Source organism: Lamprobacter sp., assembly GCF_034860625.1.
In the GTDB taxonomy this organism is placed as follows: Bacteria; Pseudomonadota; Gammaproteobacteria; order Chromatiales; family Chromatiaceae; genus Lamprobacter.
On sequence record NZ_JAYESN010000012.1, the window covers coordinates 1 to 55,851 of the forward strand.

General features: G+C 62.2%; 53 protein-coding genes and 1 tRNA gene (1 of these 54 only partly in view). 29 read left to right on the top strand and 25 right to left on the bottom strand.

The window, feature by feature from the left end; all coding sequences use genetic code 11:
- Positions 1–33: 33 nt before the first annotated feature.
- Complete coding sequence (locus VBE63_RS04925) at positions 34–477, top strand: tetratricopeptide repeat protein (RefSeq protein WP_323681887.1); 444 nt, start codon at positions 34–36, stop codon at positions 475–477.
- Between the two features lie 31 nt (positions 478–508).
- Here the strand turns inward: VBE63_RS04925 and VBE63_RS04930 are convergent, their stop codons facing one another.
- Positions 509–1,567 (bottom strand): 3-deoxy-7-phosphoheptulonate synthase, encoded by a 1,059-nt coding sequence (locus VBE63_RS04930; RefSeq protein ID WP_323681888.1) that lies wholly within the window; start codon positions 1,565–1,567, stop codon positions 509–511.
- 231 nt (positions 1,568–1,798) lie between these two features.
- Between VBE63_RS04930 and VBE63_RS04935 the strand changes: the two genes are divergently transcribed.
- The gene (locus VBE63_RS04935; RefSeq protein ID WP_323681889.1) at positions 1,799–2,452 is read left to right on the top strand and encodes a lipocalin family protein; all 654 of its coding nucleotides are present in this window, start codon (positions 1,799–1,801) and stop codon (positions 2,450–2,452) included.
- Positions 2,453–2,565: 113 nt separating this feature from the next.
- Here the strand turns inward: VBE63_RS04935 and VBE63_RS04940 are convergent, their stop codons facing one another.
- From VBE63_RS04940 to VBE63_RS04965, 6 genes are all read right to left on the bottom strand, one after another.
- Positions 2,566–2,838 carry an oxidative damage protection protein gene (locus VBE63_RS04940; protein WP_323681890.1) on the bottom strand — a complete coding sequence of 91 codons (273 nt, stop codon included), beginning with the start codon at positions 2,836–2,838 and terminating at the stop codon, positions 2,566–2,568.
- 4 nt (positions 2,839–2,842) lie between these two features.
- Complete coding sequence (mutY, locus tag VBE63_RS04945) at positions 2,843–3,985, bottom strand: A/G-specific adenine glycosylase (protein ID WP_323681891.1); 1,143 nt, start codon at positions 3,983–3,985, stop codon at positions 2,843–2,845.
- A gap of 74 nt (positions 3,986–4,059) precedes the next feature.
- Positions 4,060–6,357 carry an AsmA family protein gene (locus VBE63_RS04950; RefSeq protein ID WP_323681892.1) on the bottom strand — a complete coding sequence of 766 codons (2,298 nt, stop codon included), beginning with the start codon at positions 6,355–6,357 and terminating at the stop codon, positions 4,060–4,062.
- Between the two features lie 13 nt (positions 6,358–6,370).
- Positions 6,371–6,541 (bottom strand): putative signal transducing protein, encoded by a 171-nt coding sequence (locus VBE63_RS04955; RefSeq protein ID WP_323681893.1) that lies wholly within the window; start codon positions 6,539–6,541, stop codon positions 6,371–6,373.
- Between the two features lie 13 nt (positions 6,542–6,554).
- Positions 6,555–6,628, bottom strand: a tRNA-Gly gene (locus VBE63_RS04960).
- Positions 6,629–6,732: 104 nt separating this feature from the next.
- Positions 6,733–8,556, bottom strand: a complete 1,824-nt coding sequence (locus VBE63_RS04965) for an AMP-dependent synthetase/ligase (RefSeq protein WP_416274504.1) — start codon at positions 8,554–8,556, stop codon at positions 6,733–6,735.
- Positions 8,557–8,714: 158 nt separating this feature from the next.
- Between VBE63_RS04965 and thiS the strand changes: the two genes are divergently transcribed.
- The 3 genes from thiS (at position 8,715) to murJ (ending at position 11,439) form a co-directional block, all read left to right on the top strand.
- The gene (gene thiS / locus VBE63_RS04970) at positions 8,715–8,915 is read left to right on the top strand and encodes a sulfur carrier protein ThiS (RefSeq protein WP_323681894.1); all 201 of its coding nucleotides are present in this window, start codon (positions 8,715–8,717) and stop codon (positions 8,913–8,915) included.
- Positions 8,916–8,995: 80 nt separating this feature from the next.
- The gene (locus tag VBE63_RS04975) at positions 8,996–9,796 is read left to right on the top strand and encodes a thiazole synthase (RefSeq protein WP_416274507.1); all 801 of its coding nucleotides are present in this window, start codon (positions 8,996–8,998) and stop codon (positions 9,794–9,796) included.
- A 98-nt stretch (positions 9,797–9,894) separates the two neighbouring features.
- Entirely contained in the window at positions 9,895–11,439 is a 1,545-nt protein-coding gene (gene murJ / locus VBE63_RS04980) for a murein biosynthesis integral membrane protein MurJ (RefSeq protein WP_323681895.1), read from the top strand.
- Between the two features lie 285 nt (positions 11,440–11,724).
- Here murJ and VBE63_RS04985 read toward each other — a convergent pair whose 3' ends face one another.
- Complete coding sequence (locus VBE63_RS04985) at positions 11,725–12,399, bottom strand: isochorismatase family cysteine hydrolase (RefSeq protein WP_323681896.1); 675 nt, start codon at positions 12,397–12,399, stop codon at positions 11,725–11,727.
- Positions 12,400–12,795: 396 nt separating this feature from the next.
- Between VBE63_RS04985 and VBE63_RS04990 the strand changes: the two genes are divergently transcribed.
- Positions 12,796–13,794 (top strand): SLAC1 anion channel family protein, encoded by a 999-nt coding sequence (locus VBE63_RS04990; RefSeq protein ID WP_323681897.1) that lies wholly within the window; start codon positions 12,796–12,798, stop codon positions 13,792–13,794.
- 220 nt (positions 13,795–14,014) lie between these two features.
- Positions 14,015–14,416 (top strand): DUF6858 family protein, encoded by a 402-nt coding sequence (locus tag VBE63_RS04995; RefSeq protein ID WP_323681898.1) that lies wholly within the window; start codon positions 14,015–14,017, stop codon positions 14,414–14,416.
- A 142-nt stretch (positions 14,417–14,558) separates the two neighbouring features.
- Here VBE63_RS04995 and VBE63_RS05000 read toward each other — a convergent pair whose 3' ends face one another.
- Complete coding sequence (locus tag VBE63_RS05000) at positions 14,559–15,125, bottom strand: SprT-like domain-containing protein (RefSeq protein ID WP_323681899.1); 567 nt, start codon at positions 15,123–15,125, stop codon at positions 14,559–14,561.
- A 337-nt stretch (positions 15,126–15,462) separates the two neighbouring features.
- On the opposite strand from VBE63_RS05000, the gene rimP reads away from it, so the two are divergent.
- The 7 genes from rimP (at position 15,463) to pnp (ending at position 24,454) form a co-directional block, all read left to right on the top strand.
- A complete protein-coding gene (rimP, locus tag VBE63_RS05005; RefSeq protein ID WP_323681900.1) occupies positions 15,463–15,960 on the top strand; it encodes a ribosome maturation factor RimP in 498 nt (165 codons plus the stop codon).
- Between the two features lie 52 nt (positions 15,961–16,012).
- Positions 16,013–17,515, top strand: coding sequence for a transcription termination factor NusA (gene nusA, locus VBE63_RS05010; protein ID WP_323681901.1), 1,503 nt, complete (start codon positions 16,013–16,015; stop codon positions 17,513–17,515).
- A gap of 15 nt (positions 17,516–17,530) precedes the next feature.
- Positions 17,531–20,293 carry a translation initiation factor IF-2 gene (gene infB / locus VBE63_RS05015; RefSeq protein WP_323681902.1) on the top strand — a complete coding sequence of 921 codons (2,763 nt, stop codon included), beginning with the start codon at positions 17,531–17,533 and terminating at the stop codon, positions 20,291–20,293.
- 40 nt (positions 20,294–20,333) lie between these two features.
- Complete coding sequence (gene rbfA / locus VBE63_RS05020) at positions 20,334–20,786, top strand: 30S ribosome-binding factor RbfA (protein WP_323681903.1); 453 nt, start codon at positions 20,334–20,336, stop codon at positions 20,784–20,786.
- 43 nt (positions 20,787–20,829) lie between these two features.
- A complete protein-coding gene (gene truB, locus VBE63_RS05025; protein WP_323681904.1) occupies positions 20,830–21,747 on the top strand; it encodes a tRNA pseudouridine(55) synthase TruB in 918 nt (305 codons plus the stop codon).
- 187 nt (positions 21,748–21,934) lie between these two features.
- Positions 21,935–22,204: a 30S ribosomal protein S15 gene (rpsO, locus tag VBE63_RS05030; protein ID WP_323681905.1), complete on the top strand. Its 270-nt coding sequence runs from the start codon at positions 21,935–21,937 to the stop codon at positions 22,202–22,204.
- Between the two features lie 147 nt (positions 22,205–22,351).
- Positions 22,352–24,454 carry a polyribonucleotide nucleotidyltransferase gene (pnp, locus tag VBE63_RS05035; protein ID WP_323681906.1) on the top strand — a complete coding sequence of 701 codons (2,103 nt, stop codon included), beginning with the start codon at positions 22,352–22,354 and terminating at the stop codon, positions 24,452–24,454.
- A gap of 230 nt (positions 24,455–24,684) precedes the next feature.
- Here pnp and VBE63_RS05040 read toward each other — a convergent pair whose 3' ends face one another.
- The gene (locus VBE63_RS05040; protein WP_323681907.1) at positions 24,685–25,077 is read right to left on the bottom strand and encodes a DUF3775 domain-containing protein; all 393 of its coding nucleotides are present in this window, start codon (positions 25,075–25,077) and stop codon (positions 24,685–24,687) included.
- A 274-nt stretch (positions 25,078–25,351) separates the two neighbouring features.
- Here VBE63_RS05040 and VBE63_RS05045 point away from each other — a divergent pair, with 274 nt between their 5' ends.
- Positions 25,352–25,732: a DUF6746 family protein gene (locus VBE63_RS05045; protein ID WP_323681908.1), complete on the top strand. Its 381-nt coding sequence runs from the start codon at positions 25,352–25,354 to the stop codon at positions 25,730–25,732.
- A 203-nt stretch (positions 25,733–25,935) separates the two neighbouring features.
- Here VBE63_RS05045 and VBE63_RS05050 read toward each other — a convergent pair whose 3' ends face one another.
- Positions 25,936–26,859, bottom strand: a complete 924-nt coding sequence (locus VBE63_RS05050; RefSeq protein ID WP_323681909.1) for a PD-(D/E)XK nuclease family protein — start codon at positions 26,857–26,859, stop codon at positions 25,936–25,938.
- Positions 26,860–27,075: 216 nt separating this feature from the next.
- Positions 27,076–28,797, bottom strand: coding sequence for a 2-isopropylmalate synthase (leuA, locus tag VBE63_RS05055; protein WP_323681910.1), 1,722 nt, complete (start codon positions 28,795–28,797; stop codon positions 27,076–27,078).
- A gap of 66 nt (positions 28,798–28,863) precedes the next feature.
- Between leuA and VBE63_RS05060 the strand changes: the two genes are divergently transcribed.
- The 6 genes from VBE63_RS05060 (at position 28,864) to VBE63_RS05085 (ending at position 32,632) form a co-directional block, all read left to right on the top strand.
- On the top strand, positions 28,864–29,016 hold the full coding sequence (locus tag VBE63_RS05060; RefSeq protein WP_323681911.1) for a hypothetical protein: 153 nt from the start codon (positions 28,864–28,866) through the stop codon (positions 29,014–29,016).
- 551 nt (positions 29,017–29,567) lie between these two features.
- Positions 29,568–29,906 carry a DUF4258 domain-containing protein gene (locus VBE63_RS05065; protein WP_323681912.1) on the top strand — a complete coding sequence of 113 codons (339 nt, stop codon included), beginning with the start codon at positions 29,568–29,570 and terminating at the stop codon, positions 29,904–29,906.
- Positions 29,903–30,139 carry a type II toxin-antitoxin system MqsA family antitoxin gene (locus VBE63_RS05070; RefSeq protein WP_323681913.1) on the top strand — a complete coding sequence of 79 codons (237 nt, stop codon included), beginning with the start codon at positions 29,903–29,905 and terminating at the stop codon, positions 30,137–30,139. The genes VBE63_RS05065 and VBE63_RS05070 overlap by 4 nt, the downstream gene beginning before the upstream one ends.
- 31 nt (positions 30,140–30,170) lie before the next feature.
- Complete coding sequence (locus tag VBE63_RS05075) at positions 30,171–31,028, top strand: Fic family protein (protein ID WP_323681914.1); 858 nt, start codon at positions 30,171–30,173, stop codon at positions 31,026–31,028.
- A complete protein-coding gene (locus VBE63_RS05080; RefSeq protein ID WP_323681915.1) occupies positions 31,025–32,038 on the top strand; it encodes a hypothetical protein in 1,014 nt (337 codons plus the stop codon). The genes VBE63_RS05075 and VBE63_RS05080 overlap by 4 nt, the downstream gene beginning before the upstream one ends.
- Positions 32,039–32,167: 129 nt before the next feature.
- Positions 32,168–32,632: an Lrp/AsnC family transcriptional regulator gene (locus tag VBE63_RS05085; RefSeq protein WP_323681916.1), complete on the top strand. Its 465-nt coding sequence runs from the start codon at positions 32,168–32,170 to the stop codon at positions 32,630–32,632.
- Between the two features lie 54 nt (positions 32,633–32,686).
- Here VBE63_RS05085 and VBE63_RS05090 read toward each other — a convergent pair whose 3' ends face one another.
- From VBE63_RS05090 to phaE, 3 genes are all read right to left on the bottom strand, one after another.
- Positions 32,687–34,288, bottom strand: a complete 1,602-nt coding sequence (locus tag VBE63_RS05090) for a PAS domain-containing methyl-accepting chemotaxis protein (RefSeq protein WP_323681917.1) — start codon at positions 34,286–34,288, stop codon at positions 32,687–32,689.
- A 214-nt stretch (positions 34,289–34,502) separates the two neighbouring features.
- The gene (locus VBE63_RS05095; protein WP_323681950.1) at positions 34,503–35,567 is read right to left on the bottom strand and encodes a class III poly(R)-hydroxyalkanoic acid synthase subunit PhaC; all 1,065 of its coding nucleotides are present in this window, start codon (positions 35,565–35,567) and stop codon (positions 34,503–34,505) included.
- 380 nt (positions 35,568–35,947) lie between these two features.
- Positions 35,948–37,105, bottom strand: coding sequence for a class III poly(R)-hydroxyalkanoic acid synthase subunit PhaE (gene phaE, locus VBE63_RS05100; protein ID WP_323681918.1), 1,158 nt, complete (start codon positions 37,103–37,105; stop codon positions 35,948–35,950).
- A gap of 254 nt (positions 37,106–37,359) precedes the next feature.
- On the opposite strand from phaE, the gene VBE63_RS05105 reads away from it, so the two are divergent.
- The 4 genes from VBE63_RS05105 (at position 37,360) to phbB (ending at position 40,719) form a co-directional block, all read left to right on the top strand.
- A complete protein-coding gene (locus VBE63_RS05105) occupies positions 37,360–38,544 on the top strand; it encodes an acetyl-CoA C-acetyltransferase (RefSeq protein WP_323681919.1) in 1,185 nt (394 codons plus the stop codon).
- A 195-nt stretch (positions 38,545–38,739) separates the two neighbouring features.
- Positions 38,740–39,222 (top strand): polyhydroxyalkanoate synthesis repressor PhaR, encoded by a 483-nt coding sequence (gene phaR / locus VBE63_RS05110; RefSeq protein ID WP_323681920.1) that lies wholly within the window; start codon positions 38,740–38,742, stop codon positions 39,220–39,222.
- A gap of 243 nt (positions 39,223–39,465) precedes the next feature.
- Positions 39,466–39,837, top strand: a complete 372-nt coding sequence (locus VBE63_RS05115; protein WP_323681921.1) for a phasin family protein — start codon at positions 39,466–39,468, stop codon at positions 39,835–39,837.
- A 105-nt stretch (positions 39,838–39,942) separates the two neighbouring features.
- Positions 39,943–40,719 (top strand): acetoacetyl-CoA reductase, encoded by a 777-nt coding sequence (gene phbB / locus VBE63_RS05120; protein ID WP_323681922.1) that lies wholly within the window; start codon positions 39,943–39,945, stop codon positions 40,717–40,719.
- A gap of 107 nt (positions 40,720–40,826) precedes the next feature.
- Here phbB and VBE63_RS05125 read toward each other — a convergent pair whose 3' ends face one another.
- The 8 genes from VBE63_RS05125 to VBE63_RS05160 all read right to left on the bottom strand — a co-directional run bounded on the left by VBE63_RS05125 (position 40,827) and on the right by VBE63_RS05160 (position 50,274).
- Complete coding sequence (locus VBE63_RS05125) at positions 40,827–41,213, bottom strand: Na+/H+ antiporter subunit G (RefSeq protein ID WP_323681923.1); 387 nt, start codon at positions 41,211–41,213, stop codon at positions 40,827–40,829.
- Between the two features lie 2 nt (positions 41,214–41,215).
- Positions 41,216–41,512 carry a K+/H+ antiporter subunit F gene (locus VBE63_RS05130; RefSeq protein WP_416274505.1) on the bottom strand — a complete coding sequence of 99 codons (297 nt, stop codon included), beginning with the start codon at positions 41,510–41,512 and terminating at the stop codon, positions 41,216–41,218.
- A gap of 86 nt (positions 41,513–41,598) precedes the next feature.
- Positions 41,599–42,090, bottom strand: a complete 492-nt coding sequence (locus VBE63_RS05135) for a Na+/H+ antiporter subunit E (protein WP_323681925.1) — start codon at positions 42,088–42,090, stop codon at positions 41,599–41,601.
- Between the two features lie 7 nt (positions 42,091–42,097).
- Positions 42,098–43,666 carry a monovalent cation/H+ antiporter subunit D gene (locus VBE63_RS05140; protein ID WP_323681926.1) on the bottom strand — a complete coding sequence of 523 codons (1,569 nt, stop codon included), beginning with the start codon at positions 43,664–43,666 and terminating at the stop codon, positions 42,098–42,100.
- Entirely contained in the window at positions 43,663–43,992 is a 330-nt protein-coding gene (locus VBE63_RS05145; protein WP_323681927.1) for a Na+/H+ antiporter subunit C, read from the bottom strand. Before VBE63_RS05145 ends, VBE63_RS05140 begins: the two co-directional genes overlap by 4 nt.
- Positions 43,992–46,802 carry a monovalent cation/H+ antiporter subunit A gene (locus tag VBE63_RS05150; protein ID WP_323681928.1) on the bottom strand — a complete coding sequence of 937 codons (2,811 nt, stop codon included), beginning with the start codon at positions 46,800–46,802 and terminating at the stop codon, positions 43,992–43,994. The genes VBE63_RS05145 and VBE63_RS05150 overlap by 1 nt, the downstream gene beginning before the upstream one ends.
- Positions 46,803–46,828: 26 nt before the next feature.
- Complete coding sequence (locus VBE63_RS05155) at positions 46,829–48,271, bottom strand: GTPase/DUF3482 domain-containing protein (protein ID WP_323681929.1); 1,443 nt, start codon at positions 48,269–48,271, stop codon at positions 46,829–46,831.
- A complete protein-coding gene (locus VBE63_RS05160; protein WP_323681930.1) occupies positions 48,268–50,274 on the bottom strand; it encodes a DUF2868 domain-containing protein in 2,007 nt (668 codons plus the stop codon). Before VBE63_RS05160 ends, VBE63_RS05155 begins: the two co-directional genes overlap by 4 nt.
- 267 nt (positions 50,275–50,541) lie before the next feature.
- Here VBE63_RS05160 and VBE63_RS05165 point away from each other — a divergent pair, with 267 nt between their 5' ends.
- From VBE63_RS05165 to VBE63_RS05175, 3 genes are read left to right on the top strand one after another with little or no spacing between them, the layout of a single operon-like run.
- Positions 50,542–52,083 (top strand): phytoene desaturase, encoded by a 1,542-nt coding sequence (locus VBE63_RS05165; protein ID WP_416274506.1) that lies wholly within the window; start codon positions 50,542–50,544, stop codon positions 52,081–52,083.
- Between the two features lie 43 nt (positions 52,084–52,126).
- Positions 52,127–53,206, top strand: coding sequence for a phytoene/squalene synthase family protein (locus tag VBE63_RS05170; protein ID WP_323681931.1), 1,080 nt, complete (start codon positions 52,127–52,129; stop codon positions 53,204–53,206).
- A 2-nt stretch (positions 53,207–53,208) separates the two neighbouring features.
- Complete coding sequence (locus VBE63_RS05175) at positions 53,209–53,562, top strand: hypothetical protein (RefSeq protein ID WP_323681932.1); 354 nt, start codon at positions 53,209–53,211, stop codon at positions 53,560–53,562.
- 107 nt (positions 53,563–53,669) lie between these two features.
- Here the strand turns inward: VBE63_RS05175 and VBE63_RS05180 are convergent, their stop codons facing one another.
- Together VBE63_RS05180 and VBE63_RS05185 are read right to left on the bottom strand one after the other, a co-directional pair.
- Positions 53,670–54,476 (bottom strand): UDP-2,3-diacylglucosamine diphosphatase, encoded by an 807-nt coding sequence (locus VBE63_RS05180; protein WP_323681933.1) that lies wholly within the window; start codon positions 54,474–54,476, stop codon positions 53,670–53,672.
- A gap of 55 nt (positions 54,477–54,531) precedes the next feature.
- Positions 54,532–55,020 (bottom strand): peptidylprolyl isomerase, encoded by a 489-nt coding sequence (locus VBE63_RS05185; protein WP_323681934.1) that lies wholly within the window; start codon positions 55,018–55,020, stop codon positions 54,532–54,534.
- A 180-nt stretch (positions 55,021–55,200) separates the two neighbouring features.
- Between VBE63_RS05185 and cysS the strand changes: the two genes are divergently transcribed.
- On the top strand, positions 55,201–55,851 hold the start of the coding sequence (cysS, locus tag VBE63_RS05190) for a cysteine--tRNA ligase (RefSeq protein WP_323681935.1). It continues 738 nt past the right edge of the window; the window shows 651 of its 1,389 coding nt (coding positions 1–651); the start codon lies at positions 55,201–55,203; its stop codon lies off the right edge, out of view.

Here is a 55,851-nt window from a genome sequence, read left to right on the forward strand (position 1 = left end):
GCAATTTCTAACCCCTAACCCCGAGGAATCCCGATGTCAGAACAGATCAGCAACCAAGATATGGATCTCAGCAGCGGCATTGCTGCCTTCGAATCCAAGCAGTTCTCACGCGCGGTCGGCCTGCTCGGTCCACTCGCCGAAGCCGGCCACCCCGAGGCCCAGTATCGCGTCGCGATCATGGCGCAGAACGGGCTTGGCATGATCGAAAACCCATTGCAGGCGTTCAAGTACATGCGCGCGGCAGCCGAGGCGGGGCTCGGCGTTGCGCAGCATGGGCTTGGGTTCATGTATATGGAGGGCGAGTGCGTCGATCAGGACGCGAGCAAGGCCGTTGCCTGGTTCAAGAAGGCCGCCGAACAAGGCTTGGCCGGCTCACAGACCACCTTGGCGATGATGTACGAGGAGGGCCGCGGTGTCGACAAAGATCCCGAGGAGGCCCGCCGCTGGTATCACCTGGCGGGCTTCGACGAAAAATAGCGCCCCCAGCGCCAAGGCCCACCGACGCCTCTCAGCGACGCGCTCGGCGCTGCTTGGCGGCATCAGCCAGCTGCTCCAGCATCGGTACCGTCTGGTCCCAAGCAATACAGGCATCGGTGATGCTCTGGCCGTACACCAGCTCGCCAGCGGCGGTCAGGTTTTGCCGGCCACCGACCAGGTTACTTTCGATCATGGCGCCGTAGATGCGGTTTTCGCCGCGAGCGATCTGGCCGGCGACATCCTCGGCTACACGCACTTGCTTATCGGACTGCTTGCGGCTGTTGGCATGACTGAAGTCGATCATGATCTTCGGCACCAGTCCCGAGTCTTGGATCGCAGTCGCGGCGATATCGACACTTTCGGTGTCGTAGTTCGGCCGGCTGCCGCCACGCAGGATGATGTGGGTGTCCTCATTGCCGGTCGTGGTAAAGATGGCCGAGTTGCCATCTTTGGTCAGAGACAAGAAGACGTGTGGCCTGGCAGCGGCATGAATCGCATCGATCGCGACTTTAATGCTACCGTCGGTGGCGTTCTTGAAGCCAACCGGGCAAGACAGGCCAGAGGCCAGTTCGCGGTGCCCTTGGCTTTCCGTGGTACGAGCGCCGATCGCGCCCCAACTGACCAAGTCGGCAATGTACTGAGGGCTGATCAGATCCAGAAACTCGGTACCAGCCGGCATGCCCAGGTGGTTGAGGTCGACCAGCAGCCGCCGCGCCATGCCAAGCCCCTTGTTGATCTCAAAGCTACCATCGAGGTTCGGATCGTTGATCAGCCCCTTCCAGCCAACCGTTGTGCGCGGCTTCTCGAAGTAGACCCGCATGACGATCAACAGTTGATCGCTCACCTGATCACGGACAGTGCGCAATTGTTGGGCATACTCGAGCGCAGCCGCAGGGTCATGCACCGAGCAGGGACCGACCACGACCAAAAGCCGATCGTCCTCGCCGTGCAGGATACGCTGGATGGCCTGACGGGTCTCGTGTACCGTGGCCGCCGCTGCATCTGTGATCGGAACCTCGGCGTGGAGGTCTTTTGGCGCAATGACCTGTTTGATCGCACGAATGCGAAGATCGTCTGTTTCGTAACGCATGCTCTTTTATGGTGCGGACTCGGGCGTAGCCTGTGCTCTAAATACTGAATTATGCCTGCCAGCGCGTCTGCCTCGCCATGGGATTGCGCCAACGCTGAGCAGCCAACAGCTGCGGCCAGTGGCCATCTCAAGGAACGACACGCCTGCTGCCGGGTAGAAGTAGTAATCTTTTTGCATGATGTCATCCCAAACGCAACTCCTTCCATCAAGCCGTTACACAAGGACTCGAGCATGACGGATCGCCTGCCACCGAAGCCCCGCACCGGGCAGGCCTCTGGCGAGAGTCCCTCGGGACTCTCCGACTGGGCCGAGGAGATCTATACCGCCCCGCCGGACAGCCGGCAGCGCAATGATATCGACGCCCAGGTGACCGTCAGCACGCGCCTGCGCAAGCCCAGGGTCCACCTTACCGCCCCCAGCACGGTCGCTCAGATCGACCTCAACCGCTACATGGGGCGCTGGTACGAGATCGCGCGGCTGCCCTACTTCACCCAGCGCCGCTGCATTCAAGACGTGCAAGCCGACTATCTGCTCGGTGATGATGGCATGGTCTACGTCACCAACCGCTGTACCCATGCCGATGGCGGCATCGGCACCGCAAAAGGCATCGCACGCGTTGTCGACCGCAAGAGCAACAGCCGCTTGGAGATCAGCTTCCGCATGCTCTACGGTGTGCACCTGCTCTGGGACCACTACTGGGTCATCGGGCTTGGCGCCGACTACGAATATGCCTTGGTCGGGCAGCCCTCAAGGCGCCGCGGTTGGGTACTCGCGCGCGATCCCAAGCCATCTGAAGACGAGGTCCAGCAGTGGCTGACGGAGTTCGCCGACAAGGGCTTCCCGGCCCAGGCCTTCGAGCGCACCCGGCAAACAGGGCGAACCTGAGGACGACCCAGCTCCAGCGCCTCAGTGGTTTGAGGCCCGGCCTGGTCCGGGCAGCATTGCGACCTCACTTGGAAGCGCGAGTGTCGCTGCATGGCAACGGGTATTGTCGCTGCTCATGCCTTGGGTGGCACGTAGCCCTCTGGAACCACCGCCCCTTCGCCGAAGAAGTAGTTTTCCATTTGCTCCTCAAGAAACTTGCGCGCCTTGGGGTCCATTGGGCTCAAACGGTTCTCATTGATGAGCATGGTCTGATGTTTCAGCCAATCGGCCCAAGCCGGCTTGGAGACGTTCTCGAAGAGACGCTGGCCAAGCGCGCCGGGATAAGGCGGCCGGTCCAGACCCTCGGCTTCGTGGCCGAGCTTTACACAGTTGACCATACGGCTCATCAGGCTACTCCTGTCGTGTGCGTTCGCTGGATATGCATGCGTTGTCAACCTCGGCGGCTGCCTGAGGCCAGGCTCCCAGCTCGTTGAGCATCTGGCGAATGGGCGCCGGTAGCCCAAGGGCACCGGGCTTGAGTGGATTGACCCAGCGTACATCAGGCTCGTCGCCAACCCGATTGGCCTGAGTGGCGAGTCGCACCAGAACCGGTCGCATTTCGAGCTGGAAGTGGCTGAAGGTATGTCGTCGCGCGGGCAACATTTCAAGTCGTAGCACCGATGCCCGCAGTTGCGACTGGCACCAATCCTTGGCATCCGCATCCACGCCAAGCTCCGGGGGCGTCCAGAGCCCGCCCCAGATCCCGGCCGGCGGCCGGCGCTGCAGCAGCAGTTGTCCCTGTTGATCTTGGATCAGCAGCAACTGTGCGATGCGAACTGGAGCCTGCTTGCGCGGTTTAGGCGCGGGATAGAGGCTGACCGCAGCCTGCGCCAACGCCTGGCAGCGATCCGCCAGCGGGCACAGCGAACAGGCCGGACGCGAGCGCTTACAGAGGGTTGCGCCCAAATCCATCATCGCCTGATTAAAGGCAGCAACGCGCTCAACGGGGGTCAGCGCCTCGGCCAGCCACCAGAGCTGGGCCAAGACAGCTCCGCTTCCAGGCCAGCCTGGAACCGCGAAACAGCGCGCCAAGACCCGTTTGCAGTTGCCGTCGAGGATCGGATGGTGCTGGCCAAGCGCGAGCGATAAGATCGCAGCCGCGGTTGAGCGTCCGATCCCGGGCAGCGCCTCTAGTGCCTCTCGTTGCTCGGGAAACCGCCCTTGATGCTCGACGATGATCCTGCGCGCAGCGCGATGCAGGTTGCGCGCCCGCGCATAGTAGCCGAGTCCAGACCAGAGGTGCAGAACCTCATCCTGCTCAGCAGCGGCTAATGCCTGAAGGTCAGGAAAGTGCGCCATGAAGCGCTCGAAGTAAGGCGCCACCACCGCGACCTGGGTCTGCTGCAGCATGATCTCCGAGACCCAGACGCGATAAGGCGTCGCATCGCGCTGCCAGGGTAGATCATGACGACCATGGCGATCGAACCAGGCCAGCAAGCGCTGCGCAAAGTCGTTCGCGATGTCCGGAGTGACTGAGGTTGTCGCTATTCGCACCGGCTTGGGCGTGAGCGCAGGCGGCGTCAGTTCAGAGACAAGCCTTAAAGCCCCCAAGGGTCGGCTGTCTTGACTCACTGCCCAAGCAACCCCGGCAGGATCTGCCGCAGCCCGTCGCCAAGCCCTTGGATACCGGTGCGTTCCTCAAGCTTATCGAACAAGCCACTGTCTTCGCGCAGCGCTCGCCGCGCGGCCTGATTGAGCGCAGCTTTCGTATCCACCTCCCAGCGCGGATCGAGCCAAGGCCCCCGCGCCTTAATGGGGATCGGAATCCCTTCCAGCTCCTTGATCGCTCGACCTTGCGGCGGCTTGGTCAGCACCGCGCTCAGATCCAGCGCAAGCTGTTGCGTCGGCAAATCGAGCTGACCAACTCCATCGATATGCAGCAGATTGGAGCGCAGCTGGATATCCTCGCTATCGAACCGCCCCTCCTCGCCTGTGGCAGAGAGGCTGAACGCGCTGAAGCGAGTCAGATTCTCGGCATCCTCGCGCGAGACACCGAACGCACCGATGGTGCCTGTGATCAACTGCTCAAGATCGACGATCGTCACGGCACCATGACGCACCGCGAAGACGACCTTGCCGCCTAGGGTCGAGGTGATCAAGGCCGGGCTGGCACCCTGCGCCATGAGGTCCAGCTCGATCTCACCACGGCCGGTCATCGGTGCCTGCTTGTGTCCGCCAAGCTGCAGCGCAGCCAGCAGCGCAGCGACATCGACGTCACCAGCGGTCGCCTCGAGCCGCAGCGCCGGCCTTGACGCTCGGTCATCAGCGGGCGGTGAACCTGGCTCGAGCCACGGCTGTTGATCGCTCGCGAAAACATCCAACGGACGCGCATTGAGCTCTGTTTGCAGCCAGCCACCGTAGAAGCCCGCGCTTGCGTCGAGCTCCAGCGCCTGCGGCTGCAGGCGCCCACCGAGCCGCACCGCGCTGAAGCCAAGCCCACCGAGACGTAGCTCGCCAGCCGCCAACTGCAGTCGCAGCCCCTGCTCGGTCGGACCAGTCTCTGGCGGCAACGCGGGTAATGGAGGTAACGCCGGGAATGGCGGCGATGAGGCAGGCGCGACATTGACCGTCGCAGCAGCCCTCAGATAAGGATCGAGATCGAGGCGATCGATCGCCAATGCCAGCTGGCCCGAGAAGGGTACGCTCGGCGCCTCCGGCAAACGCAGCCGAGCCACCGCCCTCAACTGCGCTTGGTCGATGCTGAACGCTGCGTGATTGATCGCCAGGACAGAACCCCGAAGTTGAAGATCTGATTGACCGCTGACCCGTCTCAAGCTGTCCCTGTTACCAGGCATCCTCAGAGCGGCCTGCTCGACGAGCCAAGTCCGGAGGTCGAAGGGGGGCACCCTGAGCTGAGCGTCGATCCCCAGGCCGGAGGCGGTTGGGAACACCTGCGCGGCACCCCTGGCCCGCAGCCGATCAATGCTCAGCTCAACCGGCTCGAACCTAGCCCGAGCATGGATGAGGTCGATCAAGGCCGCGGCATCAACTTCGATCGGCGGGCCCTGGCCACCCGCGCTCGTCCCGAAACGCAGGCGCAAGGGGCGCAGCTCTAGCGCATGGCGCGCATCGGCAAGCCGGATCTCGGCCTCAACCAGACCAGGCAGTGCAAACGACTCCCGTTCAGCGGGCGCAGCCTGTCTAGCCTGAGCAGCCTGAGCAAACACCCGAAAGGTTGCGTCCAGTCGTCCGCTGGACCCTGGACGGATGGGGCCAGCGGTCAGATTCAAGTCGCCCAGGCTCAGCGCCGCCCCCGCATCCACCGACTGCGTTGGCCCGGCCAGCTCAGCATCAAGGATCAGAAGACGCCTGATCGGCGGCCATGCGGCTGGAGTAGACCCTGAACTGAGTTGCAGATCCGGCATCGGCTCTGGCACCAGCTCTGGCGTTAGCGCTAATGCTTGCTCTGGCTTTAGCTCTGAAGTGAGCGCTAACGCCTGTTCTAGCTTTGACTCTAGATTTGACTCAGGCTCGGACGAAGCAGAGGGTATTGCCATTGGCGCCAAGGGTAATCTCACCTTCGGTCGATCCAGCAACACCTCAGCGAGCACGAGACGACCGCTGATCAAGGGCCAAAGAGCGGCGTCCAGCTGCACCGCCTCAATGGTCGCGATGGTCTGGGCATCGGCTGCAACGCTTTCAGCAATCCGCAACCCCTCAAGGCGCAGACGCGGGAACGGAAAGAATTGCAATAGCGCTATGGAGTCGACCTGGGTCGGTCGGCCCAGCGAGAGGCTGATCTCGGCCTCGAGATCGGTCAGAAGGCGCTGCTGATCAATCAGCAGCGGCGCAATGGCTGCGGCACCGAAGATGACCAAGGGCAGCGTCAACAGGAGCCCTAGCCCCAGCTTGATCCAACTTGGCATCAGTCGGCGCCTCTCAATGTTCTCTGCCGCAACGCCAACAGAGGTCGAAGCTGCCATCAACCAGCTCGCCGATGGCTCCGGAGAGGGCATCGCCAAAGACGCGGGCCTGGAGGTTGTGCCGCTCAAGCAGATCCAGTAAGAGCTGTGCCTCGATGCGGTCGGCGGCCTGATAAAGTTGCTGCATGATCGGTAAGGCATGGAGCGGGCGATGGGAATCGAACCCACGTTAGAAGCTTGGGAAGCTCCTGTTCTACCATTGAACTACGCCCGCCTGAGCAGTCGATTGTAGGGCCGACGCTCGGTTACTGCAACGCCGGATCGCAACCGTAAACAGCGCTGTTGAGCAAACCGGTATGCGGTTTAACAGGAACCGCCTCAGTGATGCTCGGCATACATCCGCTCGATGGCGTCCTTGTATTCTGCCAGCACCTGCGTGCGCTTGGTCTTCATCGTCGGCGTCAGCAGGCCGTTCTCGATCGTCCAAGGCTCCAGGGTGAGGCTGATCCGGCGTACCTTGGCATAGCCGGGAAAATCGGCTAGTGCATCGCGAATCCGCCTGAGGAGATCGCGCAGCAACTGCGGATTCGACAGGCTCTCGGCTTGATTCGGGTCCAGGCCATAATCGCGCGCGAGGCCCGGCCAGAGCTCACTGCTCAAGACGATGATCGCGGTCAGGAAGGAGCGACCCTCGCCCAGGATCATCACCTGATCGACCAGCGGGTCCAGCCCCAGGGTCATCTCCATATCCGCCGGCGGCACCTTCTCGCCGTTGGAGAGCACCAGGATGTCTTTGATGCGCCCGGTGATGAAGATGTGGCGATGCTCGATTCGCGCCTGGTCGCCTGTACGCAGCCAGCCATCGGTGGTGAACATGCGCGCCGTCGCGACATGATTATTCCAATAACCCAGCATGTTGCAGGGCCCCTTCACCTGCAGCTCGTCATCGGCGCCGATACGAACCTGGATGCCGCGCAGTGGAATGCCGACGCTGTCCGGGCGATTGTCCTCGAGTGGGTTCACCGCCACGACCGGACTGGTCTCGGTCAGGCCATAGCCTTGCACCAGCGGCAGTTCGAGCCCGATGAACAGTTGCGCCACCCCAAATGGCAGCGGGGCACCACCGCTAACCGCCGCGCGCAGGCGCCCGCCAAGGCGCTCGAGCACCGGCCGCGCGACCTTGCGTCGCAGCCAAGGCCAGAGCAGCAGCAAGGGGTGCCAGCCACGCCGCCCCTGGCGGCGCTCGAAATCAATCCAGCCGGTCCTGACCGCTAGCTTAAACAGCGAACGCAGCAGCTTGGGGCGCCCCTGGAGCTGATCCTGGATGCGTTGATAGACGCGCTCGAACACGCGCGGCACAGCGATGATCACACTCGGGCGGATCATCTGCAGATCCTCCGCCAGCTGGTTGATCGAACGCGCGTAGGCCACCGTCGAGCCCGTCATCATCGGCAGATAGTAGCTGCCCATGCGCTCGAGCATGTGCGAGAGCGGGAGAAACGAGAGGAAGACGTCTTCCTGATAGACATCCAACATGGTGACGCTGGCATGGGCGTTGGCGAGGATATTCCGGTGGCTCAACATCACGCCTTTCGGTCGTCCGGTGGTGCCGGAGGTGTAGACAATGGTTGCGAGCGACTGTGGATCGGCAACGCGCTGCGTCCAGGGCTCGCCGCGCTCGGGCAACCAGTTCGCGGCAATCATCACGCGCTCGTCGTAGGTCGCCAGGCGGCGCGACTGCTCGCCATCTTCAAGGATCACGACACGCTCAGGATAGAGCGCCTCACCAATCGCTGGCGCCAAGCGCTTCCAGCGGCTGGCATCTTGGATCAGCAACACCTTACAATCGGCATCCTGGAGGATGTGGGCGGCGTTGTCGGCCCTGTCGTCGGTGTACAGCGGAACCGTGATCAGCCCCAGCGACAGTGCAGCCTGATCGAAGATCACCCACTCCGGACAGTTGCGTAGCAACACCGCAACCCGGTCACCAGCGCTCAACGCCTCGGCACTCAGCGCCGCCCGCCAACGCGCAACCTGATCCGCCGTCTCGCGCCAGCTGAGACTGCGCCAGCGCTCGGTGGCGCGGTCGAACCATTGGTACGCCTTGCGGTCAGGTGACCGATGTAGGCGTTGATAAAATAGGCCGTCGAGCGTACAGGCGCGCTCGACCGGGATTAGATCCTCTGACCATTGCTTCACCATCGGTGCCTCCCCGTTGGAGTGCTTTTTGTTTTCGTCGGCGTCGCAGTCTAGTGAAAATGCTTGCCGTTCACCAATTCGGAACATCGCCAGACTCAGAGATCACCAACGGCAACAGTTCTGTGACAGACGATCTTTTTGTGATGAGGAGTTATCTAAGGATGCAAATCCAGGTCAATGGTACCCCGACGAAAGTCCCTGACGCCCTTTCCATGTCTGGTTTAATCGAGCAGCTGGGCCTCACCGATCGCAGGCTGGCCGTTGAGGTGAACCGCGAGCTCATCCCGCGGAGCCGCTTCGCCGAGCACCAGCTCAAGGAGGGTGATGCGGTCGAGATCATCCATGCGGTCGGTGGTGGCTGAGAGGCCCTCATGACTCGCCTGGATGATCCGCAGCGCCAATCAACCACATTCACGACCCCTTAAGAATACCGTCCATGATGATGACCGCATCCACCTCCTCTTCTTCAGACAGCTTCTCCATCGCCGGTCGCGAGTATCAATCGCGCCTGCTCGTCGGTACTGGTAAGTACAAGGACATGGACGAGACCGCGCGTGCCATCGAGGCCAGTGGCGCCGAGATCGTCACCATCGCCGTGCGCCGCACCAACATCGGTCAGAATGCCGATGAGCCGAACATCCTCGAGGTGCTGTCGCCAGATCGCTACAGCATCCTGCCGAACACCGCTGGCTGTTATGACGTTGACAGCGCCGTGCGTACCTGCCGGCTCGCGCGCGAGCTGCTCGATGGCCACAAGCTGGTCAAGCTCGAGGTGCTCGGCGACCAAAAGACCCTGTTTCCGGATGTCCTGCAGACCATCGAAGCGGCCAAGGTGCTGGTCGCCGATGGCTTCGACGTGATGGTCTATACCAACGACGACCCGATCATCGCCAAGCAGCTCGAGGAGATTGGCTGCGTCGCGGTTATGCCGCTAGCGGCGCCGATCGGCTCCGGACTTGGCATCCGCAACCGGCTCAACATCCTCACCATCGTCGAGAACGCCAGCGTCCCGATCCTCGTCGACGCCGGTGTCGGCACCGCCTCCGATGCCGCCATTGCGATGGAGCTCGGCTGCGACGGCGTGCTGATGAACACAGCCATTGCCGCAGCCAAGGACCCGGTCCTGATGGCCAGCGCCATGCGCAAGGGTATTGAAGCCGGGCGTGAGGCCTTCTTGGCCGGGCGCATGCCGGCGAAGCGCTTTGCATCGGCCTCGTCGCCGATCGAGGGCACCTTCTTCTGATCCCCTGCTGCTAACCGCGGATCGCCCGAGCGATCCCCTATAATCGCGCCTCTTCGGATCAAACCTCGCGCATCTGCGCCCCTTAGAGGCAGCCCCCCATGGCATCGCTGGCCGCGTCCATCGCCAAAGTCGGGAGCAATACCCTGCTCTCGCGCATCCTTGGCTTCGTGCGCGATCTCATCGTCGCGCGTCTATTTGGTGCCGATGCGGGCACCGATGCCTTCTTCGTCGCCTTCAAGATCCCGAACTTCATGCGCCGGCTGTTCGCCGAGGGCGCCTTCTCGATGGCCTTCGTGCCGGTGCTCAACGAGTACAAGACGCAGCGCGGCTTCCCAGCCCTGAAGCGCTTTATCGACGATGTTGCAGGCACCCTCGGCGCCATCCTGTTCCTGATCACCGCACTTGGGGTACTGGGCGCGCCGATCCTGGTCTTGATCTTCGCGCCGGGCTTTGCCAGCGACCCGGACAAGCAGTTGCTCGCGACGGACATGTTGCGGCTGACCTTCCCCTATCTGCTGTTCATCTCGCTCACCGCGCTGGCCGGCGGCATCCTCAATACCTACGACCGTTTCGGCGTGCCGGCCTTCACGCCGGTACTGCTCAATCTCTCGCTGATCGGCTGCGCACTCTGGTTGGCGCCGCAGATGGAGCGGCCGATCATGGCGTTGGCCTGGGGCGTGCTGATCGCTGGTATCGTCCAACTGCTGTTCCAACTGCCTTTTCTATACCAGCTGCGGCTGCTGCCCAGACCCAGGGTCAGCCCACGCGATGAGGGCGTGCAACGGATCGTGCGGCTGATGATCCCGGCGCTGTTCGGAGTCTCGGTCACCCAGATCAGCCTCCTCATCGATACCCTGCTCGCCTCGTTCCTAGAGACCGGCAGCATCTCCTGGCTCTATTATTCCGATCGGCTGATGGAGTTTCCGCTGGGCATCCTCGGCGTTGCGCTCGGCACCGTGATCTTGCCCAAGCTCTCGCGCCAGCACGCGGCGGCCTCGCCGGCGGCCTTTTCGGAGACGCTGGACTGGGCGTTACGCTGGGTACTGCTGCTCGGGCTGCCCGCCGCGGTTGGGCTTTTTGTGCTCTCCGGGCCGATGATCGCCACCCTATTCTATTCCGGCGAATTCACCGCCTATGATGTCCTGATGGCCGAGCGCAGCCTGATGGCGTACTCGCTCGGGCTGATGGCGTTTCTCGGAATCAAGGTGCTGGCACCGGGGTTCTACAGCCGGCAGGACATGAAGACGCCGGTGAAGATCGCCGTGGTCGCGATGTTGATCAACATCAGCTTCAATCTGCTCCTGATGTTTCCACTCGGCCACGCTGGTCTCGCGCTGGCGACCATCATTGCTGCTAGCGTCAACGCGCTGCTGCTACTGATCGGGCTGCTGAAGCAGGGCATCTATCGGCCCCTGCCCGGCTGGTGGCTGCTGCTCGCCCAGGGCCTGATCGCCAGCCTCGCGATGGGATTCGCGCTCTGGTTCCTGAGCGGACCGACGCCGTTTTGGACCGTCTGGGACTTCGGTGAGCGTCTGATTCGCCTGCTCGGGCTGATCCTGATCGGCGGGCTCTGTTACCTGTTGCTCGCATTGGCGCTCGGCATCCGGCCGCGGCATTTGCTGCGGATGAATCCAGCGGCCTGATGCGATCGCCGCCATCATTGCTGCCGGCGACAGCCCGTAGCGCTCAGCGCCCGGAGCACCTAACAGACCTCTAAAGACTGACGAGATGCTCGGCTAGCCGCAACCGCAACGGACGCCAAGACGCCAATGCGCCCGCGCTCAGCCGACCGCTCAGCCCACAGCCCAATCGGACCCGCAAGGGTGGCGCGGCGGTCGGGCGCATCATCATGACGACGAGAATGCCGGCGAGCGAGTGCCGTCGAGATCATGGCGGCGACAGACTGGCCTCCAGCCAAAGCTGCGGGTTTATCCCAGCCCCATCAGGCCGCGCAGCTCCTCACTGCTCATCACATGGCAGTAGATCATGTTGATAATGGCAAGCTCTTGCTGGTGCAGCTCGTCAGAACCGGCGGCGCAGCAGTCCTCGACCAAGATCACCTGAAAGCTCTCGTCGGCGAGGCTGCGCACGGTCGATGAGACGCACTGATCGGTGTAGATGCCGGTCACGATCAGGTTGCGGATGCCCATGTTGCTGAGGATCAGGCGCAGGTTGGTGCCGGTGAGCGCGCTGTCTGTGGTCTTGGTGACGACGATCTCGCCGGGCGCGGGTGCTAGCTCAGGGATGATCTGCGAGGCCTCGCTGTCCTTCGGCATCAGCAGGTTGTTCCAGCCCGGCAGCTTCTGACTCAGCGAGCGATCGCGCCCGTCCTCGAGCTGGCAGGCGATGCGGGCGTGGATCACGTCCAGGCCCTGATCCCGAAACTGCTGCTGCAGCGCTTGTAGTCGCGGGATGACCGTGCCACGCATGCGCTCGTGGAAGGGCGCCCAGCGTGCCCGCTCAGCGGGATCATCGTGCAGCACCATGCCGTAGTTTTGCACATCGATGCAGAGCAGCGCGGTTTCGCTTGGTCTGAGCACTGGGTCTGCCGGCTCGGGGGCGCTGGCATAATAGAACGAGCGGTGAGCGGTCTTCCAGGTCATCGGTTTCGGCTCCGAAATAAGCTGTAGTGACGAGCGTGATTGAGCTGAGCGTGATTGAGCTGAGCGTACGTCACTCTGCCAGATCGTCGGTGGAGCGTCATCTGCCGCTTGGCGCGCGTGTCGCGCATCAGGCTTCGCCCATTACGCGTCATCCGGTGTGCATCACGCGACGTGCATCACGCGACGCGCATCACGCGACGCGCATCATGCGGCGCGCATCACGACTCGCCACTGATCGAGCTACCCGTGATGGCTTGCTGTGTTGCCGCGATCGGCGCACAGCAGCCGGTGCGACTGGATCTGGCCCTAGGTTGTTGCGCTTCTTCAATGCTATCGCGCGTGTAAACCTTAGAATTCCCCTCAGTTATGTCCTATCCCCCGTTGCGGCCTTCTGTTATGCCACAGACTGCGATCGACTCGCGTCGACTTCCTAACTTTCCTATCTCCTTTTTTGCGGTGGTGATGGGCCTCTCGGGGCTGACCATTGCCTGGGAGAAGGCGCTGCATGTGTTTGCGCTTGAGCTGAATGGCGTCGGGTTCGACCCCAGCCTCAGGATCGGTCTTTGGATGGCGAGTGCGACGGCCACGGTCTTCTTGCTTCTGCTCCTGTTCTATCTGGCAAAGCTGGTCGTCTATCCGAAGAAGGTGCTCGAAGAACTGCGTCACCCGATCAAGCTCAACTTCTTTGCCGCCGTCTCGATCAGTCTATTGCTGCTCTCGATTGCATTCCTGCCCTTTGCTGAGTCTATTAGTCGCCCACTCTGGATGACCGGTGCCAGCTTGCACCTGCTCTTCACGCTTTATGTGGTCAGTGTCTGGATTCACCATGAGCATTTCGAGGTCCATCATATGAACCCGGCCTGGTTCATTCCCGCGGTGGGTAATGTCTTGGTACCAGTGGCGGGTGTACCATTAGGCTTCATCGATGTCTCCTGGTTCTTTTTCAGCATCGGCATGCTGTTCTGGGGATCGCTGATGACGATCATCTTTTATCGGCTGCTGTTCCATGCTCCGATTCCAGAGCGTTTCATGCCGACCCTGTTCATCTTGATTGCCCCGCCCGCAGTGGGCTTTATCGCCTACATACGCTTGGTTGGCGAGCTCGATCCGATTGCGATGGTGCTCTACTTCAGCGCCTTGTTCTTGACGCTGTTGCTGTTTGCGCAGGCACGCTATTTTGCGCGGCTGAAGTTCTTCCTGTCTTGGTGGGCCTACACCTTCCCGCTCGCGGCAATCAGTATCGCGAGCATGCTGATGTTCGAGCAAGGTCAGAGTGACGTCTATCGTTGGATCGGCGCTGGTCTGCTCACGATCCTGACCCTGGTGGTGATCTTCTTGCTGTTTAGAACGCTATATGCCGTTATCCGTCACGGCATCTGTGTGCCTGGGCATTAACCGGATCATGCTGGACCTCAGATCATGATCTGAGTCGGCCGTTCGCGAGCCTTTAATCGGCCGTCATCCGCGGACTGCTTAGGCTGCAGCGGTGATTGATGCCATCGTACTGACCCCGGGGATTGGTCGGTCTTGTTGAAATGATGAGGTGCTTTGCCTCCGGCGTCTTTTCTGCTCTGACGCCTCTGTCGCTTTTTAATGACCCAATGGGAGATGAGTGATGAAACAAACCCTGCTACAAGAGAAGTACCCCATCTATACGCTCGAGGTCAGCAAAGACGAGACTCGGTTTGCCGACTCGGACTCGATCATCGCCTATCTCAAAGACTGTATTGATCAGCACGATATTGCGAGCTATATCGGCGAGTTCGATCACATGGCGCACACGCAGTCACTCCCGAACGGACAGATCGCTGAGGGTATCGAGTCCGCGAAGCACATCCTATTCTGCTTTGGCACCAAGCTGCCCGATCCGCATGTGATGGCGGTGCGGCCGCGCTCGATCGGGGTTGTCGATCAAGGCGACCGCTTCACGGTGACCTTCCTCGAGGCACCGATGCCGCCAGCGAATGAGGCCATGGAGCGCTGGGTCAAGGCGATCGTGGAACAAACTGCCTGCTGAGCCAGCGTTCCTCGTCTCACTTGAGATGAAAAGCTTGAGGTGCAACCCTGAAACAAGCGCCTCATCCTCTAGGGAGACGACGCGCCATGTCAGGACGCGCTATATCGGCGCGCTGTCGGTTGTGGAAATCAGCCTGTGACGTTCAGGCGCCAGGGCGGCGTCCAGGTTGTAGCGGCTCGCCGCAACGCTTGCAGAGATAGCGTTGTCCCTTTGCGACCTTGTTGTGGCGGATGCTCGAGAGCTGGTGCTCCATACAGCCGCAGTGGTAACGAAAATAGGTCAGCTTGCGGGCGTTGAGCCCACTGACGTCGTAATCATGGCAACGCCTTGGCTCGGCACCGAGCTGGCGCATGATGCGCTGCCATTCGGGACCGTGCGGCCGGATGTTCTGACCGTAGCGGTGATAGGCGAGTACGTGGGCAACCTCGTGCGGTACGGTGTGCTGGATAAAGTCGGCCCCGCCGCGCTCGAGCAGCTCAAGGTTGTACCGGATCAGATACTCACCGCGAGCGCGAATGCGCACCTGGCCGGCGGTCTTGCCGCGCAGATCGAAGCGAACCTCGATCTGGGCGCCCGGTATCGAGCCGAGCAGGGCGTTGGTCTGAGACCGCGCCTGAGCTGTTAGCGCCCGGAGGCCAGCGTCGCTTGAGCCACTGCTCAGGGGGTGGACCGAGTGGCCCCGCAGCTTCTGGTTTTGCGTTTCGCTCACGATAGGGCTATCATTCGTAGGCTGAGATACAAAGGGTGGAGCTGGAAACGTCCTGCTCATGAACCCCAGGCGAGATGGCCCCGGTATCGGGGTTTTTTTTCATCCGCGATCCGCTGCAGACCCAGGCGAGGCTGCTTCCGGCAGAGGCTTGCGGGGTGCTGCTCCGAACAAGGGGGCCAATGGCCCTCTTTTTTGTTCCGGTATTCCGTCTGGCTCCGGTGATGCCGGGACCATGACGCTCGCCACGCTTTCCAGTCAAGCCTGAACAAGCAGCTGGTGCTCGGCGGCTCAGGTGCGGGGCGATGAATGAGTTCATATCAGTGGTGCTGATGTTTTGATGCGACGGGTGAACGACCGATTGACAAGCTTGGTGACTTCTGTCGTCGAGTCGATGGGGTATGAGGCGCTTGGTATCGAGCACGCCTCGGCGGGCAGCGCGCAGGCGGTCTTGCGAGTCTACATCGATCATGCCAATGGCATTGGGATCGACGACTGCGAGGCGGTGAGTCGGCAGCTCAGTAGCGTCCTCGATGTCGAGGACCCGATCAGCGGGCACTACGATCTCGAGGTGTCCTCGCCGGGGCTTGATCGGCCATTGTTCACGATCGAGCAGATCGAGCGCCATCGCGGCAACCGCATCCGCGTGCGGCTCGAGCAGAAACTCGACGGGCGGCGCAATTTTGAGGGCGAGGTGCTCGGGGTCAGCGAAGACGGTCAAATCCTAGAGCTGAACCTCGATGAGGGCAAAGCACTGCGCCGGGTGCAACTGCCGGTTGAGCAGATTGAGAGCGCCCGTGTTGTGCCCGAATTCAACTTTTCACTGTCCGCTCGCTGACGAACCGGATGCCGGACGGGGCCGAGAGCGACCGACATCAGGGTAGGGGCCGATGAACAAAGAAATATTGATGGTCGTCGATGCCGTCTCAAACGAGAAGGATGTCTCGAAGGAGATCATCTTCGAGGCGATCGAGGCCGCGCTCGCCTCGGCGACGCGCAAGAAACACGGCGGCGATATCGACGTGCGGGTGTCGATCGATCGCGGCACGGGCGATTACGAGACCTTCCGCCGCTGGGAGGTGGTCGAGGATCAGGATGGCGAGCCGCTGGAGGCGTCAGAGCGGCAGATGACGATCTCGGCGGCCAAGGAGTTGGACCCCGCGCTCGATCTTGGCGGCTTCATCGAAGAGCAGATCGAGTCGGTCCTGTTCGGTCGCATTGCTGCGCAAACCGCGAAGCAGGTCATCGTGCAGAAGGTGCGCGAGGCCGAGCGTGCAAAGATCGTCGAGATGTTCAAGAGCCGCGAGGGTGAGTTGATCACCGGTATCGTCAAAAAGGCTGAGCGCGGCACCATCGTGATCGATCTTGGCAACAATGCCGAGGCTTTAGTGCCACGCGATCAAGTGATTCCCAAAGAGACCGCCCGACCCGGCGACCGGTTGCGCGGGCTGCTCTACGAGGTGGCGGCCGAGCTCAAGGGTCCGCAGTTGTTCGTCAGCCGGACCTCGCCGAAATTGCTGATCGAGCTGTTTAAGCTCGAGGTGCCAGAGGTCGGGGAGGGCGTGATCGAGATCGTGGGTGCGGCTCGCGATCCGGGCACCCGCGCCAAGATCGCGGTGCGGACCAATGATCCGCGCATCGATCCGGTCGGCGCCTGCGTTGGTATGCGTGGCTCGCGGGTGCAGGCGGTCTCGAATGAACTGTTTGGCGAACGCGTCGACATCATCCCCTGGGACGAGAATCCAGCGCAATTCGTGATCAACGCCATGCTGCCGGCCGACGTCGTCTCGATCATCATCGATGAGGACGCACGCAGCATGGATGTAGCGGTTAAGGAAGAGAACCTGTCACAGGCCATCGGCAAGGGTGGTCAGAATGTACGCCTGGCCAGTCAGCTCACCGGTTGGGAGCTGAATGTGATGAGCGAAGAGGCCGCGGCCGCGAAAAGCGAAGAGGAAGGACGCCGTTTGATCGAACGCTTTATGTCCGATCTGCGCGTCGACGAGAACGTCGCTGCGGTGTTAGCCGAAGAAGGCTTCACAACGATCGAAGAGATCGCCTATGTGCCGGAATCGGAGCTGCTGGCGATCGCGGATTTTGATGAAGAGCTGGTTGGGCTGCTGCGGCAACGTGCATCGGATGTGGTGTCGAGCCAAGCCGTCGCCAGTGACGAAGACCCGGACGCGGTGCCGGGCGATGATCTGCTCGCCATGCCGATGATGGAGCCGTCTTTGGCCCATCGGTTGGCTCGACGCGGCATCATCAGTGTGGCTGATCTCGCAGATCAGTCAGTAGACGAGCTGTTGGAGCTCGACGGCATGGACCCGGAGCACGCGGCCAGCCTCATCATGGCGGCCCGCGAGCCCATGTTCGCCGGCTCGGAGAACGACTAGTCATCGGAGGTGCGAATGAGTACTGAAGTCACGGTCAAGCAACTCGCGACGACGGTCGGGATCCCTGTGGAGCGGCTGCTTGCACAGCTCCAAGAGGCGGGCATCTCGGCACAGGCCGAGGATGCGACCATTACAGAGAGTGAAAAGATCCAGCTGCTGCAGCATTTGCGGCGCAGCCATACCAAGAAAGAGGAGCCGGCCGAGGAATCGGTCGCTGAGGTGGCGAGCGTGCGGCGACGTCCGCCAGCGGCTGATACGCGTACGCAACAGCGACCGTCGCGGCCTGCACCAACGCGCGGTGCTCCGGCGTCGCGCAGTGTTGCGGCCCGGACCGGCAAGTCGGTCAATGTCGAGGTCCGTCGTAAGCGCAGTTTTGGCAAGCGAAACACGGAGCCAGCGATGCCGGCGGCAACGGTGCGCACAGAGCCGCGCCCAGAGTCCGCGCAGGGAGCCGGAAGCTCGCGTGCACCGATCGATGAGCAGCGCCGTCGCGCTGAGCTCGAGGCACGTCGAGCGGAAGAAGATGCGCGTCGCCTTGCCGAACAGGAGGAGCTCGAGGTCCGCCAGCGTGAAGAGGCGCGGCGTAAGACCGAGGCCGAGGCGCGGGCCAAGGCCGAGGCCGAGCGCCGTCGCCGAGCCGAAGCGCAGGCTCAAGAGGAGGCCTCTGCCGAGCGTTATCAACCGGCTGAGCCAAGCGAGCCGATAGCAGCATCAGGTGCTCCGGTTGTCGAGTCTGAAGGCGAGACTGAGCAACAGCGTGAAGACCGGCGCCGGGCTGCGAAGAAGCATGCTGAACGCTCGGAGAAAGAGCGTGTCGAGCGTGAGCGGGTTGAGAAAGAACGCAAGGCGGCCCGCAAGGAGCCTGGGCGGCAAAAGGTGCGCGACCCGGTGGCGGCACTTGAGGAAGAGACCTCAGACGAGGCGGTGATCACGCGGCCATCGGTGCGTCGCCGAAAGAAGCCTGGCAAGCCACAGCTCCAGGATAAGCACGGTTTCCAGCGTCCAACCGCGCCGGTGGTGCGCGAGGTCGAGGTGCCGGAGACGATCTCGGTCGGCGAGCTGGCCTCGCGCATGTCGGTCAAGGCTGGGCAGGTCATCAAGGAGCTGTTCAAGCAGGGCATGATGGTGACCATCAATCAGACACTCGATCGCGACACGGCGATGCTGGTGGTTGAGGAGATGGGTCATAAAGCCGTCGAGGCCAAGAAGGAGGACGCCGAGGATGCGCTGATGGCGCTGCTCGAAGAAGAGGTCGGCCAGGCCGAGACGCAGCCGAGGCCACCGGTGGTGACCATTATGGGCCATGTCGACCACGGCAAGACCTCGCTCCTCGACTATATCCGACGCGCTAAGGTGGCGGCAGGCGAGGCTGGCGGCATTACTCAGCATATCGGCGCTTATCACGTCGAGACCGACAAGGGCACGATCTCGTTCCTGGATACTCCCGGGCACGCCGCCTTCTCGGCGATGCGCGCACGCGGCGCCAAAGCGACTGATATCGTGATCCTGGTGGTTGCGGCTGACGATGGTGTCATGCCGCAGACGATCGAGGCCATCCAGCACTCGAAGGCCGCCGGGGTGCCGGTGGTGGTCGCGGTGAACAAGATGGATAAGCCGGATGCGAACCCGGATCGGGTGATGCAGGAGCTGACCCAGCACGAGCTGGTGCCCGAGGAATGGGGTGGCGAGACCATGCTGGTGAAGGTCTCGGCCAAGACCGGCGACGGCATCGATGATCTGCTAGACGCCGTACTGCTACAGTCCGAGGTGCTCGAGCTCAAGGCGCCGATCGATGGGCCCGCGCATGGCACCATCGTCGAGTCGAGCTTGGAAAAGGGCCGCGGCACCGTCGCCACGGTGCTGGTGCAGTCAGGTACGCTGCGCACCGGCGACATGATCGTCAGTGGGTCCGAATACGGCCGCGTGCGGGCAATGTTCGATGAGATTGGACGCTCGGTAAAGACTGCGGGGCCGTCGATTCCTGTACAGGTGCTCGGCCTGTCTGGCTCGCCCAATGCCGGCGACGATGTGATCGCCGTGACCGATGAAAAGCGGGCCCGCGAGGTGGCCGAGTTCCGCCGCGATCGCGATCGGCAGACGCGCATGGACGAGCAGCGCGGCGCCAATTTGGATCAGCTGTTCTCGCAGCTCAAAGAGGGCGACCTCAAGAGCGTCAATATCATCCTCAAGGCGGATGTGCAGGGCAGTGTCGAGGCGATCAAGGATGCGCTGGTCAAGCTCAGCAACGATGAGGTTAAGGTGGCCGTGGTGGCCTCCAGCGTCGGTGGCATCACTGAATCCGATGCCAACCTGGCGGTGACCTCGAATGCGATCATGCTTGGCTTCAACGTCCGCGCCGATCCCGCCGCGCGACGGGTCATCGAGGAACAAGGGCTGGATCTGCGCTACTACTCGGTGATCTACGAGCTGATCGACGATGTGAAGAAGGCCATCTCCGGCCTGCTGAGCCCGATCGTGACCGAGGAGATCATCGGCCTGGCGCAGGTGCGCGATGTGTTCCGCTCGTCGAAGTTCGGTGCCATCGCCGGCTGTATGGTGGTCGAGGGTGTGATCCGCCGGAACAGCCCGATCCGCGTGCTGCGCGACAATGTGGTCGTCTACGAGGGTGCACTGGAGTCGCTGCGTCGCTTCAAAGATGACGTCAGCGAGGTCAAGAACGGCACCGAATGCGGCATTGGCGTGAAGAACTACAATGACGTGCAGCCGGGCGATCAGATCGAGGTCTTCGAGCGCAAGGAGCGGGCGCGCGAGCTATGAAGATGCTCAGATCCGTTGGGCGTTCGCCGCAGTCAGCACCATGAGTCGGGCGCCACAGCGTGGCTTCGATCGGGGCGAGCGCATCGGCGCCGCCCTGCTGCGGGAGCTGACCCAACTGCTGCGGCGCGCGAAGGACCCGCGCCTCGGCGACATCACCTTGCATGAGGTGCGGGTCAGTCGCGACCTCGCGCATGCAAAGGTCTACTTCACCTGCTTTCCGGCCGATGACGGCGCCGAGGAGCAGCAACGACTCTTGAACGGTGGCTTGGCAGGCTTTCTGCGCCACGAACTGTCGCGCACTGAGCGCTTGCGCACGGTGCCGCAGCTGCAGTTCGTCCACGACGAGTCGGTCATTCGCGGCGAGCGGCTGTCCGCGCTCATCGATGAGGTGGTTAGCCAGGATGCCGAGCACGCGCGGACCGAATCTCAGATCAACGGCGACGATGATCAGCGCACTGATGAGGCCGCGGATGCCTCCGACAGCGGACGCTGAGCCGGCCTTTTAACTGCTGAGCCCGCCTCTTAACTGGAACATCATGGGAAGACGACGCAAACAGGGCCGCGAGGTCAACGGCATCCTATTGTTGGATAAGCCTTCCGGCATCTCCTCCAACCACGCCTTGCAGCGCGTCAAGCGCCTGTACAACGCGCAGAAGGCCGGACATACCGGGAGTCTGGACCCGCTCGCGACTGGCCTGCTGCCGCTCTGCCTGGGGTACACCACCAAGTTCTCGGCCTTCCTGCTCGATGCCGATAAGCGGTATCGCGTGCGGGTGCGCTTGGGTGAGACCACCGAGACCGCCGATGCCGAGGGTGAGGTGATCGCGACCGCGCCGGTCGATGGCATCACCGAGGCTCAGGTGCTTGAGGTCATCAGCCACTTCATTGGCGAGATCGAGCAGCTGCCGCCGATGTACTCGGCGGTCAAGCATGAAGGTCAGCGCCTGTATAAGCTCGCGCGCGAGGGTAAGGAGGTGGAGCGCACGCCGCGCCAGATCACCATCCACCGCCTCGATCTGCTGGAGCTGGCGTTGCCGGACATCGAGCTCGATGTGCACTGCACCAAGGGCACCTATGTGCGCACGTTGGCCGAGGATATCGGCAAGCAGTTGGGCTGCGGCGGCCATGTATCGGCGCTGCGTCGGACCGGTGTCGGGCCCTACATCGAGGGCGAGACCGATTTTGTCACCATGGCCGAGCTCGAGGCCCAGGCCGAGGCGCAAGGGCCGGAGTCGCTCGATGCGCTGCTCTTGCCGTTGGAGACGACCCTCGGGCACTGCCCTGCGGTGCGTCTTTCCGCCAACAGTGCCTTTTATCTGGGGCAGGGGCAGCCGGTACTAGTACCACAGGCGCCGACCGAGGGTCTGGTCCGGCTCTATGACGTCAGTGATCGGTTCCTCGGCGTCGGCGAGATCCTTGACGACGGTCGGGTGCAGCCGAAGCGCTTGGTTTGAAGGCTGAAGTTTCAAACCGATGACGGAGTCCGTAGAATCGCGCTCGAGACGCTCTGGCGTCGACGGGGCGCGACCGAATCCGATTCTCATTACAGATTAACGCCTTGTCCCTGAGGTCATTGTTGGGGACCAAGGTGACCATGACTGACGCCACGCTGGGCGTCGCTATCCTTATAGGAGACTCGCAATGACAATGACCGCAGAAGAGAAACGCCTGATCGTCGAAGAGCACGCTCGCGGCACCAACGATACCGGCTCACCGGAGGTGCAGGTTGCGCTGCTGACCGCGCGCATCAAGCAGCTGACCGGACATTTTACCGAGCACAAGCATGATCATCACTCGCGCCGCGGCCTGGTGCGCATGGTCAGCTCGCGGCGCAAGCTGCTCGACTATCTCAAGCGCAAGGATCTGGATCGCTACCGGGCGCTGATTCAGAAGCTTGGCCTGCGCCGATAAGCGCGTCCGGACCTCGAGGGTGGCGTTGGCTCGCGCTTGCAGGCGCCCACGCCACCTCATTTTCATGCTAGGTGCGGGCCGGCCAGCGAAGGCTGCCAGCGCTCGTGCCCTGATCCCCGTTTGGGGACCACCCAGAGGACCGTCCTAGTGACCCCAATCCGCAAGACTTTTCAATACGGCGATCAGACGGTAACGCTCGAGACCGGTGAGATCGCGCGCCAGGCCGATGGAGCGGTCATGGTCAATGTCGATGACACCGTCGTGCTGGTCACCGTGGTGGTCGACAAGCGAGCGACGGAGATGAAGGATTTCCTGCCGCTGACCATCGACTACCAAGAAAAGACCTACGCCGCCGGCCGCATCCCCGGCGGCTTTTTTCGTCGCGAGGGCCGCCCGAGCGAGGCCGAGATCCTCACCTCGCGGCTGATCGACCGACCGGTACGCCCCTTGTTCGCCAAGGGCTTTGGGCGCGAGGTGCAGGTGATCGCGACGGTGAAGTCCTTGAATCCCGCGGTCAACCCTGAGATCCCGTCCTTGATTGGCGCCTCCGCGGCACTGTCGATCGCCGGACTGCCGTTCAATGGCCCGATCGGCGCGGCGCGCGTGGGCTACAAGAACGGCGAGTACATCCTGAATCCGGCGATGATCGGCCTGAGCCCGGATAGCGATCTCGATCTGATCGTCGCCGGCACTGAGGGCGCGGTGCTGATGGTCGAGTCCGAGGCGCGCAGCCTGCCGGAAGAGGTCATGCTGGGTGCCGTGCTCTATGGCCATGAGCAGATGCAGGTTGTGATCCAGGCCATCAAGGAACTGGCGGCCGAGGTCAACAAGCCACCGATCGAATGGGAGCCGGTGCAGAGCGACCCCGAGCTGAAGGCCGCGGTGGCCGAGGCTTGCGCGGATCAGCTCGGCGAGGCCTATCGCATCCAGGATAAGATGGAGCGCTATGCCGCGCTGACCGAGATCCGCAAGTCGGTCTTCGACAAGCTAGCCAGTGAGGAGTCGCCCTGGCCGCAGCCGCTGGTCTATGGCGCGGTTGAGAAGCTGGAGAAGGAGATCGTGCGCGGGCGCATCATCGCCGGCGAGCCGCGTATCGATGGTCGGGATACCGCTACCGTGCGTCCGATCAGTATCCGCACCGGCGTGCTGCCACGTACCCACGGCTCGGCGCTGTTCACCCGCGGCGAGACTCAGGCGATGGTGATCACCACGCTCGGCACCGAGCGCGACTCGCAGATCATCGATGCCCTGGATGGCGAGCGTCGCGAGCCCTTCATGCTGCATTACAACTTCCCGCCCTTCTGTGTCGGTGAGACCGGTCGCGTCGGCAGCCCGAAACGACGCGAGATCGGCCATGGCCGCTTGGCCAAGCGTGGCGTGCTGGCCTCGATGCCGAGCCTCGCTGAGTTCCCCTACTCGATCCGCGTGGTCTCCGAGATCACCGAGTCGAATGGCTCCAGCTCGATGGCTAGCGTCTGCGGTACTAGCCTGTCGCTGATGGACGCGGGCGTGCCGATCAAGGCGCCGGTGGCGGGCGTGGCGATGGGGCTGATCAAAGAGGGCGATCAGTTCGCCGTGCTGACCGACATCATGGGCGACGAGGACCATCTCGGCGATATGGACTTCAAGGTCGCTGGCCCAGCCGAGGGCATCAACGCCCTGCAGATGGACATCAAGATCGACGGCATCACCCGCGAGATCATGGAGCAGGCGCTGGCGCAGGCGAAGGACGGGCGGCTGCACATCCTCGGCGAGATGAGCAAGGTCATCGACACCCATCGCTCCGAGATGTCCGAGCATGCCCCGCGCATCATCGAATTCAAAATCCATCCGGAGAAGATTCGCGACGTCATCGGCAAGGGTGGCTCGACCATCCGCGCACTGACGGAAGAGACTGGCGCCACCATCGATATCAATGATGATGGTCTGGTGAAGATCTTCTCGGTGCAGAAGAGTGCCGGCGAGGAGGCCAAGAAGCGCATCCGCCTGATCACCGCTGATGTCGAGGTCGGCAAGATCTACGAGGGCAAGGTCGCCAGGCTGATGGACTTCGGCGCCTTCGTCACCATCCTGCCGGGTCGCGATGGGCTGGTGCACATCAGCCAGATCAGCGATGAGCGTGTCGAGCGGGTCAGCGACAAGCTCAAGGAAGGCGATGTGATCCGGGTCAAGGTGCTTGAGGTCGACAAGCAGGGCCGCATTCGCCTCAGCATGAAGGCGGTGGCCGAGGACGAGGTGCCGGACGCCTGAGCCCTGAGTCGGGTTCTCCGGCCGCGAGGCCGGTGACTAACGATGAGCGCCACGGATGGACACCGATCGGTGCAGATCGAAGATGCCAGGATCTGCTCGAACAGGTGTTCAGCCGTGGTGCTTCTTTAACGTCAATCTCACGCGATTCATTGTCCGAAGTAACGCCGCGCCACCCGTATTAGGGCAGGCTGCTCGAAACCAAGTTTGAAACCAGATTTTCTGGTCAGCCCCTAGTCTTCGTCGCAAGACAACTCGAACGCGATCATCCCTTCTTCCAGGTGATCGGAGACCATCGGGTGGGCGAGCACATAGGCGGCGGCGCGGATGCTGAAGTCACCGAGTGCGTCATCCACCGCCTGCTCCCATTCCTCGACGCTGTAATCGCCGCGTCCGACCCACATCAGCGCCACCAATTCAGAGCGCTGACGTTCAGACATCTCGGTGACGATGTTGCTGAATTCAGCGACGTTGTAGTCGTCGCTGTGATCGGCGAGTACCTGCATGGCCCAATCATCGCTGGGGCTTGACGGGACTTCCGGAAACACGACCGACTCCTTGGCTTGGAACTCCCGAGCCAATTCGATCAGTGAGCATAATGTGTCGAGCGGGATGTGCAGCCGCACCTTCGCTTCCTCCGGCCCCGTGCCGCGGGGACTGTTTTTGTCATTGCCGCAGTGTACTACGCCGTCTTTCCTCGCTGGTCTGACGGGGAACAATCAGACGTGCGATGACGGGGTCGTGGCCTGGCGTCAGTGTTCAGCCGGCCGATCCGCTTTAGGAGCGCTGTTTCTCGCAGAGGATCTTCTGCGCCAGAGCTGGAACCATATTGGGTTCCGGCGCGCAAACCTCATCTCTTGGCGAGTGACCGATCTCTTTTAACCTGTCGAGCGTGAAACCATGAGACTGATTCCGATTACCCTGGCGCTGCTGTTGATGGCAACGGCGAGCATCCACGCTGAAGAATTGTCCGTCGACGGCCGTCCGCATTTTTCTGGCAAGACTGCCGACTCGGCCAAGGAGGCCTTGCAACACCTCAGGGAGGGCAACGAAGCACTTGAGGACTACCTCGATGACGACGGCATCGCGGCGGCCGATCTCGCGCACATCCACGAGTTGACCTACACCCTGGAGAACGCGCTGGCCAAACTCCAAGCATCGCTCAGCCGCATGGCGGCAACGCTTGAAGAAATCCATCTCGCCTCCGAGAAGGGCGATGCCGATATCGTGCTCGAGTCTGGACGCGAATACCTGTCGATGGCCGATGAGTTGACTGACTAAAGCTGATCTGAGACTAACGTGCTGCAAGGCGTGGTGCATCTGATCCTGTTCGGCGCCTATGTGATGCTGATCTTCGCGCCTTGAGGCTGTGCAATGGCACGCCGGTCCTGGCTGGCTGGAACTGTCATCATCTGGCGCCCCCTTGACCGGCTACTCAACGAGCCTGAGAGGCTGCCCTTTCTGGACAGTCTCTGAGGCGCCGGCTAGAGCGTCTCGACGTCGAGCGAGTCGCCGAAGGTTTCAATCCCCAGCTTCTCGGCGACCTTTTTGGCGCGTGCATCAATCATCGGCGAGATGACAATCAGGCGGCTCGCGGTGCGGCCGTGGCGCTTCTCGTAGAAGCGCGCCTTGCGCTCGAAGCTGTACATGCCCGCTTTGTCGATCGATGATTTCAGCTCGCAGATGATCAGCAGGCCGTTCTTGATGATGACGTCCAGCTCGACCTGATCGGGCCTGCCGAAGACCAGACCCTCGTCGTCGTATTCGTTGACGTTCAGCACCTCGACGCCAAAGCTGTTCTCGAGGATTCCAGCCAAGGCATCGCGGAAGGCGCGCTCCGATTGCAGGCCCCAGCGCGCGCCGAGTGCGCCGATGCTGCGCTCGACCCGCTTGTCGCGCTGCCGGTTTTCTTCATGCAGACGGTCGAACTCGGCCCAGACCGCCTTCTCGTGCTCTCGCCAAGCGCGTGTTTCCTCCTCCGATTTCCGCTGCTGTTCATCCCATTTTCGCTGCTGCTCGTCCCATTTCTGTTTCTGCTCGTCCCATTTTCCCTGATCTGCCTCCCATTTCTGCTGCTGCGCATCCCATTTTTTCTGATCTGCGTCCCATTTTTCCTGCTGAGCGTCCCATTTCTGCTGGTCTGCGTGCCATTTCTCCTGCTGAGCGTCCCATTTCTGCTGGTCTGCGTGCCATTTCTCCTGCTGAGCGTCCCATTTCTGCTGGTCTGCGTCCCATTTCTCCTGCTGAGCGTCCCATTTTTGGCGATTCTCCGCCCACAGCGCCTCTTGTGCCTGCCACCTGCGCTTGTCTTCTTCGCGCTGCTCCCGCCAGTTGCGCTTGTCTTCTTCGCGCTGCTCATCCCACTTGCGGGCTTGCTCTTCGCGGTTGCGGGCGAGCTCGGCGAGCATGGCCTCGATACGGCCTTCGGTTTGGCCTTTGTCAGCGAATTCCTCACGCGTGATGTCGAGGACAACACGACGAAACGCCGGGTCCGTTTGGAGCCACTTTGGCAGTTCGCGTTTGACTTGTTCCTTCAAACTCTCTTCTTGCATCTCGTCGTCCTCTCGTGCCTTAACAGGCATTGCTCAGGCCCTCTGCCCGAGCTTACCAAAATGCACGACTAGCTACGCAACCTGCTGCATCTTGGCGTTTTTGGCCATGCCAGCGCTTCGGTTAAGGGCCGAGAGCACCGCTTTCAGCGAAGCGCTGACGGTATCGCGATCGATCGCGGCGCCGGCGACCGGCTGGCCGTCGATCGCGAGTTGGACATAGGCCGCAGCCTCGGCATCAGTGCCGGCGCCAATGGCGTGCTCGCGGTAGTCTCGAACGTCGATGGTCTGGGCAAAGGCCTGGCTCCAGGCGTCGGCGAAGGCGGCGATGACGCCGTCGCCTTCGCCGCGGATGCGTACGCGTTCTTGCTGCTCGTCAACCGCTTCCGCGTCCGAACCAGCGGTGACAATGGTCGCCTCGATCTGATCATGGCCATTGCGGCTGATGCGGTAGCCACCGAGCCGGTGCGGCGCCTGATCACGGATGAACTGAGCCTCGAACAGCGCCCGGATGCTGGCCGAGTCGATGATGCCGCCTTGCTCCTCGCTGGCGTGCTGCACCACTGGCGCCAGCTCCAGCTGGGCCCAGCGCGGCAGTTGTAGGCCATGGTCGCGCTCAAGCACAAAGGCAATGCCGCCCTTACCAGACTGGCTGTTGACGCGAACCACTGCCTCATAGCTGCGACCAAGATCCTGCGGGTCGATCGGCAGATAGGCAACCTGCCAGGGCAGCGCGCGGTTGTGCTCGGCATGTTGATGCTTCAGCGACTTGTTGATCGCATCCTGATGGCTGCCGGAGAAGGCGGTGTAGACCAGCTCGCCGATCCAGGGATGGCGCGGATGGCAGGCGATGCCGGTGCAGGCCTCAAGGGTCTCGATGATGCGGTCAGGGTTGCTCAGATCCAGGCGCGGGTCGATGCCCTGGCTGTAAAGGTTCATCGCCAAGGTCACCAGGTCACAGTTGCCGGTGCGCTCGCCATTGCCAAGCAGGGTGCCCTCGATGCGATCGGCACCAGCGAGCAGGCCCAACTCGGCGGCTGCTGCGGCACCGCCACGATCGTTGTGCGTGTGGAGGGAGACGATCAGGCTGTCGCGGCGTTCGATCTGGCGGCAGAACCATTCAACCTGATCGGCAAAGATGTTCGGGCTGGCGGATTCGACGGTCGCCGGCAGGTTCAGGATGCAGGGACGTTCTGGTGTCGGCTGCCAGACCTCGACCACCGCATTGCAGACCTCGACGGCGTAGTCCGGCTCGGTCTGCGAGAAGCTCTCTGGCGAGTACTGGAAGGTCCAGTCGGTGCCGGGATACTTGGCAGCCTCATCGCGGACCCACTCGGCGCCCTGCACCGCGATGGCCTTGATCCGCTCGCGATCGGCGCCGAACACCCAGTCGCGCTGCACCGGCGAGGTGGAGTTATAGACGTGGACGATAGCCCGATGGACCCCGTCCAATGCCGCAAAGGTGCGCTCGATCAGATCCTGACGCGCCTGCACCAAGACCTGGATGGTCACATCCTCGGGGATCTGCCGCGCCTCAATCAGCCAGCGCACGAAGTCGTAGTCGGGCTGGCTGGCTGACGGGAAGCCGACCTCGATCTCTTTGAGGCCGATGTCGACCAACAAAGCCCAGAGCTGCTGCTTCTGCGCAACGTTCATCGGCGCGCGCAGGGCTTGGTTGCCGTCGCGCAGGTCGACGCTGGCCCAGCGCGGCGCCTGTTCGATGTGGCGATCGGGCCAGGTCCGATCCGGGATTGGGACTGGATGGCTCGGGCGATATTTGGCGTGATGGGCGGGCATGATGACTCTCCTTTCCCGTCTGGCTATGGATTTCGGCTTGTCTCGGACGCTTACTGGAATGGTGGAATGTCGACTTGCCTTCCGAACCGACTGTTGGTGTTCAGCGGCATCGCCGATGCCGTTCAGCTCGGGCTCTTCAAGCCCTCGTCGAAACTCGCGAAGAAGTCGCTGCCGCCTGGCGCGCATCGCAAGCCACCAGTGGCTGGCTGCAACCGATGAGTGACCCTGGCTTGCGTGCGGCTCAATGATCGCGATGCGGCGGATCGCGATGCGGCGTTCTCGATCTATAGGCCGGGTCGCGGCGGTTGATCAGGCGTTTGAATCGAAGGTTGTCGATTCGACGCTACCGGTGCGTGACCCTGAACCTTGCCTTGTGGGCTGGTCCTGATGGATCACCTGACTGCCGGCTTGTGGCCGACGGTTGATAGGATGCGCCAAAAGGATTCGAAGATGCTTGCTATATTGCTTCAGAAATCCCTCTAGCTAGCTATAATTTGCCTTTTTATCGATAAATTGCGCAATCATCGATCGATGGTCGATAGGCCATGTCTGAGCGACGTGGATTTCGTTCGCGTCTAGACTCGCAAAAATGATTTTGAACGAGCCCGAAATCTGAACGATGCTCACGACATCAGGTGCGGCGCATCGGCCGATTGAGGACGGCCACGCAGCACGACAGCCGGGTATCGGGCATGGGTAGTGCTCTAGATCTGTTATCGAATGATATTAAATCATTATAAATCAGAAGCTTGCTGGCTAACCCAACAGATTTGGAGCACTACCAGGTATTGGACATGTGGACTAAAGCCGAGCTTCGGCAAGTCATCGACTGCGGAACCATCGAATGGCGTAAGCATGTGCTGGTCCGAATGATGGAACGTGGTATCAGTCGCTGCGAGGTGCTGGATGCCGTTCGCGATGGTGAGATGATCGAGAGCTACAGTGAAGATCGCCCGTTCGCGAGTGCGCTGCTGCATGCACCAGGTCCGCCGCCGCTGCATGTGGTCACGGCGCTGGACCTGACATCAGAGACCTGTTTCATCATCACCACTTACCGGACGGATGAGATCCATTTCGAGCCGGACTTGAAGACGAGGAGACCTAGATGAAGCCAGCATGCCCCATCTGTAGTGGCCACCGCGAACCAGGTCGGACAACGTTCACCGCCGAGCTCGGCTTCGGGGTTGTGGTGGTGCGCCACGTCCCAGCCTTGGTCTGCGATCAATGCGGCGAGGAGTGGATCGAAGACCCAGTCGCTGCGGCACTGGAGGCCGTGGTCGAGGAGGTACGTGCCAAGCAGAGCCTGGTTGAAGTCACGGACTGGCGGGAGCGCGCCGTCTGAGTGCGGTCGCAACTTGCAAGCAGTGCGGAACATGAGCACGCCTCTGCCGAAGCTCGCCCCCCTAGCCGGCCTGGACCCAGACCTCCAGCGTTCGCTGCTGGCCCAGGTTCGGGATCTCTGGACCCATGGCTCCACGGCGCTGGAAGGCAACACCCTGACCCTCGGCGAGACCAAGTTCGTCATCGAGGAGGGGCTCACGGTCTCCGGCAAGCCGCTGAAGGATCACGAAGAGGTGGTCGGCCACGCCCGCGCCATCGAGCTGCTGTACGGACTGCTCAATGAGTGGACGGCGCGGCCGGTGACGCCAGCGCAGCTTTTCGATCTGCATCGCGCGGTGCAGACGTGCATCGTCACCGACATCTATAAGCCCATCGGTGCCTGGAAGCTCGAGCCGAACGGAACCTATGCGGTGACCGGGGAGTGTCGGCAGACCTTCATCGAATACGCAGCGCCGGCTGACGTGCCGGTGTTGATGGACACTTGGCTCGCGGAACTGAATCGCCTGGGGGCGGAGCCGCTGGACGAAGAGGCGGCGCTGATCGCTTACGCGAGGCTGCATCTGGGTTTCGTGCACATCCATCCGTTCTGGGACGGCAATGGGCGCTTGGCGCGGTTGCTCGCCAACTTACCCCCGTTGCGGTCCGGGCATCTGCCGGTGGTGATCGATGTCCGCGAGCGCAAGCGGTATATCGACACCTTGGCTGGCTACCAGCTTGCCGTGGGTCCGCTGACGCTGGGCACAGGTGTCTGGCCAAGGCCGGAGCTTGAGACGGCCTTCATCGCCCTCTGCCGGGAGGCCTACGCGACCACGCAGGCACTGATCGAAGGCGCCCGGGAGCAACAGGCCGCGCGCAGGGCGCGGGCGGGCTCTGACGGAGGGCGACCATGACGACAGGTTTGTTGAAGTCACTGCGCAGCCTCTTTGGCATCGGCACCTGCCGAGCGGGAGACTCCGCGCTGGATGCTCTGGTGATCGGACTCACGCACCCAAGTGCCGACGGCAGCCACTGGCTGTTGAGCCGTCGTCTACTGGATGTGCGGGCTGAGCTTTCGAATCATGATGAGGCCGTGGCCGCGGTGCTGGCGGGCGACGAGCACCTGTGCGCAGGCTGGCTCGGCATCCTCGCGGCACGTTGTCACGAGGCCGGACAGTTGACGGATGCTGGCGTGTTGGTGCAGCTGGTCAGCCAGCTTGGCGCCGCCGCGCCGGCAGTTGAGGCGGCGCTGGATGGGGCGAGGCTCGCCGCCACCGATAGCACCGCTCTGGAGCGTGAGCTGTTCGGCGCGAGCGCCGAGCAGGCGCGCAGCACACCGGCGCTGGCGCGGGTGCTGGCCGCGCATGCGCGGCTGAGCCGCTGGCGGACCGATCCATTGCCGGCACTGATGCCAGTCGATTCAACGGGCGCTGCCGTGGATGCCAACTGGTGCCCAGGCCGGCTGTTGGCGCTGCCCGGTGTCGCAGGTTCGGCCCTTCCAACCCGTGCTGGCTGGCTGCTGCCTAGAACCTGGCGGCGAGCAGGGACAGCGGCGAGTGAAGCCGGCTCCGGTTCTGGCTCCGGTTCCGGCTCCGAATATGACTCGGACACCGTTTCCGACCCTGTATCAGACGCCGTCGCACTTCTGCAAGACTGGGTACTGCCCACCCTTGAGCACCACCTCTGCGAGGCCTCCCTGGCTGGCCTGCAAGCCGACTATTCGCGCGCGCGAACCCTGTTAGAAGTCCTCAACCGCGGTCAGCCGCGGACCCCGGAGGTGCTGTTGCGCTTGGTTCAGGTCTGCGAGCAGCAGCGCGACTATGGCTCTGCGGCTGGGTACCTAAGGGCCGCGCTCCGGCGCTTGCCAGAGAATCCGGCGCTCGCCGACAAGCGCGAGCAGTATCGAGTCTTAGGCGCCTGGTAAGCAGCGCGCTCCTTGTCCGATTGGATCGGCCGGTATGATTGAGCAAAGACCCTCGGCAGATGATGGGCCTATGCCCGCGAATCAGCACCTATGGCTGCTCCAGGTTTTTGTATCAATACGTCCACCACCATGACACTCGACCGCTACGACCGCCACATCCTCGAGATTCTGCAAGCCGAAGGGCGTATCAGCAATCAGGAGTTGGCCGATCGCATCGGCCTCTCGCCTTCGCCTTGCCTGCGCCGGGTGCGGGCGCTGGAGGAGGCCGGCATCATTGCCGGTTATCGGGCGATGCTTGATGCCAAGCGGCTGGGGCTGGATCTCATCGCCTTCATCAGCATCTCGATGGACAAACACACCCCGGAGCGTTTCGCCAACTTCGATGCCATCGTCTCGACGCTGCCGGAGGTGCTGGAGTGCTCGCTGATCACCGGGCGCGATGCTGATTATCAGCTCAAGGTGATCGTGCGTGATATGGAGGCCTACCAGGAGCTGCTGCTGCACAAGATCACCCGTATCGAGGGCGTCTCCGGGGTACATTCCAGCTTCGTGCTCCGGCAGGTGCTAGAGCGTACCGCGCTGCCGCTCGGCTGAAATCAACGCCGGCTTGCGTTCTTTAGAACGCCAATTGGCGTTCCTTGATCCTGCTCAGGCCCCAGGATGCGCGAAGCGTCGCGCGAGCCGAGCGGCATGGTCGATGAGCTCCCCAAGCTCGCTGACCCGTGACCCAGCTTGCTCGGTGTAGTTCTGGACCTCGCGTGCCAACTGATCGATGTTGTTGATGCTGGCGTTGATCTCTTCCGTGGTGGCGCTTTGCTCCTCGGTGGCGCTGGCGATCTGCAGGCTCATCTCCTGCATCGAGGCCACGGCGGCGCGGATCAGCTCCAGGGCCTGATGGGATTCGTCGGCCAGGGTCAGGCTATGCGTGGCACGCTCGCTGCTCTCGTCCATGGCGGCAACGGCGCGACTCGTTCCTTCCTGCAGTGAGTGCGTGATGGTTTTGATCTCGGCGGTGGCGGCGGAGGTGCGGTCGGCGAGCACGCGCACCTCCTCGGCGACCACAGAGAAGCCGCGCCCAGCCTCACCGGCGCGAGCCGCCTCGATGGTGGCATTGAGGGCGAGTAGATGGGTCTGCTCGGTGATCTCTTGGATCAGATCGAGGGCGGCGCCGATGCGCCTGGCTTCTTCAGCCACTTGGTGGGTCAACTGTGAGGAGCCGCGCATGCGCTCGACTAGGGTGCGCACGGCCTCGGCGCTCTGCCGAACGGCCTCCATACCCTGGTCGGCCTGCTCGCGGACTTGCTCGCTGATCTGAGCACCGACGGAGGCGTTGCGGGCGATCTCCTGCACGCTCTGCGCCATCTCTTCCATGGCCGAGGCAACTTGTAGCGTCTCCATCGTCTGCTGCTGCGCCTGGGCGCGGGTCTCGGCGACGGCCTCGCCAGCCTGAGCCCCAACCTGCTGTAAGTAATCGGTGACGTTGGCCAGCCGCTTGGGGACCGCCGACATCTCCGTGCGCAGTTTCAGCATGGCGAGTCGCAGGTGGGCGGTCTCGTCGTTGCGATCGATGTAGACCTGCTCGGCGAGTGGGTCATCAATCAGTTGTTGTGACTCGGCCACCGTGGCTGCAAGTCCACGCCATAGGCGTAGCAGACCGTAACCACTCAGCGCTGCGGCGATAATGCTGAGCCCTGCTACCAGCAGGGAGGGCAGGCCAACGAGCGCAGCAAGGCTGGCGACCAACGGCGCTGGCAGCAACAGCGTCAACAATCGCTCGCGAAGACCGAAAGCGCCTTTTGCATCTGGGCTTGGTGCTAGCTCGCCCTGGTTTGGCTCCGAGGTGCGCAGTTGGGCGTAGATTGCCTCGGCCTGCTGCACGGCTGCTTCGCTCGGCGGGGCCTGGCGGACCGACTGGATCTCGACGATCTCGCCGTGCTCATCGAGGATCGGGGTCGCATAGGCATGGACCCAGTAATAGTCGCCGTTCTTGCAGCGGTTCTTGACCATGCCCATCCATGAGCGACCCGCGAGCAGGCATGACCACATCTGCTGATAGGCCCGGCGCGGCATATCCGGGTGGCGCATGATGTTGTGCGGCTGGCCGAGCAGCTCAGCGCGGTTGTAGCCGCTGATCTGCTCGAATTCTTCGTTGATGTAGGTGATCCGGCCCTTGGGATCGGTGGTCGAGAGGATGGTCGCATCCGCTGCGACTGGAACGCGTTGCTGGGTGACTGGCTGATTGATGCGCATGGAAATCCCCTGGTTGATTCCGGCCCCCCTGCCGCATCCGTTGCCGGATATCCTTAGGCGCCTAACTTAGAGGAATCTCTGTGGCAGCGCCAATCCTTATAAACAGAGGGGTTATGGAGCGCGCATCATCGGGAACGTGGGAGTGGGGCCGGCGCGTTCAGCACACGCCGGACCCGGGCTCCATTCGGGTCGCGTTGGGGGGTGATTCAGCGCCTCAGCGCGCGTTCAGCCAGTCGCCGATGGCCGGCGTGACCTCTTTCTGCGCCTTGCCGCTGACATAGATGCCGATATGGCCGCCGGGGAAGGCGAGCTCGGTGTAGTCCTCGCTGCCGGTTAGGCCATTGAGCGCCTTGGACGCATCCGGCGGCACCAGATGATCCTGCAGCGCATAGATGTTGAGCACCGGGCAGCGGATCTGCTTCAGATCGACCGGGCGCTCGCCGACGCGGGCGGTGCCGTTGATGAAGGCGTTCTGCTGATAGAAGTCCTTGATGAACTGGCGGAAGGTCTCGCCGGCCTGATCGGGACTATCGAAGATCCATTGCTCCATGCGCAGGAAGTTCTTGGCCTTCTCGGGCTTGTCGAGCATGTCGACCATATTGATGTACTTCTGGCCGGTGAGGCTGAACGGCTTCAGCGACAGGAAGCTCCAGTTCAATAGCTCGCCGGGGATATTGCCCATGGTGTCGACGGCGAGGTCGACATCGACGTGTTGCACCCAGTTCGACAGCATGTTGTCCGGGGTCTTGAAGTCGACCGGGGTCACCATGGTGACTAGATTGCGGACCTTGTCCGGGTGCAACGCGCTGTACATGAGGCTGAAGCTGCCGCCCTGGCAGATGCCGAGAATGTTGATCTTATCGACGCCGTGGGTGTGGCGTATGTGATCAACGCAGCGATCAATGTAGCCGTTGATGTAGTCGTCGAGGGTGAGCGAGCGGTCGGCTTGGTCTGGATAGCCCCAGTCGATTAGATAGACATCCTGGCCGGTGGCGAGCAGACCCTTGATGGTCGAGCGGTCTTCCTGGATATCGGTCATGTAGGGACGGTTAACCAGCGCGTAGACGACCAGCAGCGGCACCGCCTGTTGGGCGACCTCTGCCGGGCGCTGATAGCGATAGAGCACCAGCTTGTCTTCGCGATAAACCGCATCCTTGGGGCTGACGCCACTGTCGATGTCGCCGGCCTCGAGCAAGTTCTGCATGCCCTGGCCGAGCTTGCGGCTGTACTCGAGCATCTCCTCGCCGAGCTTGTCGGGGCGGATATCGATCGGAAACATGGGGTGGCGCTCCTCTGTAGAGTGTTGGTCCGGACCCGTCTTGGCGGTGTCCCTGTTGTGCTTAGGGTGTAAGTTAGTGGTGTTGATCTGGCCCGCTCGGGGTGGTCTCAGTCCAAGGGCGAGTTCGGGGTGCGCGGCTTTCACGAGCTTGGCGGCGGCCTCGTTCGCCAGGCTCGTCGAGGCGTTGGCCGAGGCCTGAGACGCTGTACGCAAGCGCGTACTGGCGGCGGTTGCGCTGGATGTGGCGCTGCGGCCGGCGTCGGCTGTTGCCAAGCGTCGCAGCGCGTTCCGGGCTGAGCTGCCGGCTGAATCACTGGCTGAGCAACACGCCTCGTCTTGATCCGCGCTGGATCCTCGATCAGCAGGTCGAGGATGCGGCATCAGTTGGCATCGGATTGGGTGATTGGCTTCGCCACTGTCTTCTTACGCGCGCTGGTCTTCTTCGTCGCGCCGGTGGTCGTGCCGCTGCTGGTCGATCCACCTGTACTGGCGTTGGTGCTCGCCTCACTTCCGGCAGGCGTGCCCGCCGGCAAGGTGGCGAGCCGGCGCTGGATCTGGTCAAGCTGCTGGCGTAGCTGCTTGTTCTCGCGTCGAGTCTCCTGCAAGCGATCCTGCAAGGTGCGCAGCTCGCCACGGGTGGGCATGTTCATGGCGCCGAGCGATTCGTCGACCATCACCGAGAGCCGCTGCTTGAGCGCCATCTGGGCGTTGATCAGGCGCCCATGCACGCGCGAGTAGTCCGGCGTGATGACCTCATCGGCGTAGACCGCCTCACAGCAGCCGACCCAAGTGTCATAGAGGCCGCGCGCCGAGTCGATGGTCTCGCCAGCCTCGGATTTCTGCTGCAGCAGATCGCGCAGCCGGTACAGGGCCTTGATGCCGAGCTGATTGAAGAAGCTGCTGTAGTCCTGGAAGGCGCGCTGGTAATCGATGCCGGCGCGCATCAGGTCTTGATACTGGGCCTGCTCTTCGCGGCTGTAGCCAAGACCTGGCGCCGAGAGCATCTTTTCCAGCCCTTCTTGCATCGGCCCACGCATCATCCCGTGTGGCATGTTGCGCAGCAGGTCGCCGGGCATCATCGGCGAGAGCGATGACATCATCCGCTGCCAGTTGTCGAGCGGCATCTCCCAGAAGCCGAGCATCCGGCGCAGGCTTTCGTCTTGGTCCGCGCCGAGGCCGCTGAAGCCTTTCTGCATCTGCTCGATGGTCTGGTTGAGCCAGTCCCAAGCGCGGCTACTGTCGCCGCCCTGGCCGAGACCCGTGTCACTAAGGCCTTTGGTGAATTGCTCGGCAAGGCTGAAGTAGGCCTGACCCTGGTCCATCAAGCGTTGCATGAAGTCGCGCGCCGGGTCGCTTGCCGCCGGAGCGAGTGCCTTGCGCCACTGCTCCATCGCCGCCAGCCAAGGCGCTGACGCGCTGTTGCTCGCTGGGCTGCTGCTCTCCACGCCCATCGCCTGTCGGCCCATCTTGGCCAGTCCATCCCAATAGTCACGTTGCAGCTTGAGCCAGCTGTCGTCGAAGAATGCGTTTTGTGTCATGGTGCTTACCCCTGCCAGGGCCTCCTCTGATCGTGTGTGGACGAAGCTAGCACGGAAATTTGTGCACTGCAACAAAAGGCCGTAGACTCAGCAGACTCCGCGGCGCGCGACGCGAAACCGCTCACTCGAGTCAGTCCCGGCGTGCGCGACTCACATGCATCACACACAAACGCTTTATGATCCTTGGCTCGTGGTAGGGGCTTGCCGCACGAGCCTGATCTTTACGTTGAGTCTTATCCTGAGGAGGACATCCCATGCCAGAGAATGTCGTGATCGTCGCCGCTGTGCGCACCCCAGTCGGAAACTTCGGCGGTAGCCTCGCCTCGCTGCCCGCAACAGCGCTTGGCGCTACCGTGGTCAAGGCGCTGTTGGACAGGACCGGACTCGAGCCGGAGCAGGTCGACGAGGTCATCTTGGGGCAAGTGCTGGCAGCGGGCGTTGGTCAGAACCCGGCGCGCCAGACCACGCTCAACGCCGGCTTGCCGCACAAGGTGCCGGCGATGACCATCAATAAGGTCTGTGGCAGCGGGCTCAAGGCGGTGCATCTGGCGATGCAGGCGGTGGCGCTGGGCGAGGCCGAGGTGGTGATCGCCGGTGGTCAGGAAAGCATGAGCCAGTCCGCGCATGTGGTTCCGGGCTCGCGCCAAGGCCAGCGCATGGGCGACTGGAAGATGGTCGATACCATGCTCAGCGATGGCCTGATGGATGCCTTCAATCAGTGTCACATGGGCGTCACCGCCGAGAACATCGCGAAGAAGTATGCCCTCTCGCGCGATCTCCAGGATCAGTTCGCGGCTGATTCGCAGCAGAAGACCGAGGCCGCGCAGGCAGCCAATCGGTTTGCTGACGAGATCGTGCCGGTCGAGGTGCCGCAGCGCAAAGGCGACCCTGTGATATTCGACCGCGATGAGTTCCCGCGCGCGGGCACGACCACCGAAACCCTGGGCAAGCTGCGTCCCGCCTTCGATAAGGAGGGCACCGTCACCGCGGGCAATGCCTCCGGCGTCAACGACGGTGCGGCTGCCGTGCTGGTAATGAGTGAGTCCAAGGCCAAGGCGCTGGGCCTGACGCCGTTGGCGCGCGTCGTCGCCTTCGCCAGCGCCGGTGTTGACCCGGCGATCATGGGTACCGGCCCGATCCCGGCTTCGACCAAGTGCTTGGAAAAAGCTGGCTGGACGGTCGCCGATCTGGATCTGATCGAGGCCAACGAGGCCTTCGCCGCGCAGGCGCTCTCGGTCAACCAAGAGATGGGCTGGGACCAAGACAAGGTCAACGTCAACGGCGGAGCCATCTCGATTGGCCATCCGATCGGCGCCTCCGGCGCGCGGGTGCTGGTGACCCTGCTGCATGAGATGCAGCGGCGCGATGCGAAGAAGGGCCTGGCAACGCTCTGCATTGGTGGTGGTCAGGGCGTGGCCTTGGCGGTGGCGCGCGACTGATCGGATCACGGCATTGGCTCGGCGAGCCGGCCGCTGGATCTTCCCAGTACGCCGGCCGCTCTGCTGATGCCTGACGCCATCAATCGCGCCCGAGCGTTGCTGCATGGGGTGCAATGCGTTGATCCCACACAGTTTGCGCGTCTTCGTGCTGGGCTACACTCAGGCGATGGGTGAGTGACCTGACAGGTTCATGCGATGACCGCCGAACGCATCATCAAAAAATATCCGAATCGGCGGCTCTATGACACCGAGCTGAGCCGCTACATTACGCTGGCGGACGTGCGTGCGCTGGTCATGCAAGGTACGGCGTTTCGGGTCTTGGATACCGCCAATGACGCCGATCTGACGCGCTCGATCCTACTGCAGATCATGCTGGAGGAGGAGACCGGCGGCGAGCCGCTCTTCAGCGCCAACATGCTCGCACAGATCATCCGCTTCTATGGCGGCACCATGCAGGGGATGTTCGCGCATTATCTCGAGCAGTCGCTCGATGCCTTCGCCCGCCAACAACAGCATCTCGCCGAAGATCTGGGCGCCAAGCCGTTCGAGTTCATCGGCCGCATGACCGAGCGCAACCTCGAACTCTGGGCCAATGCGCAGAAGGAGTTTCTTCGCGCCGCAGGCTTCGGCCATGCAGAGCAAGAGCCCGAGCCTGACCTCAATCCCAAGGGCGACTAGGGCTCAGTCTCGCTTTTCCTGCAATCGGCTTCTAGCCTGCGCTCCCTTTCAAGAACCTGGGCCTCACCCCTCTCGGCGCTGATGCGCGCATCGGCCTCGCCCCCTCCCGCTCGTCTTTGCACAATTTGAGAATCCCAAATGCTGCGCTGCAGCATTTTTCTGCTCGGGTGCCTTGACAGCGGCTCTGGCGGAGACTATTGTGCACTGCAACAAATGCTGCACTGCACAAACCGGAGCACCACCATGAACATCAATGACAACATGAAGACCCTGAACGAACTGACCAACAACAGCATCGAGCGCATGACGGCATTAGGCGAGCTGAACATGAAGATGGCTGAGCGCATGGCGACTCGTCAGATGGACCTGTTTGGCCGTTGGATGGAGCAGGGCACCAAACTGATGCGCGTTGCCACTGAAGCCCGCGGCTACAGCGATCTATACAAGGCCCAGATCGATATGACCAAAGAGGCCAGCGAGCAGGTGATGGCTGAGTCCAAGACCAACTTCGAGCTTGCGACTGAGACCCGTGACGAGTATCGGGCCTGGTACGAGACCACCGTTGCCGAGATGCGGAAGGGTGGCAGCCTGGTCGAGGCCGCTGCTAAGGCCTGAAGAGCGACCTGCCAGATGGGGCCTCTGGTGATGAGCGAGCCTGCGGGCTCGCGACTCGCCCCTGGGGCCCGCTCTTGGCGCGCAGCAGACGGGGAACTGATTGACATGACTGACTCAAACACAGTGGCTGCCCAGCAGCCCGCTGGCCGCGTGGCGTTGGTCACCGGCGGCATTGGCGGCATTGGCACAGCAATCTGCCGACGTCTTGCGCAAGACGGTTGGCGTGTGGTTGCAAACCACCACCCGTCGGAGCAAGAGGCTGCCCTCGCCTGGCGTAACGATCTGGCTGGCGAAGGTCTGAAGGTCGACACCATCGCTGGCGATGTCTCTGACTTCGAGGATTGCGCGCGGATGATCGCCGCGATCAAAGCCGATCAGGGGCCGGTTTCGGCGCTCATCAACTGCGCCGGCATTACCCGCGACAAGACCTTCAAGAAGATGGATGAGGCGCAGTGGCGCGCCGTCATCGACGTCAATCTGAACAGCGTCTTCAACGTCACGCGTCAGGTCTGGGAAGACATGCTCGAAGCCGGTTTTGGGCGCGTGGTCAATATCTCCTCGGTGAACGGGCAGCGTGGGCAATTTGGCCAGGCCAACTATGCTGCCGCCAAGGCTGGCATGCACGGCATCACCATGACACTAGCGCAAGAAGGTGCTTCAAAGGGCATCACTGTCAATACCATTTCCCCCGGCTATGTCGAGACGGCGATGACCTTGGCCATGCGTGACGACGTGCGCGAAGCCATCGTCGCCAGTGTGCCGATGCGCCGCATGGGCCGACCGGAGGAGATTGCTAGCGCAGTCGCGTTTTTGGTCGATGAGGCTAATGGCTATGTGACCGGTGCCAATCTACCGGTCAATGGTGGCCTGTTCATGCATTAAAGGGTTTAGTGCCCTGATGGGCCGCATTCGCGGCCCATCGACTCAGTGTCCTCCTCGTCTCTCTCCCAAGAGACATTTCGGCCTGGCATCCCTTTGCCGGGCCTTTTTTATGGCTTTGCTTGGTCGATGGGATCTGTGCCATGCCCATCATGCTTTTCGAGCAGATTGTCCGGCGGTAGCCCAGAGCGGCTCGGGGTGCGTTGATGCAGCGCGGCCTTAGCAATGAGGTGCGCGCTGACCGGTGCCGTGATGAAGAGGAAGAGGGCGACCAGCACCTCATGCAGCGAGACGCCTTGATCGTGCCAACTGAAGTAGACCCCGGATGCGATCAAGAGGCTGCCGACACCGAGCGTGGTCGCCTTGGTTGGGGTGTGTAGCCGCTCGTACAGATCGCCTAAGCGAACCAGTCCATAGGAACCGAGCAAGGTAAAGCTGGCGCCGATCAGGATCAGTAGCGCGACGACGATCTCGATCAGCAGCGATGCAAGCTCCATAGTCACTCGATGATGTCCCCGCGTGTCAGGAATTTGGCTAGGGCGACGGTGCCGACAAAGCCAAAGAGGGCGATCAGCAGCGCGGCTTCGAAATAGAGGCTGCTAGCTAGCTTGATGTCGAGGAGGACCAAGAGCGCGATTGAGTTCACATAGAGGGTGTCTAGCGCGAGGATGCGATCGGGCTGATCCGGGCCGATGATCAGCCTCCACAGTGACAGCAGTAGTGCCGCGGTCACCATGAGAAAGCCAACCGCGAGCGCGAGGTTCAGGATCGGCCCGATCTCGGCCAGTTCGTTCATCGCCTTGTCTCCGTCAATGCCGTGTCTTGATCGCTGGGGGGGTGACTCAGGTCTCGCCCCAGCTCGGGTTAAGCGTCACGCATGCATCAGGTCTGTTCCAGTGCATCGAGCAGCGGTTGCTCATAACGTTCACGAATCTCGGCAATGGTTGCTTCGGGGGTGTTTCCCTGCAGCGCATGGATGATGAGCTCGCTGCGGTCTGGGCTGAGTGAGGCTGAAACCGTTCCCGGTGTCAGGGTGATGATATTCGCCAGTAGGCTGATGCTGACATTACCCTGTACGCGCAGCGGCATGCGAATAAAGGCCGGCTGGATGCGCTCCTGAGGGCCAATAATGAGACGTGCGACCGCGATGTTGGCGATCAGGATATCCACCAGCACGGTGCCGGTGAGTCGCAGCAGCAACAGGGGCCGTCGGATATGGATCTGAGCAACCCAGAAGCGCGCGGTATAGAGCGGGATCAGCCAAGCGAGCAGTATGCCAAGGAGGATCTGCCCAGGGCTGAGCGAGTTGACCAGTAACAGCCAGAGGCCGAGCAGCATCAGCGACAGGATCGGGTGTGGTAGCTGTTTTTTCATCGGTTGATCAATGCTTGCCCGAGCCTGGCGGCTCGCCGTCGGGCGCCGCCTCGCCGTCAACAAGCGTCTTGCTCTCGAGGACCGCCTCGATGTAGCCCGCAGGGTTCAGTAGCTGAGACGCCGCTGCTTCGGTATAGCGGTAGATCGGACTGGCCAAGATGACGTAAAGCAGGCTGATGCTAGCCACTGCGGCTACCGGGACCAGGTGAGCCCCGTTGGGCAGGGTGGCGGCACCGGCATGGGTGTCGGTCTTGAAGAACAGGGTGCTGCCGGCGCGCGCTAAGGCCATCAGGGTTAACAGGCTGGTGCTGAGGATGATGGCCATGATCCAGACCATTGCGGGTGAGTCAAAACTAGCCTTTATAATCAAGACCTTGCCGATGAAGCCGGAGAGTGGCGGCACACCGGCAACCGCTAAGGCCAGCACCAAGAAGAGGCCACCGAGCAGGTTGGCGGCTGGCAGCATCGGGCCGGCGCGTAGCTGGTCGGCAAAGTCCCCTCGCGTCCGGGCGACGTTCTCGGTCAGCATGAACAGGGCAGCGGTGACGAGAGCGGATTGGAAGCTGTAATAGAGTCCGGCGCTGATGGCTGCCTGGCTGCCAAGGCCAAACGCGGTCAGGATGCTACCGCTTGAGATCACCACCAGATGCGCGACTAGCAAGGCCAGGTGGCGGCTGGCCAAGACGCCGATGGTGCCGACGAGGATAGTGAGCAGACCAAGCACCAGCAGCCAGGGTTGCACCAGGTTTGCGAGCGGACCGGCCTCGGCGCCGAAGATTAGGCTATCGACGCGGATGATCGAATAGGCACCGACCTTGGTCATGATGGCGAACAGGGCGACTGAGGCCGGCCCAGCGGCCGAATAGGCGCCCGGCAGCCAGAGGTGCAGAGGCACCAAGGCCGCCTTGAGCGCAAAGACTAGGAACAAGAGCAACGCAGCGGCGCGCACCGGGCCGACATGCTCCGGCGCCAGCGCGGCGACCCGTAGCGAGAGATCGGCCATGTTCAGGGTGCCGAGCACACCATAGAGGGTGCCGACGGCGAACAGGAACAGGCTCGAGCCGACCAGATTAACGATAACGTAGTGCAATCCGGCCTTGCTGCGAGCCGCACCGCCGCCATGCAGGAGCATGCCGTAGGAGGCGATTAGCAAGATCTCGAAGAAGACGAATAGGTTGAACAGGTCGCCGGTCAGGAAGGCGCCGTTCAGGCCCATGAGCAGGAATTGGAACAGGACGTGGTACTGGCGCCCGCGCCGATCACTGCCTTGGATGGCGTGCATCATGGCGAACAAGGCGAGCACCGACGTCAGCGTCACCATTGCCGCCGAGAGCCGATCAGCGACGAGCACGATGCCGTAAGGCGCGCCCCAGCTGCCCAGTTGGTAGACCAGAAGCTCGCCATTCACCACCTGGAGCAGGAGTCCAAGCGAGACCGCCAGCAGCAACTGTACACCGAGCATGCTGATGGTGCGGCGCAGTGGCGTCGCGCTGCCGCGCAACAGCACCAGCAGGATGCCGATGAGTAAGGGCACCAGGATGGGCGCGATGATCAGATGCTCGCCAAACAGGCTCATGGCGGCTCGTGTCCGTCGACGTGGTCGTTGCCGAGGTCAGCGCGTGCGCGCAGTGACAAGACCACGACGAAGGCGGTCATGCCAAAGCCGATCACGATGGCGGTCAACACCAGCGCCTGAGGCAAGGGGTCAGCATAGTCGGTTCGGTTTGGCTCGAGGATCGCCGGTACACCAATACTCAGGCGTCCCATAACGAAGAGGAACAGGTTCACAGCATAAGACAGCAGCGTGATGCCAAGCACGACAGGAAAGGTGCGTGCACGCAGGAGCAGGTAGATGCCGCAAGCCGTGAGCAGGCCAATGACACCAGAGATGAGGGCTTCCATCAGCTGTTGAGGTCGGGGTTGGGGGGCGCGGCTTTAGGCTGCACCAGGCCAATGCGACCCAGCCGGATCAGAATCACTAGGGTGATGCCGATCACCACCATCATGACGCCGAGATCGAACAGCATGGCCGAGGCCAGCTCGATATCGCCGATGATGGGCAGGTGCAGATGACCGTGAGTCGAGGTTAGGAAGGGGTAGCCGAAAGACCAGCTGCCAAGACCAGTGGCAGTAGCGATGAGCAGGCCCAGACCAATCAGCGGATGCAGCTCGCCAGAGAGGCGCGGCTTGGTCCAGGCGATGCCGTTGGCGAGATACTGCATCATCAGGGCAACCGCGATGATCAGTCCGGCAATGAATCCACCGCCCGGCAGGTTGTGTCCCCGCAGGAAGATGAAGACCGCGACCATCAATGCGAGCGGCAGCAGCAGGCGCGAAAAGGTGGCCAGGATGAGGGGATGGGCATCACTGCTCCAGGGCCGGCCTGCTGAATCACTGAGCGGCGCTGGCAGGTGCAGATCGCGCAGCATCATATAGATACCGATGGCAGCGATGGCCAGTACGGTGATCTCGCCTAGGGTGTCGAAGCCACGGAAGTCGACCAGGATGACATTGACGACGTTGGTGCCACCACCGCCGGGTAAGCTGTTCTCGAGTAGCCAGTTGGAAATGCTGTCGTAAGGGCGGGTCAGCACCGCCCAGGTCAGTAGCGCGGTGAGCCCGCCGCCGAGCGTTGCCAGCAGCAGATCGCGCAGCTTACGCGGCAGCGAGGATTCGCGAGGAGTGTGTTTGGGCAGGAAGTGCAGCGCCAACAAGAGCAGAATGATGGTGACCATTTCGACTGCGAGCTGGGTCAAGGCCAGGTCAGGCGCTGAAAACTTGACGAAGGCAAGCGCGACGATCAGTCCCACCACGCTCAGCATCACCAGCGCAGTCCAGCGCCGCCGGTGCAGGATCACTGTGCCGAGAGCGCCGACGGCGAGGCAGATGGCGGCAGCGATGCTGACCGGATCAAGTGGCGTCAAGGCGGTGCGGCCGTGCACTGGCATGCCCCAAAAGCCGATCAGCAGCATGATGGCCGCGGCGATGAACAGGATCGCCAGCATGAGCTGCAGTGAGCGACGATGGATCAACTGATCGAGTGCGCGACTGCTCCAGAGCAAGGCGCGCTCAAATCGCTCGAACAGGGCGCGTGCATCGATGTTGCTGAACAGCTGCTCGTGCCAGCGGAACAGGGGCTGGCGAATCCAGTAGATCAGCGCCCCGCCGGCCAGCGCTAGCATGCTCATGCCGAGTGCGGGGGTAAAACCGTGCCAGACCTTCAAGCTGTAGTCTGGTGTGGCCTCTTGGAGAACGGCGCCGACCGCCGTGCCCAGCAGTGGCCCGAAGGTCAAGCCCGGAAAGATGCCAACGGCAATGCAGATGACGACCAGCACCTCGACCGGCACTAACATCCAGCGCACAGGGTCGTGGGGTTGCCGGGGCAGGTCGGTTGCGGTGCCGTTGAAGAAGACATCATGGATGAAGCGCAGCGAGTAGGCGACCGCCAGCGCACCCGCAATCGTCGCCAGCACCGGCAACAACCAGAAGCTTTCGGCGAAGCGGGCCATGTAGACGGTCTTCTCGAAGAACATCTCTTTCGACAAGAATCCATTCAGCAGCGGCACGCCGGCCATCGCAGCGGCGGCAATCATCGCCAACAGGCCGGTTTGCGGCATGAACTTCCAAAGTCCAGCCAGGCGGCGCATATCGCGCGTGCCAGCCTCATGGTCGATGATGCCAGCGGCCATGAACAGTGACGCCTTGAAGGTCGCATGGTTCATGATGTGGAACACGCCAGCGACCGCCGCCAAGGGTGTGCCAATGCCGAACAGCAGCGTGATCAGGCCGAGGTGGCTGATGGTCGAGTAGGCCAGCAGGCCCTTGAGATCATGTTTGAAAAAGGCGTTATAAGCACCGATCAGCAGCGTCAGCAGGCCGACGGGGGCGACGATCCAGGTCCAGGCCTCGGAGCCGGAGAGCGCCGGGAACAGCCGCGCGAGCAAGAACACGCCGGCCTTGACCATGGTCGCCGAGTGTAGGTACGCACTCACTGGCGTTGGTGCCGCCATCGCATGCGGCAGCCAGAAATGGAACGGAAACTGGGCCGACTTGGTGAACACCCCGAGCAGGATCAGCACCAGTGCCGGCACATAGAGCGGATCAGCATGGATACTCTTGCCCGCGGCCAGCACCGCGCTGAGGTCGTAGCTGCCGACGATCTCACCGAGCAGGAGGATGCCGCCGAGCAAGGCCAGCCCACCGCCACCGGTGATCGCGAGCGCGATGCGCGCGCCTTGGCGGGCATCCGCACGCTGGCGCCAATAGCTGATCAGCAGGAAGGAGCTGATGCTGGTGAGCTCCCAGAACATCAGCAATTGGATCAGGTTCTCGGACATCACCAGTCCGAGCATGGAGCCCATGAACAGCAGCAGATAGGCGTAGAAACGGCCCATCGGGTCCTGCTCCGCGAGATACCAGCGCGCGTACAGGATCACCAGCAGGCCGATGATGAGGATCATCAGCACAAACAGCAGCGCCAGGCCATCGAGCCGGAAGGCGAGCGACAGCCCGAGCGCCGGGAACCAGTCCAGCTGCCAGATCAGCGTCTCGCCCTGCATCACGGCCAAGCCCGGTACAACCACCAAAGCCAGTGCTGACAGGGCAACGCCACCGGTAACCCAGGCCGACCAGAGGCGGCCGGAGGTCATGGCCCAGGGCGGTAGCATGGCACCGATGAAGGGGATCAGAACGATCAGCGGGAGGCTGTTCATGCGTGGAGGCGGGTTTAGATGCCAATTTAGAGGCTAGCGCGGCTGTCAATCTTGTCGGTCGATAAATCCAGCAGCAGGCCGCATAGGATCTCTCTCACGCGCTGTTCCTGAGCGCAGTGCTTTCCTTTGCGCGCCGCGGCAAAGAACTTGGCTAGAGCCTTATGATCCTCGCTGTCGAGGGCCTCGGTGAAGCCACGTTGCTTCTTCGGGGCCTGATCCGGAACCCGGTTGGGTGCGCTTTCATCGGCGGCTTGCCGGCCATGCGCCCAGTTCATCGCGCGTGCGCAGTAGAGGATGCTGCGGTCGAGCAAGATGAACGGGAAGCGTGGGTTGGAGACCGGACCCAGCGTGAAGCGCTCAACGCCAAGCGTGCGTTGAATATCGAGCTTGGCCAGCTGCGAGGTGCCGAGCACCCCGAGCACACCACCCAAGCCAGCGCCGATGAGGGTGCCGGCGCCGAACGAGAGACCGCCGACGCCAAGGTCGATGGCGCCGCCGGTCGCCGCGCCGGCGGCGGCACTGGCGAGCACCGTCTGATGCCGGTTGAGACCGAGATGGCGCTCGACCTCGTCGGAGAAGAGGTCTTTCACCAGCAGAGAGCCCGGTGGGACGTTCCAGACGTTGTGTTTGAAGTGCCCCCGGATCTCGGCCTGTGCCTCGTTTTCGAGTTTGCGCAGTCCATCCTGCAGGCTCTCGGTGAGGCGCTGGCGAATCGCCTCGCGCTCTCGATCCGAGCCGAGCTCATTCGCCTTGACGATCTTGACTACCTTGAAGGTCAAGGTTTTGCGCAGTAGCTCTAGGATGCTATCCACGCTGTGATCGATGCGCCGCCGCCAGTCGCGCTCGAACGCGCGCACGGTGCCATGCAGCATCGGCTCCCAGCGCTGATCGATGGCCTTGAGGGCGTTCAAGAGGGCGATGCGCTCGGCATAGGTGGCGCGATGCGCGTTGAATTCGCGTACTGAATTGAACGACTTATTCAGCGCATCCTGCCAGGCCGCCATGTGCTTGGTGTTGCTGGTCAGGTTGTTGAGGATGGCCATGCGTGGCCGTCCCGTGAGGCGCAGCAACTCCATTTCGGTGCGGTCTTTCTCTTTGATGCGCTTGGAGCCATCGACCACGAGGATGATGCCGGCGCCATCGGCGAGCGGCTGCATCAGGGCGCAGTCGTGACTGTAAAGCCGGTCGTCGGCATGCGCGTCAAGAAATGCGCGCGGGAGGTCGATCTCAGTTGGATGACGCTGGAACCATTCGAGGATATCGGTCGGATTCTGAAAGCCGGGAGTATCGACGAATCGCATCACCGTCTTGCCATCGATATCAACCGGATATTGGTCGGAGCGCGTCGTGGTGCCCGCGCGCTTATCGATGGCGATGCGGTCGTTCTCGGTCAGCGTCGCCACGACCGACGATTTTCCGGCGTTGGGATGACCAACGATGGCGAGTGTTGGAACCTGCGCTTCTATCATGGGGCCTCATCATCATCAGGCGGCGAGAGCATGACCAGGCGCAAATAAGGATCGCCCATCTGGTCGATCTTGCGCTGCCAATCGGCAAAGTCGAAATCGCTCAGTGGTGGCAGCGGATCATCTTCGTCGTCGTCTGGATCGCCAATCAGCGCCACTAACACCTGGGCCTGCTCGCCAGCGGCGGCGCGGATGCTGCGCAAAAAGCGGAGGTTTTCCGTGATCGGCGGTTGCGAGCCATCCTGGATCAGGGCGATCCGGGGAGGTGGCGCGCTCCAGATCGCATGGCTGATCAGGTCGACAGTCTGATCGGTCATCGCGCGACCACCCCCGAAGGTCGCCGCAGCGGCGACACGCCAGCCGGTCTGGCTGCGCAGCAGCTGCTGCAATCGAGCATGATCCTGTTGCTCCAGCAGGTCGGCGACATCGATGTGCAATAGGAGTATGCAGGCATCGGCATCAACAGTGACCTGCTCCTCTGGGGTTGCCTCAGACTCGGCCGCGATGGGCACGAGGCTGGTCGGATCGCTGATCCTGTCCGGTTGCTCAGGTGGCGTTGATGGAGCTTCAGCTTCCGGCTGGGGTGCTCGTGTCGGCGAGGCGGGCGTCGGCTTGGATTCATCCGCTGCCGGCTGAGGCGCTGGTTGCGGGCTTGGCGAGGGGGATTGCTGAGGCCCGGGTGCTGAGCGCGCTTGTGATGGCTCGGCAGAGGGCCTGTCGGCCTTGCTGGGAGGCGATGTCGGGTTCGCCTCGGTCTTCGGCGGTCGGGGCGCCGCGGTTGGCCTGCTGAGCGGCTTGAGCGGCGCCGGAATGGGCATCTCCAGGCCCTCGCCAGCAGGCACCACTTTGGTTTCGAGGCTCGGCGTGATCATCCTCGCGTAGGGCGCCTGAGCGGACTGATGGGTAAAGGGCAAGGCTGCCAGCGCCCGTCGCTCCTTGAGCCTCGAGAAGCCGAGCAGGACGATGCGCGGTAGCAGGCCGTAGGTCAAGACCGATAGCACCAAGAACCAGCGCCAAGAGCGAAGATGACCGGCGTCGAGCCCGTAGAGAGGGTCTTTTAGGCTGATGCGCGTTCCTGCGATCTGATCCAGCGTTGGCAGGCCGACCCCTTCACCTAGCAGCCAGCTCCAAGGCAGTGCGATCAGGCGCGTAAGGCCTTGAATGGTCTCGGCGCTCACGTTCATCGCCGATCCCCAGCCGAAGCCGAGATCCGCGAACCAGATCAGGGCCATGGTCATCAGGATGGCGCCGATGTTGAAACCGATTCCAAACACCTGCGCTGGAATCAGCACCGGCAGGTAGCTCGCGGGTCCGTAGAGTGCAAAGTTGGCCTGCAGCAGGCCTTGCCTGGTCTTGGCGCGCTCCTGGAGGTCCGGCGGAACATGGGTGACGCGCTGCTTTTGTACCCAGCGCGCGGCTCGGGTGAACAGTGGTCGCAATACCTGGCCCAGAAAAGAGATGTCCTGGGTGGCGCCCTTGACCAGCTTGGAGCGACGGCCATACCAGAGGCTGATCGTGGTGCCGACCAGGATCAGCTGCAGCAACACGAGCCAAAAGAGATACCAAGAGACGTTGACAGGATGATCGCCTTCGTATTGCAGCAGCGTTGAAGCAGCGCCGAGGCCGATGGCGAAGCCCGTCAGGCCCATCGTCATGGCGACAAAGCGTTGCGCACGTTTGAAGGCCTGTCCGGGGAGCAGCTCGGCGATCTCTGCCTCTTCCTGACCTCGGCGCCGCTCGAGCCACCAACGCAGGGCTAGATTCCGATGCCGAGCGGTATGCGCGTCCGTATCGCCGATCACCGGCTCGATCTGTTCCTTGTAAAGACGGCGGTCGCGCTCGGCAAGCTGCTTGCGCGCGGAGGGGTGTTCGCGCAGCAGTTGCTCGTCCTCGCTGACGTAGTAGTCGAAGTCGATCAGGTCCGGGATGCGCCAACGTAGCGATCCAGGCTTGCCAACATGAGCGCCTTTTTGAGTTGGCGCGAGACGCCTGAGATGAAACACCATTGAGGTAAAGCGTGCGACTGACCGTTTAAGAGGGCTTGCCCGGATGGCTTAACAGGGCGGTGCGTCCAGCATGAGGGCGCCGCCGATCACCAACTGTGGGCGCAAGGTATACCGCCCTTGGTCTGTGGATCAAGCGCCACACCTCCCTCGGTACCTCGCTTGATACAGGGCAATCGACGTGAACGAATTCCATGGTCGATGCTGGCACATGGAAAAATCCGGCTGCTATACTGTCATGCATGATTGACATCAGCGCGAGTTGACACTTTGACCACCGATCCACCCCCAGCCGGGACCATTGCAGCGCATGCGCTGCATCCAGTGCGCAAGCCTCACGCCGTGATCATCGGCAGCGGCTTCGGCGGACTCGCTGCGGCGATCCGTTTGGGTAAGCGCGGTTATCGGGTCACCCTAGTCGAGAAATTGGATGCCCCGGGTGGTCGAGCCTATGTGCACGAGATCGATGGCTTCAAGTTCGACGCCGGCCCAACCATCATCACCGCCCCCTTTCTGCTCGAAGAGCTTTGGCAGCTGTGTGGCCGCAGCTTTAAGGATGAGATCGACCTGCGCCCGATGGACCCCTTCTATCGTATCCGTTTCGATGACGGAGTGGTATTCGATACCAATGGCGATGCCGATGCGATGCGCGCACAGGTGGAGCGTATCGCGCCTGAGGATGTTGCCGGCTATGACCGCTTTATCAAGGCGAGCGAGGAGATCTTTAAGGTCGGCTTTGTCGAGCTTGGCCATGTCCCCTTCACGGACTGGCAAGATATGGCGCGCATTGTGCCTAAGATGGTCGCGCTGCGCAGCTACCGCAGCGTTTATGCAATGGTCTCGCAGTATGTGAAGAACGAGCGGCTGCGCGTGGCGCTGTCGTTCCACCCGCTGCTGATTGGCGGCAATCCGTTCACTGTCACCTCGATCTACACGCTCATCTCCTACCTTGAGCGCCACTGGGGCGTGCACTCGGCCATGGGCGGCACCGGCGCCATCATCAATGGGCTGGTCGATCTGATACGCGGACAAGGCGGAGAGCTGCGCCTGAAGGCCGAGGTCGCTGAAATCACCGTCGTCGCGGGCAAGGCGACTGGCGTCAAGCTGAAGGATGGCGAGCAGATTGCCGCCGATGTGGTGGTCTCCAATGCCGATGTCGCTTGGACCTACAAGCATTTGTTGCCGGGTATCGAGCGTCAGCATTGGACCGATCGCAAGCTCGACAAGGCGCGCTATTCGAACGGGCTGTTCGTCTGGTACTTCGGCACCAAGCGCCGTTATGAAGACGTGAAGCATCACAGTATCCTGCTCGGGCCGCGCTACAAGGGTCTGTTGAAGGATATCTTTGATCGCAAGGTGCTGGCGGACGATTTCAGTCTCTACCTGCACCGGCCTACCGCGACCGATCCATCGCTAGCGCCCGAGGGTTGCGATACCTTCTATGTGCTGGCCCCGGTACCGCACCTGGATGCCGATATCGACTGGTCGGAGCGCGCAGAGCCCTATCGGCGCGCGATCTCGGCCTACCTTTCCGACACCCTGCTGCCTGGTCTTGAGGATGAGCTGGCGGTGTCTTTGATCACCACACCTAAGGACTTCGAGCAGCGTCTCTGCTCGGTCAAGGGTGCGGGGTTCAGCCTTGAGCCGGTGCTGATGCAGAGCGCCTGGTTCAGGCCGCACAACAAGAGCGAAGAGGTCGAGCACCTCTACATGGTCGGCGCTGGTACGCACCCGGGGGCGGGTGTGCCCGGCGTCATCTCGACAGCCCGAGTACTGGATACGGTGGTCCCCGATGCCTCTGTTTTTGCGTGAAACCCAAACCTCAGAAGCAGCTGATCTCGCTGCTTGTCGGCAGATGCTAAGTACCGGCTCCAAGTCGTTCTTTGCCGCATCTTTCTTCCTGCCGAAGATGATCCGCGATCCAGCGGCGGCGCTCTATGCGTTCTGCCGTGTCGCCGACGATGCGATCGACGAGCAGTTGGATCAACAAGCAGCCCTCGAGCAGCTGCGTGAGCGGCTCGATCGCGTGTATCAGGGTCGACCGTTGCCGCTAGCTTCTGATCGTGCCTTTGCGGCCACGGTCGAGCGCTTTGACGTGCCGCGTGCGCTGCCGGAAGCCTTGCTCGAAGGTTTCGCCTGGGATGCGGAAGGACGTGCCTACGAGACCATTGAAGGCGTACTCGACTACTCAGCGAGGGTCGCCGCTGCGGTAGGCGCGATGATGACCGTCATCATGGGGGTGCGGGCGCCGAGCGTACTGGCACGCGCCTGTGATCTCGGCACGGCCATGCAGTTGACCAATATCTGCCGCGATGTCGGTGAAGATGCCCGCAATGGTCGCGTCTACCTGCCCAAGGCCTGGCTGCGGGCGGAAGGCTTGGATGTCGAGGCCTGGTTGGCCAATCCGACCTATAACGATGCCGTTGGCGCCGTCATTAAGCGGGTGCTGGACCTGGCGGAGGAGATCTATCAGCGCGCCGAATCCGGCATCGCAAAATTGCCAGTACCCTGCCGACCCGGTATTTACGCTGCTCGTCTGCTCTATGCCGAGATTGGTCGCGAGGTGGCACGCAACGGTTATGATTCCGTGACAACGCGCGCGGTTGTGCCGCCGGGTCGGAAGGTGACACTCTTAAGCCGAGCGGTTGTGGCGACCCCCTTCCCGGGCCGAAGCTGCGAGGAACAGGCTCTGCCTGAGAATCAGTTTTTGGTCAGCGCAGCGGCGGCTAAGGCGCGTCCGGAAAGGTCTAGGGCGGTGGTTTTAGGATCTGGCCAGGGTGCCAGTCAGCGCCAGGCCGTTCAAGAGAGTCCGCAATCGGTCGGTGAGAAGTTGATCTGGGTCCTCGATCTATTTGCGACCCTCGATGAGCGTCAGCGGATGGCGTCCCTCGGTCAGGATGGCGGTCTGATGCGGGTGTCTACTGGAGGAGGTTAATCGTGAGCTATTACATTGGCTTTGTGGCGCTGCTGCTCGGCGTTTTCTACTTTTGGCGCAGCGCGCAGCATCGTAAGCAAGTGATCAGCGCCCGCGAGCGGGCAAGCGCCAATGGTGGTCAGGTTGAGATCGATCCTGTCTGGTCCGCAATGGGCGTCTCCTTCATGCCCTTCATCCTATTCTATGGGGCCTTCGCGTCGCTATTGCTGATCGGTGGCTTCTTTCTCTCGGATCTGAAGATGTATCTCTCGCTGTTCGATCTGTTCGGGCTTTTGACACTGATCGTCGCCTATACCGGCTGGATCTTGATTCGGACCCATTACAACAAGCTGGGGCTGGATTTCGCGAGCGGCTAGGGGCTCATCAGGCCGAGATCGCGCTATGCAGAGACCGGTTGCTTGGCGCTCACTGCTCATCGTTGAACGGTTTTGCATTGGCGCGAAGCACTGCTCTAAGGGCTCATCTAAGGGCGCCTGCTCCAGGGCTCTCGCCGCCAACTACCCGCCTGATAGACCAGAATCTCGCCGCAGTCGTCGTGCCAGTCGGAGAGCACCTGCCGCAGGACTGGCTGGCCATCCAGATGGATCAAATGGTCCCGCGGCCGATGGGTATGGCCGTGGATCAGCCGCCGGACCTTGAAGCGACGCATCTGGCGGATGACGGCGCTGTCATTCACATCCATGATCTCCTCGGGCTTGGCCATCATGGCCTCCTTGCTGCGCTGGCGATAGCTTGCGGCGATGCGGCGGCGTTTGCTCAGGGGTGACCAGAGAAAGAGTTGTTGCGCGATCGGATTGCGCACCCGCCGGCGAAAGCGCTGATAGGCCAGGTCGTCGGTGCAGAGTCCATCTCCATGCATCAGTAAGACGGGCTCGCCGCTGAGCTGGATCAGGCAGGGGTCGGGGATCAGTTCGCAGCCGGTCGTCCGGGCAAACCGCCGGCCGAGCAGAAAGTCGCGATTGCCATGCATGACCAGACAGCGCCTATGTTGTGCCGTCAGGCGCTGGAATGCGAGGCGCACCTCGGGTAATGGGTCGTCATCATCCCCGATCCAGGCGTCGAAGAGGTCGCCCAGAATGTATAGTTCGCTGGCTCGGGGAGCGCGCTGCTCGAGAAACTCGATGAATAGCCGGGTAAGTGCGGGTCGCTGCGGCGAGAGATGTAGGTCGGAGATGAACAGTCTCTCGCCTGTCGTCGGCTTCGCCTCCGCCGAGACCTGGTCCGCACCGGCAGGGTGCGGGGGCGGCGGCTTGCGCTGCTGAGGTGACATCTGCTGATTCGGCGATTGTCGGAGACCCTGCGGATGCCAAAAGACAAGCCGTTACTCAATCAAGGATCGCGGCCTTTTCGATGATCACATCGTCGACGGGAACGTCTTGGTGTCCTTGACGGCCGCCGGTCTTGCTGTTCTTGATGGTGTTGACGACATCCATGCCCTCGGTGACGCGGCCGAAAACACAATAGCCCCAGCCGTCTTGTCCTGGGTGATCAAGGAAGCTGTTGTCTGCCACGTTGATGAAGAACTGCGATGAGGCGGAATGCGGGTCATTGGTGCGCGCCATGGCGACTGTGCCAACCGCGTTCTTGAGGCCATTGTTGGCTTCGTTTTGGATCGGTGCGCGGGTGGGTTTCTGGGCGAAGTTGACGTCCATGCCGCCACCCTGAATCATGAAGCCGTCGATCACGCGATGAAACAGCGTGCCGTCATAGTGGCCGTCGCGCACGTACTGCTCGAAATTGGCCGCGGTGGCGGGAGCCTTGTCGTGATCGAGCTCGATCAGGATGTCGCCGTGGTTGGTCTGAAGTTTGATCATGCGTATCTCCTAGGTTTGACGCTCAGCTTATCAAAAATGGCCGTTAGATTCGCCCATTGGCTCTCCTGAGAAGCCCCGGCCCTGCTCAGGCGCCGTCGCATGCCGGGTCGAACGGCGGTTCGTCGTCACTGAATCTGTCTCCTTGTCGTCTCCCCCTCCGCTCAGATTGGAGCTTGCCCGATGTTGTACATCCACAATAGCCTGACCCGCCGTAAGGCGCTCTTCCAGCCGATCGAGCCCGGCAAGGTCCGCATGTATGTCTGTGGTATGACCGTCTACGACTTCTGCCACCTCGGTCATGCGCGTGTGCTCGTGGTCTTCGATGTGATCTACCGCTGGCTGATGCGCAGCGGCTTTGAGGTCACCTATATCCGCAATATCACCGACATCGATGACAAAATCCTGGCGCGCGCGGCGGAGAACGGCGAGGCATTCAGCGATCTGACCCAGCGCTTTATCGGCGCCATGCACGAGGATGCGGCCGCTTTGGGCGTCCTGCCGCCGGACGATGAGCCGCGGGCCACCGCGCATATCGACGAGATCCTCGCCATGATCGAGCGGTTGATCCAGAACGGGCATGCCTACGTCGCCGAAAATGGCGATGTCTATTATGCGGTCGCAAGCTTTCCTGGCTATGGTCGTCTCTCTGGTAAGGACCCCAAGGATCTGCGCGCTGGTGCTCGGGTCGAGGTCGGCGATGCGAAGCGTGATCCGCTTGATTTCGCGCTCTGGAAGGCTGCCAAGCCGGGCGAGCCGGCCTGGAAGGCGCCCTGGGGCACCGGTCGTCCGGGCTGGCATATCGAGTGCTCGGCGATGTCTACCTGCCGCTTA

What these genes read in the sequence shown, in the direction of transcription:
- VBE63_RS04925 (WP_323681887.1), top strand. Translation starts at nt 34, where the DNA reads ATGTCAGAACAGATCAGCAACCAAGATATGGATCTCAGCAGCGGCATT.
- VBE63_RS04930 (WP_323681888.1), bottom strand. Translation starts at nt 1,567, where the DNA reads ATGCGTTACGAAACAGACGATCTTCGCATTCGTGCGATCAAACAGGTC.
- VBE63_RS04935 (WP_323681889.1), top strand. Translation starts at nt 1,799, where the DNA reads ATGACGGATCGCCTGCCACCGAAGCCCCGCACCGGGCAGGCCTCTGGC.
- VBE63_RS04940 (WP_323681890.1), bottom strand. Translation starts at nt 2,838, where the DNA reads ATGAGCCGTATGGTCAACTGTGTAAAGCTCGGCCACGAAGCCGAGGGT.
- VBE63_RS04950 (WP_323681892.1), bottom strand. Translation starts at nt 6,357, where the DNA reads ATGCCAAGTTGGATCAAGCTGGGGCTAGGGCTCCTGTTGACGCTGCCC.
- VBE63_RS04955 (WP_323681893.1), bottom strand. Translation starts at nt 6,541, where the DNA reads ATGCAGCAACTTTATCAGGCCGCCGACCGCATCGAGGCACAGCTCTTA.
- VBE63_RS04965 (WP_416274504.1), bottom strand. Translation starts at nt 8,556, where the DNA reads ATGGTGAAGCAATGGTCAGAGGATCTAATCCCGGTCGAGCGCGCCTGT.
- thiS (WP_323681894.1), top strand. Translation starts at nt 8,715, where the DNA reads ATGCAAATCCAGGTCAATGGTACCCCGACGAAAGTCCCTGACGCCCTT.
- VBE63_RS04975 (WP_416274507.1), top strand. Translation starts at nt 8,996, where the DNA reads ATGACCGCATCCACCTCCTCTTCTTCAGACAGCTTCTCCATCGCCGGT.
- murJ (WP_323681895.1), top strand. Translation starts at nt 9,895, where the DNA reads ATGGCATCGCTGGCCGCGTCCATCGCCAAAGTCGGGAGCAATACCCTG.
- VBE63_RS04985 (WP_323681896.1), bottom strand. Translation starts at nt 12,399, where the DNA reads ATGACCTGGAAGACCGCTCACCGCTCGTTCTATTATGCCAGCGCCCCC.
- VBE63_RS04990 (WP_323681897.1), top strand. Translation starts at nt 12,796, where the DNA reads ATGCCACAGACTGCGATCGACTCGCGTCGACTTCCTAACTTTCCTATC.
- VBE63_RS04995 (WP_323681898.1), top strand. Translation starts at nt 14,015, where the DNA reads ATGAAACAAACCCTGCTACAAGAGAAGTACCCCATCTATACGCTCGAG.
- rimP (WP_323681900.1), top strand. Translation starts at nt 15,463, where the DNA reads ATGCGACGGGTGAACGACCGATTGACAAGCTTGGTGACTTCTGTCGTC.
- nusA (WP_323681901.1), top strand. Translation starts at nt 16,013, where the DNA reads ATGAACAAAGAAATATTGATGGTCGTCGATGCCGTCTCAAACGAGAAG.
- infB (WP_323681902.1), top strand. Translation starts at nt 17,531, where the DNA reads ATGAGTACTGAAGTCACGGTCAAGCAACTCGCGACGACGGTCGGGATC.
- rbfA (WP_323681903.1), top strand. Translation starts at nt 20,334, where the DNA reads ATGAGTCGGGCGCCACAGCGTGGCTTCGATCGGGGCGAGCGCATCGGC.
- truB (WP_323681904.1), top strand. Translation starts at nt 20,830, where the DNA reads ATGGGAAGACGACGCAAACAGGGCCGCGAGGTCAACGGCATCCTATTG.
- rpsO (WP_323681905.1), top strand. Translation starts at nt 21,935, where the DNA reads ATGACAATGACCGCAGAAGAGAAACGCCTGATCGTCGAAGAGCACGCT.
- VBE63_RS05045 (WP_323681908.1), top strand. Translation starts at nt 25,352, where the DNA reads ATGAGACTGATTCCGATTACCCTGGCGCTGCTGTTGATGGCAACGGCG.
- VBE63_RS05050 (WP_323681909.1), bottom strand. Translation starts at nt 26,859, where the DNA reads ATGCTCGCCGAGCTCGCCCGCAACCGCGAAGAGCAAGCCCGCAAGTGG.
- leuA (WP_323681910.1), bottom strand. Translation starts at nt 28,797, where the DNA reads ATGCCCGCCCATCACGCCAAATATCGCCCGAGCCATCCAGTCCCAATC.
- VBE63_RS05060 (WP_323681911.1), top strand. Translation starts at nt 28,864, where the DNA reads ATGTCGACTTGCCTTCCGAACCGACTGTTGGTGTTCAGCGGCATCGCC.
- VBE63_RS05070 (WP_323681913.1), top strand. Translation starts at nt 29,903, where the DNA reads ATGAAGCCAGCATGCCCCATCTGTAGTGGCCACCGCGAACCAGGTCGG.
- VBE63_RS05075 (WP_323681914.1), top strand. Translation starts at nt 30,171, where the DNA reads ATGAGCACGCCTCTGCCGAAGCTCGCCCCCCTAGCCGGCCTGGACCCA.
- VBE63_RS05080 (WP_323681915.1), top strand. Translation starts at nt 31,025, where the DNA reads ATGACGACAGGTTTGTTGAAGTCACTGCGCAGCCTCTTTGGCATCGGC.
- VBE63_RS05085 (WP_323681916.1), top strand. Translation starts at nt 32,168, where the DNA reads ATGACACTCGACCGCTACGACCGCCACATCCTCGAGATTCTGCAAGCC.
- VBE63_RS05090 (WP_323681917.1), bottom strand. Translation starts at nt 34,288, where the DNA reads ATGCGCATCAATCAGCCAGTCACCCAGCAACGCGTTCCAGTCGCAGCG.
- VBE63_RS05095 (WP_323681950.1), bottom strand. Translation starts at nt 35,567, where the DNA reads ATGTTTCCGATCGATATCCGCCCCGACAAGCTCGGCGAGGAGATGCTC.
- phaE (WP_323681918.1), bottom strand. Translation starts at nt 37,105, where the DNA reads ATGACACAAAACGCATTCTTCGACGACAGCTGGCTCAAGCTGCAACGT.
- VBE63_RS05105 (WP_323681919.1), top strand. Translation starts at nt 37,360, where the DNA reads ATGCCAGAGAATGTCGTGATCGTCGCCGCTGTGCGCACCCCAGTCGGA.
- phaR (WP_323681920.1), top strand. Translation starts at nt 38,740, where the DNA reads ATGACCGCCGAACGCATCATCAAAAAATATCCGAATCGGCGGCTCTAT.
- VBE63_RS05115 (WP_323681921.1), top strand. Translation starts at nt 39,466, where the DNA reads ATGAACATCAATGACAACATGAAGACCCTGAACGAACTGACCAACAAC.
- phbB (WP_323681922.1), top strand. Translation starts at nt 39,943, where the DNA reads ATGACTGACTCAAACACAGTGGCTGCCCAGCAGCCCGCTGGCCGCGTG.
- VBE63_RS05125 (WP_323681923.1), bottom strand. Translation starts at nt 41,213, where the DNA reads ATGGAGCTTGCATCGCTGCTGATCGAGATCGTCGTCGCGCTACTGATC.
- VBE63_RS05130 (WP_416274505.1), bottom strand. Translation starts at nt 41,512, where the DNA reads ATGAACGAACTGGCCGAGATCGGGCCGATCCTGAACCTCGCGCTCGCG.
- VBE63_RS05135 (WP_323681925.1), bottom strand. Translation starts at nt 42,090, where the DNA reads ATGAAAAAACAGCTACCACACCCGATCCTGTCGCTGATGCTGCTCGGC.
- VBE63_RS05140 (WP_323681926.1), bottom strand. Translation starts at nt 43,666, where the DNA reads ATGAGCCTGTTTGGCGAGCATCTGATCATCGCGCCCATCCTGGTGCCC.
- VBE63_RS05145 (WP_323681927.1), bottom strand. Translation starts at nt 43,992, where the DNA reads ATGGAAGCCCTCATCTCTGGTGTCATTGGCCTGCTCACGGCTTGCGGC.
- VBE63_RS05150 (WP_323681928.1), bottom strand. Translation starts at nt 46,802, where the DNA reads ATGAACAGCCTCCCGCTGATCGTTCTGATCCCCTTCATCGGTGCCATG.
- VBE63_RS05155 (WP_323681929.1), bottom strand. Translation starts at nt 48,271, where the DNA reads ATGATAGAAGCGCAGGTTCCAACACTCGCCATCGTTGGTCATCCCAAC.
- VBE63_RS05160 (WP_323681930.1), bottom strand. Translation starts at nt 50,274, where the DNA reads ATGGTGTTTCATCTCAGGCGTCTCGCGCCAACTCAAAAAGGCGCTCAT.
- VBE63_RS05170 (WP_323681931.1), top strand. Translation starts at nt 52,127, where the DNA reads ATGCTAAGTACCGGCTCCAAGTCGTTCTTTGCCGCATCTTTCTTCCTG.
- VBE63_RS05180 (WP_323681933.1), bottom strand. Translation starts at nt 54,476, where the DNA reads ATGTCACCTCAGCAGCGCAAGCCGCCGCCCCCGCACCCTGCCGGTGCG.
- VBE63_RS05185 (WP_323681934.1), bottom strand. Translation starts at nt 55,020, where the DNA reads ATGATCAAACTTCAGACCAACCACGGCGACATCCTGATCGAGCTCGAT.